General features: G+C 40.9%; 43 protein-coding genes and 1 CRISPR repeat array (1 of these 44 running past the window's edge). Of the genes, 13 read left to right on the forward strand and 30 right to left on the reverse strand.

The window, feature by feature from the left end; all coding sequences use genetic code 11:
* Nucleotides 1-137: 137 nt before the first annotated feature.
* The 4 genes from GARC_RS13300 to GARC_RS13315 form a co-directional block, all read right to left on the reverse strand.
* Nucleotides 138-1064 carry an alpha/beta fold hydrolase gene (locus GARC_RS13300; RefSeq protein ID WP_007620917.1) on the reverse strand — a complete coding sequence of 309 codons (927 nt, stop codon included), beginning with the start codon at nucleotides 1062-1064 and terminating at the stop codon, nucleotides 138-140.
* Between the two features lie 117 nt (nucleotides 1065-1181).
* Nucleotides 1182-2981, reverse strand: a complete 1800-nt coding sequence (locus tag GARC_RS13305) for an acyl-CoA dehydrogenase C-terminal domain-containing protein (RefSeq protein WP_007620919.1) — start codon at nucleotides 2979-2981, stop codon at nucleotides 1182-1184.
* 94 nt (nucleotides 2982-3075) lie between these two features.
* On the reverse strand, nucleotides 3076-4257 hold the full coding sequence (locus GARC_RS13310) for an acetyl-CoA C-acyltransferase (protein ID WP_007620921.1): 1182 nt from the start codon (nucleotides 4255-4257) through the stop codon (nucleotides 3076-3078).
* 54 nt (nucleotides 4258-4311) lie between these two features.
* Entirely contained in the window at nucleotides 4312-6444 is a 2133-nt protein-coding gene (locus tag GARC_RS13315) for a 3-hydroxyacyl-CoA dehydrogenase NAD-binding domain-containing protein (RefSeq protein WP_007620923.1), read from the reverse strand.
* A 252-nt stretch (nucleotides 6445-6696) separates the two neighbouring features.
* Here GARC_RS13315 and GARC_RS13320 point away from each other — a divergent pair, with 252 nt between their 5' ends.
* From GARC_RS13320 to GARC_RS13380, 12 genes are all read left to right on the forward strand, one after another.
* A complete protein-coding gene (locus GARC_RS13320; protein ID WP_007620925.1) occupies nucleotides 6697-7608 on the forward strand; it encodes a haloalkane dehalogenase in 912 nt (303 codons plus the stop codon).
* 31 nt (nucleotides 7609-7639) lie between these two features.
* Complete coding sequence (locus GARC_RS13325; RefSeq protein ID WP_007620926.1) at nucleotides 7640-8398, forward strand: SDR family NAD(P)-dependent oxidoreductase; 759 nt, start codon at nucleotides 7640-7642, stop codon at nucleotides 8396-8398.
* 199 nt (nucleotides 8399-8597) lie between these two features.
* A complete protein-coding gene (locus tag GARC_RS13330) occupies nucleotides 8598-10244 on the forward strand; it encodes a long-chain-fatty-acid--CoA ligase (RefSeq protein WP_007620927.1) in 1647 nt (548 codons plus the stop codon).
* Between the two features lie 193 nt (nucleotides 10245-10437).
* Nucleotides 10438-13014 (forward strand): M1 family metallopeptidase, encoded by a 2577-nt coding sequence (locus GARC_RS13340; protein ID WP_007620928.1) that lies wholly within the window; start codon nucleotides 10438-10440, stop codon nucleotides 13012-13014.
* 234 nt (nucleotides 13015-13248) lie between these two features.
* Nucleotides 13249-15300 (forward strand): GAF domain-containing hybrid sensor histidine kinase/response regulator, encoded by a 2052-nt coding sequence (locus GARC_RS13345; protein ID WP_007620930.1) that lies wholly within the window; start codon nucleotides 13249-13251, stop codon nucleotides 15298-15300.
* Between the two features lie 404 nt (nucleotides 15301-15704).
* Complete coding sequence (locus tag GARC_RS13350) at nucleotides 15705-16961, forward strand: efflux RND transporter periplasmic adaptor subunit (protein WP_007620933.1); 1257 nt, start codon at nucleotides 15705-15707, stop codon at nucleotides 16959-16961.
* 44 nt (nucleotides 16962-17005) lie between these two features.
* Entirely contained in the window at nucleotides 17006-17737 is a 732-nt protein-coding gene (locus GARC_RS13355) for an ABC transporter ATP-binding protein (RefSeq protein ID WP_007620934.1), read from the forward strand.
* Between the two features lie 40 nt (nucleotides 17738-17777).
* Nucleotides 17778-20267 (forward strand): FtsX-like permease family protein, encoded by a 2490-nt coding sequence (locus tag GARC_RS13360; RefSeq protein ID WP_007620936.1) that lies wholly within the window; start codon nucleotides 17778-17780, stop codon nucleotides 20265-20267.
* 70 nt (nucleotides 20268-20337) lie between these two features.
* Nucleotides 20338-21729: a sigma-54-dependent transcriptional regulator gene (locus tag GARC_RS13365; protein ID WP_007620938.1), complete on the forward strand. Its 1392-nt coding sequence runs from the start codon at nucleotides 20338-20340 to the stop codon at nucleotides 21727-21729.
* Nucleotides 21730-21767: 38 nt separating this feature from the next.
* Complete coding sequence (locus GARC_RS13370) at nucleotides 21768-23099, forward strand: sensor histidine kinase (protein WP_007620940.1); 1332 nt, start codon at nucleotides 21768-21770, stop codon at nucleotides 23097-23099.
* A gap of 195 nt (nucleotides 23100-23294) precedes the next feature.
* The gene (locus tag GARC_RS13375) at nucleotides 23295-23987 is read left to right on the forward strand and encodes an aspartate/glutamate racemase family protein (RefSeq protein ID WP_007620942.1); all 693 of its coding nucleotides are present in this window, start codon (nucleotides 23295-23297) and stop codon (nucleotides 23985-23987) included.
* A gap of 273 nt (nucleotides 23988-24260) precedes the next feature.
* Nucleotides 24261-24722, forward strand: coding sequence for an Hsp20 family protein (locus tag GARC_RS13380; protein WP_007620949.1), 462 nt, complete (start codon nucleotides 24261-24263; stop codon nucleotides 24720-24722).
* A gap of 108 nt (nucleotides 24723-24830) precedes the next feature.
* Here the strand turns inward: GARC_RS13380 and GARC_RS13385 are convergent, their stop codons facing one another.
* The 8 genes from GARC_RS13385 to GARC_RS13420 all read right to left on the reverse strand — a co-directional run bounded on the left by GARC_RS13385 (nucleotide 24831) and on the right by GARC_RS13420 (nucleotide 35197).
* On the reverse strand, nucleotides 24831-26075 hold the full coding sequence (locus GARC_RS13385) for an ABC transporter permease (protein WP_007620951.1): 1245 nt from the start codon (nucleotides 26073-26075) through the stop codon (nucleotides 24831-24833).
* Nucleotides 26076-26089: 14 nt separating this feature from the next.
* Nucleotides 26090-27328 carry an ABC transporter permease gene (locus tag GARC_RS13390; RefSeq protein ID WP_007620953.1) on the reverse strand — a complete coding sequence of 413 codons (1239 nt, stop codon included), beginning with the start codon at nucleotides 27326-27328 and terminating at the stop codon, nucleotides 26090-26092.
* Nucleotides 27329-27367: 39 nt separating this feature from the next.
* Nucleotides 27368-28099, reverse strand: a complete 732-nt coding sequence (locus GARC_RS13395) for an ABC transporter ATP-binding protein (RefSeq protein ID WP_007620955.1) — start codon at nucleotides 28097-28099, stop codon at nucleotides 27368-27370.
* Nucleotide 28100: 1 nt separating this feature from the next.
* Nucleotides 28101-29321, reverse strand: coding sequence for an efflux RND transporter periplasmic adaptor subunit (locus tag GARC_RS13400; protein ID WP_007620956.1), 1221 nt, complete (start codon nucleotides 29319-29321; stop codon nucleotides 28101-28103).
* 528 nt (nucleotides 29322-29849) lie between these two features.
* Nucleotides 29850-30239 (reverse strand): MAPEG family protein, encoded by a 390-nt coding sequence (locus tag GARC_RS13405; RefSeq protein ID WP_007620957.1) that lies wholly within the window; start codon nucleotides 30237-30239, stop codon nucleotides 29850-29852.
* Nucleotides 30240-30332: 93 nt separating this feature from the next.
* Nucleotides 30333-30977, reverse strand: coding sequence for an adenylate kinase (adk, locus tag GARC_RS13410; protein WP_007620958.1), 645 nt, complete (start codon nucleotides 30975-30977; stop codon nucleotides 30333-30335).
* Between the two features lie 190 nt (nucleotides 30978-31167).
* Entirely contained in the window at nucleotides 31168-33108 is a 1941-nt protein-coding gene (htpG, locus tag GARC_RS13415) for a molecular chaperone HtpG (RefSeq protein ID WP_007620959.1), read from the reverse strand.
* A gap of 133 nt (nucleotides 33109-33241) precedes the next feature.
* On the reverse strand, nucleotides 33242-35197 hold the full coding sequence (locus GARC_RS13420; protein ID WP_007620960.1) for a DNA topoisomerase III: 1956 nt from the start codon (nucleotides 35195-35197) through the stop codon (nucleotides 33242-33244).
* Between the two features lie 308 nt (nucleotides 35198-35505).
* On the opposite strand from GARC_RS13420, the gene GARC_RS13425 reads away from it, so the two are divergent.
* A complete protein-coding gene (locus GARC_RS13425) occupies nucleotides 35506-35778 on the forward strand; it encodes a hypothetical protein (RefSeq protein ID WP_007620962.1) in 273 nt (90 codons plus the stop codon).
* Nucleotides 35779-35933: 155 nt separating this feature from the next.
* Here the strand turns inward: GARC_RS13425 and GARC_RS13430 are convergent, their stop codons facing one another.
* The 18 genes from GARC_RS13430 to dnaX all read right to left on the reverse strand — a co-directional run.
* Nucleotides 35934-36227 carry a putative quinol monooxygenase gene (locus GARC_RS13430; protein ID WP_007620965.1) on the reverse strand — a complete coding sequence of 98 codons (294 nt, stop codon included), beginning with the start codon at nucleotides 36225-36227 and terminating at the stop codon, nucleotides 35934-35936.
* Nucleotides 36228-36317: 90 nt separating this feature from the next.
* Nucleotides 36318-36671, reverse strand: a complete 354-nt coding sequence (locus GARC_RS13435; protein ID WP_007620967.1) for a tRNA-binding protein — start codon at nucleotides 36669-36671, stop codon at nucleotides 36318-36320.
* Nucleotides 36672-36756: 85 nt separating this feature from the next.
* Complete coding sequence (locus tag GARC_RS13440; RefSeq protein WP_007620970.1) at nucleotides 36757-37350, reverse strand: mobile mystery protein B; 594 nt, start codon at nucleotides 37348-37350, stop codon at nucleotides 36757-36759.
* Complete coding sequence (locus GARC_RS13445) at nucleotides 37343-37804, reverse strand: mobile mystery protein A (RefSeq protein WP_226989157.1); 462 nt, start codon at nucleotides 37802-37804, stop codon at nucleotides 37343-37345. Before GARC_RS13445 ends, GARC_RS13440 begins: the two co-directional genes overlap by 8 nt.
* An 820-nt stretch (nucleotides 37805-38624) precedes the next feature.
* Entirely contained in the window at nucleotides 38625-39605 is a 981-nt protein-coding gene (locus GARC_RS13450) for a transposase (RefSeq protein WP_007620973.1), read from the reverse strand.
* Between the two features lie 136 nt (nucleotides 39606-39741).
* Nucleotides 39742-41569: direct repeats of the CRISPR family, unit length 28 nt; unit sequence TTTCTAAGCTGCCTGTGCGGCAGTGAAC.
* Between the two features lie 221 nt (nucleotides 41570-41790).
* Entirely contained in the window at nucleotides 41791-42393 is a 603-nt protein-coding gene (cas6f, locus tag GARC_RS13455) for a type I-F CRISPR-associated endoribonuclease Cas6/Csy4 (RefSeq protein ID WP_007620981.1), read from the reverse strand.
* 9 nt (nucleotides 42394-42402) lie between these two features.
* Complete coding sequence (gene csy3, locus GARC_RS13460) at nucleotides 42403-43428, reverse strand: type I-F CRISPR-associated protein Csy3 (protein ID WP_007620983.1); 1026 nt, start codon at nucleotides 43426-43428, stop codon at nucleotides 42403-42405.
* A 37-nt stretch (nucleotides 43429-43465) separates the two neighbouring features.
* A complete protein-coding gene (csy2, locus tag GARC_RS13465; protein WP_007620985.1) occupies nucleotides 43466-44419 on the reverse strand; it encodes a type I-F CRISPR-associated protein Csy2 in 954 nt (317 codons plus the stop codon).
* Nucleotides 44416-45738, reverse strand: coding sequence for a type I-F CRISPR-associated protein Csy1 (gene csy1 / locus GARC_RS13470; RefSeq protein ID WP_007620986.1), 1323 nt, complete (start codon nucleotides 45736-45738; stop codon nucleotides 44416-44418). Before csy1 ends, csy2 begins: the two co-directional genes overlap by 4 nt.
* An 11-nt stretch (nucleotides 45739-45749) precedes the next feature.
* Nucleotides 45750-49151: a type I-F CRISPR-associated helicase Cas3f gene (cas3f, locus tag GARC_RS13475; protein WP_007620987.1), complete on the reverse strand. Its 3402-nt coding sequence runs from the start codon at nucleotides 49149-49151 to the stop codon at nucleotides 45750-45752.
* Entirely contained in the window at nucleotides 49148-49963 is an 816-nt protein-coding gene (locus tag GARC_RS13480) for a KilA-N domain-containing protein (RefSeq protein WP_007620988.1), read from the reverse strand. Before GARC_RS13480 ends, cas3f begins: the two co-directional genes overlap by 4 nt.
* Nucleotides 49960-50943 (reverse strand): type I-F CRISPR-associated endonuclease Cas1f, encoded by a 984-nt coding sequence (cas1f, locus tag GARC_RS13485; protein ID WP_039989631.1) that lies wholly within the window; start codon nucleotides 50941-50943, stop codon nucleotides 49960-49962. Before cas1f ends, GARC_RS13480 begins: the two co-directional genes overlap by 4 nt.
* Nucleotides 50944-51056: 113 nt before the next feature.
* The gene (locus tag GARC_RS13490; protein WP_007620992.1) at nucleotides 51057-51896 is read right to left on the reverse strand and encodes a WYL domain-containing protein; all 840 of its coding nucleotides are present in this window, start codon (nucleotides 51894-51896) and stop codon (nucleotides 51057-51059) included.
* Nucleotides 51897-52035: 139 nt separating this feature from the next.
* Nucleotides 52036-52293: a DUF3081 domain-containing protein gene (locus tag GARC_RS13495; RefSeq protein WP_007620993.1), complete on the reverse strand. Its 258-nt coding sequence runs from the start codon at nucleotides 52291-52293 to the stop codon at nucleotides 52036-52038.
* A 413-nt stretch (nucleotides 52294-52706) separates the two neighbouring features.
* Nucleotides 52707-54701: a metallophosphoesterase family protein gene (locus GARC_RS13500; RefSeq protein ID WP_007620994.1), complete on the reverse strand. Its 1995-nt coding sequence runs from the start codon at nucleotides 54699-54701 to the stop codon at nucleotides 52707-52709.
* 268 nt (nucleotides 54702-54969) lie between these two features.
* Nucleotides 54970-55572 carry a recombination mediator RecR gene (gene recR, locus GARC_RS13505; RefSeq protein WP_007620997.1) on the reverse strand — a complete coding sequence of 201 codons (603 nt, stop codon included), beginning with the start codon at nucleotides 55570-55572 and terminating at the stop codon, nucleotides 54970-54972.
* 69 nt (nucleotides 55573-55641) lie between these two features.
* A complete protein-coding gene (locus tag GARC_RS13510; RefSeq protein ID WP_193363077.1) occupies nucleotides 55642-55971 on the reverse strand; it encodes a YbaB/EbfC family nucleoid-associated protein in 330 nt (109 codons plus the stop codon).
* A gap of 41 nt (nucleotides 55972-56012) precedes the next feature.
* Nucleotides 56013-57671, reverse strand: partial view of a DNA polymerase III subunit gamma/tau gene (gene dnaX, locus GARC_RS13515; RefSeq protein ID WP_007621001.1) — the 3' portion only. Its footprint extends 816 nt past the window's final position; only the last 1659 of its 2475 coding nucleotides appear in the window; its start codon lies off the right edge, out of view — the gene reads right to left on this strand; its stop codon occupies nucleotides 56013-56015.

Below are 57671 nucleotides of genomic sequence, written 5' to 3' on the forward strand. Positions count from 1 at the left end.
TGGTTCAAACGCTTTTATGGCTGAAGATCTAAAAAATAAAAAAATTAACCACTGAGGAAAAGGAAGACACAGAGAAAAAGAATTAATTCTTAACAATCTATTCCTCTGTGCAGCGAAGCGCTCTGTGCCTCCGTGGTTCAAACGCTTTTAGTCGTTTTAAGAAATTCATCTATTTGCTGATTCACTTCATCAGGTAACTCATGTTGTAACCAATGACTAGCATCAGGAAAACGTTTAACTCGCACGTCGGGCACATATTCCTCTATGCCATCAATATTTTCTTTAACAAAAGCTTGGTCTTGCTCTCCCCACAAAACTAACGTTGGACAAGTAATACGAATATTGGGGATTTTCATCTGTGTGGGTGCAATCACTTGTGCGCCTTTGTCACTGTTGTTTTTTTCAGAGGGGGCTAGTTGTGGCATAGCCCTATAATATTGCAGCATACCCTCTACTGCGCCGGGTTGAGCCCATACTTGCTGATAAGTCTGGCGCTGAAGCTCATTCAATGTGCCCTCGCGCATACCATTAAATATTTTGTCTTTAATATACTGGTGATGATTTGCAGACAACCTTGCTACTCCGTCATGGGCAACCAATTCATGGATATACTCACTTTTTTGACGTTGTTCTGGGTTATGGATCATTTCACGTGTAAAAGTACTAGGGTGAGCGGCATTAAGTATTACCAAACGCTCAATAAGTTGCGGAAAAAACGCAGCTAGAGGCCATGCGATGGCACCGCCCCAGTCGTGAGCCACTAAGATAATCTTTTCTTGTGGTGCCACGCCTTGAATAAACTTGGCAATAAACTGAATAAGATTAGGCACTTCGAAAAACGATTGCTGCTGAGGTTTACCACTTAAATTATAACCGGGTAAGTCTGGCGCTATAACGCGATATGATTTAGAGAAATACTCAAGTTGTGCATGCCATGTCCCCCAGTATTCAGGGAAACCATGCAAAAATATTATGCTTTGGCGTGGCGGTTCATTATTGTCAATAGCCCCAGCTTCAACATAATGAATATTCACGCTTTCAATATCGATTGTGTGATGTTTCATGGCTATTTTACCTATCAAATTCAATTCGTTTAATTCAAAAAAAAGCGGACAATTTAAAATTGTCCGCTTTTTATATTTCCCAGCCTAACTTCTTATTATCCTATTGGAGTATGAAGCTTAAACAATATTAAATTGTTCTTCTTCCATGTCCATTAAGTTATCAGCACCAGATTCCATAGAAGATACTAGAGAACGTGTACGTGTTAATAAACGGTCAAAATAAAACTTAGCTGTGTGTAATTTGGCTTTATAGAACTCTGGATCGCCTGTGCCATCGTCCAGCTTTTGCTGAGCAACAACAGCCATTTGTAGCCAGAAATAACCAACCACTATATAGCCAGAATACATCAAATAATCAACAGATGCAGCACCTAGTTCTGCAGGGTTTTTAGCCGCTCGCTGCATAATATCTTCAGTAATTTGATGCCATTCATCTATATGTTTATCGATACTGTTCGACCAAGCATTAAACTGGCTTTTATCACGAATACTTTTGCAGTATTCCTTCACTTCGTTAGTGAATACTGTCAGTAACTTACCGTTCGAGCCAACTACTTTTCTGGCTAATAAATCTATCGCCTGAATACCTGTTGTGCCTTCGTACATTGTACAAATACGCGTATCACGAGCTAGTTGTTCCATGCCCCACTCAGCGATGAAGCCATGGCCACCAAAAACTTGCATACCATAACTGGTAGATTCTTGAGCAGTTTCTGTTAGGAATGCTTTAACAATAGGTGTTAACAAAGCTAGCTTAGAATTTGCGAATGTTTTAGCATCTTCATCTTGACTGGCCTGAGTCACATCAACCAATTTCATTGCATATATAGCTAATGCCCTATTACCTTCTGCGAAAGCTTTTTGAGTCAGCAACATACGACGAACATCAGGATGATTAATAATCGGATCAGCTGGACCGTCAGGATTTTTAACCCCAGTCATGGCTCTGAACTGTAAACGGTCCTTAGCGTAGGCTAACGCCCCTTGAAACGCAGCTTCAGATGCAGACAAACCTTCTAAACCTGTGCCTATACGAGCAGAGTTCATAAAAGTAAACATGCAGTTAAGACCACGGTTTTCGGTACCTACCAAATAACCTTTGGCACCATCGAAATTAATCACACAAGTAGCTGAACCTTTAATACCCATTTTGTGTTCAATCGAGCCACAAGTAACAGCATTACGATCCAATTTTTCGCCTTCAGGACCAGCATGGAATTTTGGCACAACAAATAATGAAATACCTTTAGTTCCACTAGGCGCATCTGGTAAACGTGCAATCACTATATGCACGATATTTTCAGACATATCATGCTCACCAGCCGAGATAAAGATCTTGGTTCCAGTCAAGCTATAGCTGCCATCATCATTGGGTTCTGCTTTACATTTCAGCATCCCCAAATCCGATCCACAATGAGGTTCGGTCAAACACATAGTGCCTGTCCAACTGCCGCCAACAAGATTATGTAAAAACATTTTTTGTTGTGCTTCGGTACCATGTTCTTTTAAGGTTTCAATACAACCTTGGCTCAAACCAGGATACATAGCCCAAGAGTGATTTGCTGAAGAAAACCATTCAGCCATCACACTATTTAGCGAATAAGGTAGTGCTTGACCACCAAACTTTTCAGGGTGAGTCATGCCAGTCCAACCACCTTCAACATATTGTTGGTAAGCGTCTTTAAAACCAGTAGGAGTAGTCACTACACCATCTTCCCACTTACAACCTTCAGCATCACCGCTGGCGTTGATGGGTGCTAATACATTTTCAGCAAATTTAGCCGCTTCTGAAAAAATGGCTTCAACCATGTCAGGGGTCGCATCTGTAAAACCCAAATCAGCATAATGCTTCTCATAACCTAATAATTCGTTCATCACGAACAAGGCTTCTTTTTGTGGGGCCTTAAAATATTGCATAACGTGCCTCTTAAATCTTTTACTTATTTTTTTATCTGTCGCTTTTTTCGGATATTTTAGCTAGAAGCGCGTGGCTCCTAGCTCTAAGCTTAATCTAATAAACTTCAAACAACCCTGCAGCACCCATTCCGCCACCAATACACATAGTACAAACTACATATTTAGCGCCGCGACGTTTGCCTTCAATCAAAGCGTGACCAACCATACGTGCGCCACTCATTCCGTAAGGATGACCTATAGAAATAGCCCCACCGTTTACATTTAGAATATTGTCGTCAATACCTAACTTGTCGCGGCAATATAATACTTGCACAGCGAAGGCTTCGTTTAATTCCCATAAACCAATATCGTTCATGGTTAGGCCATGACGTTTAAGCAATTTTGGAATAGCGAAAACCGGGCCAATACCCATTTCATCAGGTTCACAACCGGCAACAGCAATACCGCGATAAGCACCTAGTGGTGTTAGGTTTTGTTGTTCAGCTAGTTTATCGCTCATGATGACACACGCAGATGCACCGTCAGACAATTGGCTAGCATTACCAGCAGTAATAACACCACCTTCGATAACAGGTTTTAGGTTTTTCAAACCTTCTAATGTGGTTTCAGCACGGTTACCTTCGTCTTTACTAAGCGTAACTTCTTGGAAGCTTTCGACTTTGGTTTCGCGGTCAATAATGACTTTGGTCGCAGTTACCGGCACTATTTCATCATCAAACTTGCCAGCAGCTTGTGCAGCAGCAGTACGCATTTGGCTACGATATGCATATTCATCTTGCGCATCACGATTAATACCGTAACGAGCTGCTACTACTTCAGCGGTTTGTAACATAGGCATATAAATATTTTTGTGCATTTTAGCTAAAGCTGGATCAACGATACGGTGAGTATTCATTGACTTGTTTTGCACTAAACTAACTGAATCAAGTCCACCAGCTACCATTACAGGTACATTATCAGTAATAATATGTTTTGCTGCAGTAGCGATAGCATACATACCTGAACTACATTGACGGTCAAGTGTCATGCCCGATACCGAAGTAGGTAAACCAGCCGCTAGTCCAGCCAAACGACCAATGTTCATGCTGCCACTACCTTGGGTTAAGGCACTGCCCATGATGACATCATCAATACTGGCAGGATCGACACCAGATCTTTTTACTGCTTCACGGATAGCATGGCCACCCAAACTTGGCATTTCAAGATTATTAAATGCGCCTTTATAAGCACGGCCGATAGGGGTTCTTGCGGTTGATACAATGACTGCTTCTTTCATAATGTTCTCTTTAAAATATGTTTAATTCGTTTGAAATAAGGTAAGTGCTGACAACTATAGGTCAGCGAATCTTTTACCTTGCTCAGCTAATTTTTTAAGTAAAGGTGCAGGTTCAAACCAGTTTTTACCATGCTCGCCTAACTCATCGCGATATTTACACATAGCGTCATACACAGTTTTTAAACCAATCTCATCGGCATACTGCATAGGGCCACCGCGATAAACAGGGAAACCATAACCATAGACATAAATCACATCGATATCGCTAGATTTAGCAGCAATACCTTCTTCTAATATCAACGCACCTTCGTTGATCATAGGGAAAATAATCCGTTCGATAATTTCTTGGTCGCTAATGTCACGTTGCGCCACGCCTAAATCTGCAGCAACTTGTTTCGCTAGCTCAAGTACACTTGGATCAGGAATGGGTTTACGGTTACCTGCTTCGTATAAGTACACACCTTTACCGGCTTTTAATCCTACTCTGCCCTGCTCTACTAGCTTGTCAGCTAAAATGCAGTAAGTTGGATCATGCTTAATAAATTCGCGACGTGATTCACGCACAAAAGCACCGATATCTTGTCCAGCCATATCGCCCATAGTGAAAGGACCCATTGGCAAACCAAAGTCGTAAATAACTTTATCGATATGTTCTGGTGTACCACCCTCAAGCATCATGCGATTCGCTTCACGTCCGTATCCTTCAATCATACGGTTACCGACAAAACCAAAACAAACACCAACTAGAACAGCAACCTTGTTGATCTTCTTAGCCATTTTCATAGCGGTTTTAATCACTTCAGGCGATGTTTTGCTGGTTTTAACAACTTCTAGCAATTTCATTACGTTAGCAGGACTAAAGAAATGCAAACCAATGACATCTTCAGGACGCTTAGTGGCTTCACCAATCTCATCGATATCTAAGGTAGAAGTGTTAGAGGCTAAAATGGCGCCAGGCTTACAAACAGCGTCTAAGGCCTTAAAGACTTCTTGCTTGACTGACATTTTTTCAAATACAGCTTCAATCACTAAGTCCACATCACTTAAGGCAGCGTATTCAGTAGAGCCAGTTAACAAGGCCATTCTGTCTTCGACTTGCTCTGCAGTAAGCTTGCCTTTTTTCGCTGAGTTTTCGTAGTTTTTACGAATTAACGCCAAACCTTTATCTAAGGCTTCTTGTTTAAGCTCAAGCATGATCACAGGAATACCTGCATTGGCAAAGTTCATGGCAATGCCGCCGCCCATAGTACCTGCGCCAATAATACCGACTGTTTTGATGTCTCTTACAGGGGTTTCTTTATCGAAGTCTTTAACATGAGACGCAGCACGTTCAGCGAAGAAAAAGTGTTGCTGTGCACGTGCTTCTTTAGAACGCATACATTCCATGAACAGCTCACCTTCGCGAACTAAACCTTCAGCAAAAGGTAACTCAACAGATGCTTCGACCGCTTGGATACAACGTTCCGGAGCAAAAAAGCCTCTAGCTTGAGTCGCTAAACCTTTACGGTATTGAGCAAATAATTCTTTAGGTGCAGTGCTCACATCAATTTGCACATCGCAGGTTTTACGTACTTTGCTACCTTCAGCAACTACTTTTTCGCAAAACGCCAATGCACTACTAAGTAATGTTTCAGGGGAATCCACTACAACATCAAAAACACCAGGTAACTTTTTAGCAGCAACAGGGCGACCAGAAACAATCATATCCAGCGCTTGCTGCACACCTGCTAATCTAGGTAAACGCTGGGTGCCACCCGCTCCAGGTAAAATACCTAGGTTAACTTCTGGCAAGCCCACTTTATTAGACGCAAAGGTTACTCGGTAATGACAAGACAAGGCCACTTCTAAACCGCCACCAAATGCAGGGCCGTTTAAAACAGCGACTACAGGCTTAGGTGAATTTTCAATGACATCTAGCACTACAGGCAGATTAGGCTCTAGATCACCACCAGAAAATTCACTGATATCCGCTCCACCAGAAAACAAGTTCTGTTTAGACGAAATAACAATGACGTCAACTGACTCGTCAGCAATCGCAGCATTTAGATGCTCTATTAGTCCGACACGTACAGATTTAGACAATGCATTAACAGGGGGATTTTGCATCCATAACGCTGCAACTTTATTATTTGCAGATGGGGTTTCAATTAGCTCATAACCAACAGCTTGTGTTTCGACTTGACTCATATAGACCTCTTACCAGCTTAAAATGTATTAACGGATACTAGGCCACCCGTCCCAATCATTCTAATTTATTGATTTTATACTGCAGAATAAGCACAGATTATTAGTGCTAAGTCCAAGTAATACATATTAAGCAGCGAATCTATTCATTAAATGGATAATTCTTCATTAGTCTGAGCAAGTTGACTTTTCATGACACTTTTGATGTTCTACACCACAATTATTTTACAAAAAAATTACATGGAGAGACGAGCATTGCAGTATTTGACCACCCCTGAACACTGTTTCGAACAAATAACAGACTTCAGTTACACCCCTCATTTTTTGCAAGTCGATGATAATGAAGGTGGTTTGCTGAAACTCCATTATGTAGATGAAGGCCCAAAAGATGGCGATGTAGTATTAATGCTGCATGGCGAACCTAGCTGGTCGTATCTATATCGTAAAATGATTGGTCCAGTTGTGGCAGCTGGTTATAGAGTTATCACACCTGATTTGATTGGCTTTGGTAAATCAGACAAACCCACTGAACGAAGTGACTATACGTTTCAGCGACACCTTGATTGGGTGCGCCAAGTAATCATCCAATTAGACCTAAAGGACATTACTTTAGTATGTCAAGATTGGGGCGGATTACTGGGATTACGTTTAGTAGCAGAACATTCGGATTTATTTGCACGGGTTTTAGCTGCAAACACTATGCTGCCTACTGGCGATCATAGTGCCAGCGAAGCATTCTTGAATTGGCAAACTTTTTCTCAAGAAGTAGAAGTGTTTCCAGTAGCTGGCATTATTAAAGGTGCCACTGTTAGCCCTCTTAGTCCTGAAGTGCTGGCCGCATATGATGCGCCTTTTCCTGATGAAACTTATAAGGCAGGTGTAAGACAGTTTCCACTGCTTGTGCCCACAACACCAGATAACCCAGCAAGTCAGGACAACAGATTAGCTTGGGAATCCCTACAACAATTCAAAAAGCCGTTTATCACCGCATTTAGTGATTCAGATCCTGTAACTGCGGGAGGCGACAAAATTATGCACAAACTTATTCCTGGCTGCGAAGGTCAGGCACATACCACTATTGAGCAAGGCGGGCATTTTTTACAGGAAGATAAAGGCGAACAACTCGCTGAAGTATTATTAACCTTTATGAATGCCAACCCACTTTAATTTTTAGTAATACAAGAACAGGAACAAATTGATGGATGAGTTATTAGATTTTACTGGAAAAGTAGCCTTGATTACGGGTGCCGGAGGCGGCTTTGGTCGTTTGTTAGCACAAGGTCTTGCTAAACGTGGATGTAAATTGGTGATAAGTGATATCAACCAACAAAACTTAAATGAGACATTGGCCTCTTTACCAAACCAAGACAATGCAATCTCGATGTTGTGTGATGTTTCCAAAGAACAAGATTGCAAAAATATGGTAGATAGCGCCTTAGAAAAATTTGGTCGAGTAGACATAGGTGTCAACAATGCTGGCATAGCTCACGATTTGACTCCCTTACATCAATTGACTGAAGACACTATGCACAGCCAATTTAATGTTAACGTCAACGGTGTGTTGTTTGGTATGAAATACCAAATCGAAGCGATGCTTAAACAAGGCGAAGGCCATGTGCTCAATATCAGTTCTTTGGCTGGTTTAGGTGGCGCTCCAAAAGGCGGTGCATATGCTGCAGCCAAACATGCAGTAGTAGGTTTAACGAGAACCGCAGCAGTGGAGTACGCAAGAAAAGGCGTGCGTTGTAATGCCATCTGTCCTTTCTACAGTCCTACCGCTATTTTAGGTGAGTTTGCGTCAGAAGAAGGCCAAGCTCAATTAGCTAGAGGTACACCTATGAAACGCTTATCTAAACCTCAAGAAGTGGTGAATACCATGTTGTTAATTTTGTCTCCGGGTAATTCTTATATGACCGGGCAAACCATCGCCGTTGATGGCGGCGTAACGGCTTGGTAAGAAAGAGTGACGAGCTTGTAGCTACGAGCTCTGAAATACAAAAATAATTTTTTACCACATAGGACACTGAAAGCACAGAGAAGAGACATGTTGGTCTTAACAATCTAGTCGCTTTTCTCTGTGTAGCGCAGTTCTCTGTGTTCTCTGTGGTTCGAACGCTTTGTACTTTTATAGATACAGATAAATTAAAGGAAAAAATATGCAAGCCTTGATGATGAACACCCAGTTAATGATCTCATCCATACTTAGACACGCGGATAAGAACTTTCCGGATTCGGAGATTGTTTCTGTCACAGCAGATAATCCAAGACATAGACATACCTATAAAGATTTTGCTAATCGTAGCCGTCAGTTGGCTAACGCTTTAGTCGAGCTTGGTGCTAAATTTGGTGATCGCATTGGTACCTTAGCTTGGAACGATTATCGCCATCTAGAGCTTTATTATGGGGTATCTGGCAGTGGCATGGTGTGTCATACCATCAATCCTAAATTGTTCCCTGAGCAAGTGAACTACATTATCAATCACGCTGAAGACAGATTTCTCTTTGTGGATTTATTAGTGGTGCCATTATTAGAAGCACTAAAAGATCATCTTCCTAAAGTTGAGGGTTACATCATTTTAACCGATGAAGCTCATATGCCAAAAACGACTTTGCCTAACGTGATGTGTTACGAAACACTTTTAAGCAAGCAGTCCACTTCCTTTGAATGGCCTGAGTTTGATGAAAATACTGCCAGCGCCATGTGTTACACCTCAGGCACAACAGGTAATCCTAAAGGTGTAGTGTATAGCCATCGCTCAACTGTATTACATGCATTAGGCGGGAGCATGCCTGACGTGGTTGCGGCGTCTTATAAAGAAACCACTCTTCCCATAGTGCCTATGTTCCATGTTAATGCATGGGGTGCACCTTATGCCGCATTAATGGCAGGCTCGAAGATGGTTATGCCTGGGCCGAAAATGGCTGATGGTGAATCACTGCAAAACCTGATTGAAACCGAAAAAGTGACCTTTAGTTCAGGGGTGCCTACCATTTGGTTAGGACTACTAGATTATTTGGAGAAAACCGGTAAAACCATTCCTAGCATGACTCGTGTGAGTGTTGGTGGTGCGGCTTGTCCCAGAACTATTATCGAACGCTTTAAGCATCTGCATAATATAGAAGTGGTCCAAGGCTGGGGTATGACCGAAACTAGCCCGCTTGGTACTATTTTTTGTAAAAAAGCAGGCATGGATGATTTGACTGAAGAAGAGTTAATCGATTTACAATGTTTACAAGGCCGTGGCGTATTTGGTATTGAAATGCGTATCGTCGATGAAAACAATCAAGAATTACCATGGGATGGTGTCGCCTTTGGCGCCCTTAAAGTACGTGGCCCTTGGGTAGCCAGTGGCTATTATGGTTTATCACAAGTACCTGGTTCAGAAGGATGTCCAGTGGATGAACTTGGTTGGTTTGATACCGGCGACGTAGCGACTATTAACCCCCAAGGTTATTTGCAAATTACCGATCGCACCAAAGACGTTATCAAAACGGGTGGAGAATGGGTCAGTTCAATAGAGATTGAAAATGCAGCAGTGAGTCATCCGGAAGTAGCCGAAGCCGCAGCCATCGGACGTTATCATCCCAAATGGACAGAGCGTCCACTACTAGTTGTAGTGCTTCAGGCCGATTCAAGTGTATCTACGGAAGAAATAATAGAGTTTTTACAAAACAAACTTCACAAGATATCAATGCCAGACGACGTTGTGTTTGTCGAAGAGTTACCTCATACAGCGACAGGTAAACTCAATAAGTTGGCTTTGAGAAAAACTTTAGAGGATTATCAGTTCCCTACAAAGTAATAAGCACTACATAATTCAAAAAAGGCGCACTAGCGCCTTTTTTTTTGTGCTTAACTTTGCACCACCCTTTACACAACCCCAGTTTCTCATACACATTTGTTAACCATTTCATTATTGCTTTTTTCAATAATTTAATTAGGGTGCGTGCAGTAAAATCACTGTACTCACTATAAAAATACTTCAGGGAAACATTATGAAGCTTAAACACTTGTGTTCATGGCTGTTGCTAAGTATGACAATTTCAGTCACTAGCTATGCCAAAGAAACCGCCTTTCGATTATCCACATTTATTAAACCTAGTTTTCAGCAGATTACGCTAAAGATTGATCCAGACAGCCCTACATTTAGTGGTGAAACAACAATTACAATTGATGTGACAAAGGCTACAGATACGATTGGTTTTTACCAAAAAGATCTCGACATTCATCAGGCTTACTTAACTAACGGCGACACCCGTATACCGCTAACTGTCACCTCCCATGAATACGAGATCCAGCACGGCAAAGCGAGTCAAAAAATTGCTGCTAACCGATACAAATTGCATATTGTATTTGATGGGAAAATCAATACTTCATCTGATGGCATGTATTTGTCAAAATTTGAAGGACTGAACTATGTGTTCACTCAATTTGAAGATATGTACGCTAGACGCGCTTTTCCTAGTTTTGATGAGCCAGGATTTAAAATTCCTTATCAGATGACAATTATATCTCCTGAAAAACACACTGTTTTGTCCAACACCTTAGTTAACAATCGCACGGTGAAAGATGGTTGGCAGACAGTAGAGTTTAATAAGACCAAACCAATGCCTAGTTATATATTGGCATTAGCGGTGGGAGAACTAGACTCTTATGACATTCCAAATTTGAGTGTGCCAGGCAAAATTTACACACCTAAAGGGCAAGCTGCACGTACTAAATTTGCGGCCAAACATACTGCAGCTATTTTAGAGAATTTAGAAAGCTATTTTGGCTCGCCCTACCCTTATGAAAAACTCGATTTTATAGCCGTGCCTAACTTTACTTTTGGGGCAATGGAAAACGCAGGCTTAGTCACCTATCGTAGCAGTTTGTTATTACTTGAAGACGAACCCCGCCTAGCAGAACAAAGTGGCACATTAAGCGTGATTGCCCATGAACTTGCGCATATGTGGTACGGAAACTTAGTCACTATGGCATGGTGGGATGACTTATGGCTAAACGAAGCTTTTGCTTCATGGATGGCCAGTAAAGTGATGATGGACTTATACCCAGAGCAAAACGTTAAAGGTCAATTAGTACAAGAAGGTGCATTTGGTGCCGACGCTAGCCCAACAGTAAAGCCCGTTAAAAAAGTCGTAAGAAGCCAAACTGATGTAATGGATGGCCTTGGCTTAAATTACAGTAAAGGTGAGTCTATTTTGCAGCTTATTGAATCCATGGTAGGCGAAAAAGCCTTCCAAAAAGGCATTCAAACCTATATGAAAAACAATGCATTTAAAAATGCTCAGGCGGATGACCTGTGGAAAGTGTTATCTACAGTAGCCAACTTCGATGTGCCTGCCATGATGAAAACTTACCTAGAACAACCGAGCTACCCATTAGTTGAATTTGCGGCAAATGGTGAGATTAGCCAATCTCGTTACCACCTACAAGGAGCAGAAGTTAAAGAACAAACTTGGATTGTGCCTCTGGCGATTAGTTATAAGAAAAACGGCAAAGTATCTCGCACTAATTTGTTCCTTAATTCAGCCAAAACAACAGTCAGCGAGCTTGCTGAGGCTGATTGGATTTTTCCTAACGAAAACGCCATGGGTTATATGCGCTGGAAAGTATCACCCGCACAACTTTCAGCTTTACTTGACGATATATCAGTATTAAACGCTCGCGAGAAAAAATCCTTGCTCTACAATACACAAGCGTTGTTCTCAGCTGGTGAAATTGAGTTGGGCGAAATGATGACTGTTATGGATGTTTTAGTCGATGACAAAGATCCTATGATTGGCAGAGCTGTTGTTAGCACTTTGAATGACTTCCTGTATTTAGTAGACAAAGATAACGAAGCCATGTTTGGTCAATTTGCGGCCAACAAACTCACGCCTTGGTTTGAACGCCTAGGTGTCGAAGATCAACTTAGTGACTCAACTGATACAACACGTTTACGGGGCTCTGTATACGGCATATTAAGTCGTTATGCCAACACCCCAAAAGTTGAAAAAGTAAGCGCTGAACTAGCTAATAAGTATTTAGAAGATCCTATTAGTGTGCCCAGAAGCATAGCCACTAGAGCATTGAGAAATATGTCTCGATTTAGTGAGCAAGATTGGTTTACCAAGTTAAGAGGTTTTTATGTTGCCAATACAGATGCGAACATTCGCGGTACAGTCAGCCGAGCGATGATTTTCACCGATGAGCAAAAAATAGCAAAAACCTTAGACTTTGCTTTATCGGATCATGTTAGTCCTGCCAATGCCATTACTAACGTATACTTTGCAATTAGTGGTCTAGATGATCAGACCATGTTCTATGCTTGGTTGGATCTAAACTTTGATGTATTATCGAAAAAAATGCCGGCCTATCACATTGCCAGTATGCCTGAGTACTTTTCAACCTCCTGTGATGCAGACAATATTAAGCTTGCCGAAAAATTCTATGCCGATAAAAAAGCTAACTTTGACGGCATGGCACGCAGCTATGATATAGCCATGGACTCTGCTAAGCAGTGCCTATCGTTAAAGCAATCGAACCAAGCTAATTTTAACCGTTACTTGCAGGTTGCAACTAAGCACTAAAGTGTTTTAACGCTTATTAAAACAAAAAATAAAAACCGACTAACTTGTCGGTTTTTTTATACCAACAATTAGATGCTTACGAGAAAATTAGTGTTTGAAGTTATATATACGGAACACAAAATTGGATGTTCAGCAGTTGATTTACAGGATATAGTCTTGCTATAGGTACCTCTACTAAACTAATTACGCAGTTTAAGTTAGGTTAGCATTTACTTGAGAAAGGAGTAAAATTCGATGCCAAGCCTCTCAGGGTTGTATCAAATAACCTCAGATAGCAATTTATCTTATGAGCAAAAAATGGATGCTTTGCTGCAGTTTGGTTTGAATCATTTCCAACTTGAACTTGCTATTATTAGTGAGATAAAAGATGACAATTACATTGTACGACATGGTGTTTCTCCTGATAATTCACTACTTGTAGGTACCATTTTCCCAGTTGCCGAAACTTATTGTTTACATACCTTAGCAACCAATCAAGCGCTATCTTTTCACCATGCAGGTAAGAGTCATATTGCCCAACACCCATGCTACTTAAATTTTGGTTTAGAAAGTTACATTGGTGCCCCTCTTTTGGTTGAAGGTAAACGTTTTGGCACCATTAACTTTTCAGCAAGCGCTCCTCGAACCCAGCCTTTTAGCCCAGAAGAACATGACTTTGTAGAATTACTCTCTCATTGGGTCGGTAATGAAATAGCCCTTAATGAAAAGCTGGTACTACTGCATGAACAACAACAAAAAATGGCGCGCCAACAAAATATATTGGAACAAATGGGCCAATTGGCAGGTGTAGGAGCTTGGGAAGTTGATCTAATTAATGAAAAAATTTATTGGTCAAAAGAGACTAGAAAAATTCATGAAGTTGACGCTGATTATGAGCCTGATATAGCAACATCAATAAATTTTTATAAAGAAGGCGAAAATCGTGAACGTATCACCAATAGAGTTAATAAGGTAATAGAACAAGGAGGGCATTTTTCTGGGGAATTTGAAATTGTCACTCAAAAAGGAAACAATAAATGGGTGGCATCCAAGGGAAGAGCTGAATTAGAGAATGGCCAATGTGTTAGGTTAATAGGGGCTTTTCAAGATATAACCGAACAGGTTTATTCTCGGGTTCAATTAGAAAATAGACACAAAGAGCTCTCGTTAGCACTTGAAGCCCGCAGTTTATTTTTAGCCAATATGAGCCATGAAATTCGCACACCAATCAATGGTGTAATGGGCATGTTACAAATATTGGAAGCTTCACCTCTTAATTCTGAACAACAACGTTTTTTAAGTTTAGCCAAATCTAGTGCTTCGTCCTTACTTGGCATTATCAGCGATATTTTAGATTTCACTAAGATTGACTCTGGCAAGTTAACACTTGAAAAAGTACCAGTAGACCTCAACCAATTACTGAATAATTGCGTCGATATTTTTAGTCCACAAGCGAAAGACAAGTCTATCTTTATGACAAAACAATTTGATTTAATTCAAAATGTTATCGTGCTCACCGATCCAACTCGACTTCGTCAAATTTGTTCGAACCTGTTATCAAATGCAATTAAATTTACTCATCAAGGGCAGGTTAATATTGCGATCCAACTAAACTTACACGCCGACAATCAAGCCACTTTAATCATTACTGTTAAAGATACCGGATTGGGTATCAGTGAAGAACAACAAACAAATTTATTTTCGCCCTTTAATCAAGCAGACGAAACCACCACTCGCAAATTCGGTGGCACCGGGCTTGGCCTATCAATTACTCGCAAAATCTGCCAGTTAATGGGTGGCGATGTAAGTGTACAAAGCACACCGAATAAAGGCAGTACATTCAAGGCAAGTATCGAGGTCGGTATTCTGAAGGAAAAAGGACAAACCATAGACTCCTCTATTTTTGTATCAAAACCCAAAGATCTTAGCCACCTCAGAGTATTGGTAGTTGAAGATAATGAAATCAATCAAGTCGTTATCGGAGAAATGTTAAAACAACGACAAATTACTTATGACATCGTAAATGATGGATTAGAAGCCTTGGCCATACTTGAGCATGAAACAAAACTTGCTCGCACTTTTTCGCTCATTTTAATGGATTGCCAAATGCCAAATATGGATGGCTATGAAGCAACCCAACATATTCGGCAACTATCCTCCCCAGTAGCCACTATTCCCATTATTGCTTTGACTGCAAATGCTATGTCGGGAGAACGTGAAAAGTGTTTTGCTTGTGGTATGAATGAGTATTTATCTAAACCAGTAGAACAATCCCAATTGTATTCAATGATAGAAAAGTTTGCCTAAAGATGCATTGCGTTAAATTGTCGGGTTGATTCCGCCAACCACTATAGTATGTACAACAAAAACCTTTACCTCCCACCTCCAAAGGTGATGATAAAATGTACCCTTATATTTGTATGCTAAATACATCCACAGTCATATTTTTACAGGTGAAAATTGATTAGCCTTGGACTCAAAAGTTATACGACACTTTGAGAGCTAATATATACTCACAAACCATCTCGTCGCGCCAGTCCCATTATCGAAACACCACCTCATAAAATACCGTCCCACTATCGAGACGGATCACCTTCCATAAAGCCTAGCAACCTCTAACCAATTGAAATAAAAGAAAATTAATTATTGGCACAAGCATTGCTCTATTCACTACATATGCAAGACATAAGTGACACAAGGTAAAATAATCAATGGACATCATTCGCGAAAAACCCAAAAAGAAAATGAGCGTCAAAATTTTGGGTGTTGTGGCCTTAATCATCATCTTGTTTTTTGCTGTAAAGCTTGTCTTTAACCGTGACGGATCAACCTACGCAGTGAACAGTAATGCTTTGTTAACAGACAAAGTACAACAAGGCGAACTTTATGTATCTGTGCGCGGCATAGGTGTTTTAGTGCCTAAAGACATTCGCTGGGTAGCCACAAATGTAGAAGGCCGGGTTGAACGTATATTGATCAAAGCGGGCGCTTTGGTAAAAGAAGGCGATTTATTGATGGAGTTAAGCAACCCACAGCTGGAACAACGCCTAGAAGAAACCAGATGGGAACTGGATGAAATGGAAGCCGAAACAACGGCCCTAGAAGTTTCATTAGAGTCTGAATTACTCGACCAAGAAGCCGCCGTAATCAACGAAAAACTCAATCACGAACGTGCGTTGCTCACATTAAACGCTCAAAAAACATTATTAGAACAAGGCGTAGTAGCGGTATCTCACATCGACCATGAAGAAATAAAAATAGATGTGGCGCAATTTAAACAACGCTGGGAATTAGAAATTAAACGTTTGGCAAAACGCCGTGAAAATCTAGCCGCACAGCGTTTGGCCGCCCAAGCGCGCCTTAACCGCATGCGCAAAATCCTACAACGTGCGCAGCAACAAGTAGACGGCTTACACGTTAAAGCAACCATGGACAGCATAGTGCAAGAAATGCCAATGGAATTAGGGCAACAAGTCAGCTCTGGCACCAACCTCGCCCGCTTGGCTCGCAGTGGAGAGTTTATCGCTGAATTACGGATCCCAGAAAAGCTTATCAATGAGGTAGTCATAGGCCAAGCGGTAACGGTAGATACTCGTACCAGCAAAATCCAAGGCAAGATAAAACGAATCGATCCAGCTGTAATCAATGGTTCAGTTCAAGTGGACGTTGAATTAACCAGTGACATTCCCAAAGAAGCACGGCCTGACTTAACTGTAGAAGGCGAGATAGACATTGCCCGCATCAACAATACCTTATTTGTGCAACGCCCTATGTTTGCCAAAAGTTTTGGCCAAGCACAAGTTTACTTATTAGATACCCAAGGTAACAGCGCCAGCAGACATGAGGTCACATTTGGGCAAACATCGACCAAGTACATCGAAATTAAATCAGGTTTAAAAGCGGGACAAAACATAATTGTTTCTGATGTATCAAGCTTTGAAGAACATCAACAAATTAAAATTAACTGAATAATTAACTGAATAATTAACTGCAAAGAGCGGAGCGCAAAATTATGATCACTACATCAGCTACATCTAAGTCATTAGTGACGTTAAACAACATAAAAAAAGTATTTTTTACTGATGATGTTGAAACCCATGCATTGAACGAGATTAATTTAAGTATCAATAAAGGCGAGTATCTTTCTATCACCGGCCCATCAGGTTGTGGCAAATCTACCTTGTTATCTTTGTTAGGTTTACTCGATACCTCAACGGCAGGTACTTATCAATTAGCCGGCCATGAAGCATCTGATTTAAGCCGTGATGAAAGAGCCAAAATTCGCAATAAAGAAATTGGCTTTATTTTTCAGGCTTTTAATCTGATCAGTGATTTGAGTGTGGCCGAAAATGTTGAGTTGCCTTTAACTTATCGCAGCGACATTACTAAAAGCCAACGAGCTGAAATGGTAAAAGACGCGCTAGAAAAAGTGGATATGCAACACAGAGCCAATCATTTTCCTTCACAGCTTTCAGGCGGACAACAACAGCGGGTAGCTGTGGCTCGAGCCATTGCTGGTAATCCCTCTATCATTTTGGCAGATGAACCCACAGGAAACTTGGATTCAAAAAATGCGCAGGTAGTAATGAGCTTACTCGACCGACTCCACGATCAAGGCGCAACTATATGTATGGTGACTCATGATCCCCGCTCGGCAGCTCGTGCTGGCCGCACTATTGAAGTATTCGATGGGAAAATAGTCTCGGATCAATTAACTGAAAAATCCCAAGCAGTTGTTTTATAAATAAAACATGTTCTAGATTTGTTTATTAGGAGAAATTATTATGTCTGTCTCTCTCGACATTAAATACGCGGCAAGGTTATTAGCCAAAAAGCCTGCATTCACTGCACTGACAGTGCTAATTGTCGCCATAGGGTTAGGGCTGACCCTTTATACTTATTCACTGCTGAATAGTTTAGTGTTCACCCCTTTGACCTTAAACAACGACAAACCCATTTATGCAGTCGAAGCGCAATATGATTACACCCATTTGTCTAGGAGGCCAGCCGATCCATTCGACTTATATAAACTAAAAAATGAGCTAAATTTGCTGGAAGATTTAGGTGTCTATCAAGAAGGCACCACCTTTGTTGGCGGCGCAGGTGCCAACACCGCTATTCGTAAATTTAACTCTACCTATGTAAGTTGGAACATTTTTGAATTCGCCGGTGTGCAGCCCATTTTGGGCCGAGGATTTTCACCAGAAGATCATTTTGAAGGGGCTGAACCAAGCGTAGTACTTAGCTACGAAGTATTTCAAAACTACTTCCGAGGTGATGAATCAGTTGTGGGTACTATGGTGCCTTTAGATGCCGAACCCAATCGTATTATTGGCGTCATGCCTGAAGGGTTTGCGTTTCCGGCTATTGCGGAGATTTGGCAGCCTCTGCCTCAGGTCAGCGTTGCTGCAACCGAACGTTCTTATAACGGTGTGTTTGGCTTCGCCCGTCTTGCTGACGGGGTAACACTCAGCCAATTACGTACAGAAATGGATGCTTATAGTACTGAACTATCGACACGCCTTGACGAAGATATGAATTGGCGTATTAATACTGACGGAAAATACCTCTCTGCAGAGCCCTTCAAAAAAGCAGCCATTACCCAGTACTACTCGATGTTTATGGCCATGTTTGTGGTGGTATTTCTAATCCTACTTTTAGCCTGTATCAATGTGGGTAATTTATTATTGGCAAGAGTTAATCAGCGCTTTAAAGAAATTGCTATTCGCGTGGCTATGGGTGTACCCAGAAAACGTTTAATTTTACAAATGTTATGGGAAAGCATCTTTATTTGTAGCATAGGTGGGCTCCTTGCGTTGTTGTTAGCAGCATGGGGATTGGAAATCAGTAACCAAGTATTTGACCAAACCTATGCAGTAGACAACTTAAAACCATTTTGGTGGCATGTACAAATTGAAGCTAACGGAATTTTTCTGCTAATAAGCGCAGTTGTTGCCATGATTTTTATTACTGGCTACATACCGGCATGGCGAGCTTTATCAGGTGATTTTAATGCTGTTTTACGAGACGGAACCCGTGGAGCCATAGGCAAAAAAGCCGCTCAAGCCAGCAAAGTATTAGTGATTTCAGAAATATTCTTATCATGCGTGGTATTAATGATGGCCAGTATATTACTTTCTACCAGTTATTCTGCCGGTATTGCTGATTATGGTGTGGAAACAGAAAATCGTTTGACTGCACAATTACAACTGCCACCTGTTAGTTTTGGCATACGCCGCGACACTGAGTTTGAACATGCCGACCGTTTAAAACGTTCTGCATTTTATTACGCATTAAAGGACGAATTAGAAAGTCAGCCCAATATACAAGCGGTGGCCATGATGACTGAATTACCTGGCCGCGGTGAAGGCACCAGTTACTACGAAATCGAAGGTCGCGAAGCACCCGTGTATAACGAAAATCCTTATAGCAATAACGAAGGTGTAGCAAAAGATTCTTGGCGTGCCTTGGGTATGCGGATCATTCAAGGTCGAGACTTTGATCACAGAGATATTGGCGAAGGTGTACTGAGTATTATTATCAACGAGTCTATTGCTAAAGAGTTTTTCCCTGATGGTGATGCCATTGGGCAACGAGTTCGTAGAGCTAACCCAGGCAATAAGGGCGAGTGGAATACTATAATGGGCGTGGTATCAGACACTTTCCATGGCTCAACCATGCGCTCTTCTAGTACCTCTTATAACTCATATCATATAATGGACAATTGGGGACTGTTTAGAGTCAATATGGCTATGCATTACACAGGATTGCAGGTTGAAGCGGAAAAAACACTGCTCCAAGCAGTAGATAAAGTGAATACAGATGTGGGTGTTTATCATATTCAAAGTTACGATAATTTAATTAAACAGCCAATGATGTTGGTTGTGGCTGTGAGTAAAGTGTTTTTACTCTGCGGCATTATTGCGGCGTTTCTTGCAGCCAGCGGTATTTACGCTGTGGCTTCGAATAGCATCAGTCAGCGTACCCAAGAAATTGGTGTGCGCCGAGCCTTAGGATCATCTGACGCGGGGATCATGCGTTTATTTATGCTACAAGCAAGTCAACAATTAGCCATTGGTTTAACCATCGGAATTGGTCTATCTATTTGGCTAGTCAACTTTATGAGTGAAACCATGATCATCAATGATCTCAGTTACGTGTTAGGCATGTTAGGTGTACCACTACTGATTATCTTTATGGTGTTATTGGCGACCTTTATTCCTACTAAAAAGGTAGTATTAATGGAGCCAAGTGAAGCCTTGCATCATGATTAATACACTTTAAAATGATTAAAAAATAAAGGCTTACAGCTTCATACCTGTAAGCCCTAAATAAGAACTTAAAATGAAACATTCAATTTTAATAGCTGACGATGATAGCCGTATCCTGACAGCGCTAAAACTTTTGCTTAAAGGCGAAAATTACCAGGTTACAGCGGTAACTTCGCCTAAAGAGTGTTTAGATACACTGCAAAAAGACCATTACTCTTTGGCCTTGGTTGATCTTAACTACCATGCTGATACCACATCAGGTGACGAAGGTTTACAACTTATAGCTGCTATTAAACAACTCGACGAACAACTGCCTGTTGTGGTGATGACGGGCTACAGCAGTATTGAAGTCGCAGTTGAAGCCATGAAATTAGGTGCAGTAGATTTTGTTCAAAAGCCTTGGGGCAATGATAGATTGCTTAGCATTATCCAAGCGCAAATACGTATCGGTGATATGCAGCATCAAGGCATAAAACTGGCTCAGGAAAATGCCCTGTTAAGAGATCAAATTTCTGCAAAGTCTGCTGGCATCATTGCCCAGTCCCAAGTGATGCAACAACTGTTAACCCAATTAGAAAAATTAGCACAAAGCGATATGAACATCTTACTTACCGGTGAAAATGGCACCGGAAAAAGCATGTTTGCTGAATACCTACATCAATGTTCGGGACGTAGCGCCTGCCCTTTTATATCCGTTAATATGGGCGCAATCAGCGAAAACTTATTCGAAAGTGAAATGTTTGGCCATGTCAAAGGCGCATTTACCGACGCTAAAGACAACCGCATTGGACGATTTGAGCTAGCCGAAGGCGGCACCCTATTTTTAGATGAAATCGCTAATATACATGGATCGCAACAAGCCAAATTATTACACGTGTTAGAAGCCCACCAGTTTGAAAAAGTGGGCAGTTCAAAAACTCAGTGTGTGGATGTACGTATGGTCTCTGCCACCAACGCAAATCTAGCAGAATTGATAGAACAAGGGCAATTTAGACAAGACTTGTTATATCGACTCAACACTGTGGAAATTACCATTCCACCTTTACGAGAACGGCTAGCCGATATCATGCCTTTAGCTGAGCATTTTTTAATGCAACACGCCCATAAATACCGAATGCCCCAAGGAGAATTTGCGACTCAAGCCATAGAAGCTTTGCGAGCTTATACTTGGCCTGGCAATATTCGCGAATTAAATCACATGATTGAACGCGCCATATTTTTACGTCTCGGAAACATCATTACCGCCACAGATTTGGGTTTAAACAATACAACCGAGGCGCTTTTACCAAAGGAAACACTAAATAATATTGATATTAACCATGCTCCATTGGATGAGATTGAAAAAACCATCATTGAGCAACGTCTAGCGCAGTTCAATCACAATGGACAAGAAACTGCGACCTCATTAGGCTTAAGTCGCAGCGCTTATTATCGAAGGTTAGAAAAACATAACCTGACCTTGTGATAAAATATGCGTTCAAGCATCTCGGTACTTAACGGACAATGTTAAAAAATACTAAAGTCGTCAGAATAGCATTTGAAGATAGGCTGGTGCGCCTTGCGCTTTTTATCGGACTATTACCAACATTCTGCTGTTGTGTGTTGTTATTCTTCGTTGATATGTCTATCTATCCAAAAATTTTATTGGTGTTGACCTTATTGGTTTGCATTCTATATTGCGCTTTCAGTATTCGCCAACAAGTCATATTTCAGCTTCGTACATCAACAAACTTGGTCGAGGCAATGACCTCAAATGACTACACCATGCGCGCCAATAATAAGGGCTTAGAAGGTGCACTCAGTGATTTTAATCAGTTATTAAATAACTTGGCTGAAACCTTAGCTGAACAAAGTTTAATCACCCGTGAAAAACAAATATTACTGGCTAAAGTCACGGATCAAATCGACGTTGCAATTGTGGCGGCTGATAACAATCAAGTCATCAGTTTAATGAACCCTGCCGCAGAAAAGTTATTCAAATGCCGCTTTGAAGAAATGCAAGGTTGGCCAATTAAACAACTAGGTCTACAAAATGTACTGTCTAAAGATTACAACAAAGTAGCCGAATTCGAGATAAAGCAACATAAAAAAAAGGTGCTGATCCGCACCGACCAATATTTTGAAAAAGGTATCAAACACACACTTATTTTTATAACCGATATTCAAAATTTATTACGAGAGGAAGAAAGGCAAGCTTGGCAAAAGTTATTGCGAGTACTCAGCCATGAAATCAACAATTCTATTGCTCCTATTGCTTCCATAGGGGAAACATTGGAAAAAATGGTTGAGAAACAATATTCAGGTACGGATTTAGATAAGGATTTGAAAGAGGGATTAGGCGTTATAACTGAACGAGCCCAATCACTCAATATATTTATCCAACGTTATCAAAAACTAGCAAAATTACCCTTACCTACTAAGTCTCTATTTAATATTGAACCATTAATCCAGTCGGTAGCTTTGTTATTTACTGACGCCAATATTGTGCTTGATTCAGCGGAATTAGTGGTTTACGCAGACAAAGACCAACTGCAACAAGTATTGGTTAACTTATTAAAAAATGCCTGTGAGTCTATGTACCATAATCCAACAGAAAAAATTAATATTTGCTGGCGAAAAGACAGCCAGTTTATTGAAATTGAAATACGCGACCACGGCTGCGGTATTAACAATATGGACAACTTATTTGTACCTTTTTACACTACAAAACAACAAGGAACAGGTATTGGTTTATCATTGTCGAGACAGATTCTCGTGAATCACGGTGGGGACTTAATCATCAGAAACCGCGAAGATACAACAGGTGTACAAGCCACACTTTTAATACCCACATAAACATTTATAGTTTTTACTCCATAAAAGCTTATTAGCCCTCTTTGAAACAATAAATTTGATCTTTAATTTCACCTTGAAAGTATCAATTGTGTAGTTCTTATAGTGTTCCTTGATCCCGCTTTAACGCGGGCTTTTTTTTGCCTATTGGGTATTATAACCTTCAAGACTTTTACAAAATGAAGGTTAGTTACAACCATGAAAACTATCGGACTAATAGGTGGTATGAGTTGGGAATCTACAGCCAGTTATTACCAACTGATCAATCAAGGCATTAAACAGCAACTAGGTGGCTTACATTCGGCTAAGTTGGTTTTAGTCAGTGTTGATTTCGCAGAAATAGAAGCATTACAGCATCAAGGTGATTGGCAAAAAACAGCAGAGATTTTATCCAATGCGGCTAAATCTCTTGAAGCCGCCGGGGCGGACTTTTTTCTGATTTGTACCAACACTATGCATAAAGTGGCATCCCAAGTATCTGATGCTGTGAACATCCCTTTATTGCATATTGCCGATGCGACAGGAACACAACTTGTTGCAGATAAAATGACCAAGATCGGGCTGATCGGTACTAAATTCACTATGCAACAGGGCTTTTACAAAGACAGATTAACCGATAAATTTTCAATTGATGTAGTGGTTCCTACTGACGCTGAGCAAGATATTATTCATCGCGTTATATACCAAGAGTTATGCTTGGGAATAGTAGACAAACAATCCCGCGAACAATATTTAAAAATCATACAAAATTTGACCCATCGCGGCGCTCAAGGGATCATTTTGGGCTGCACTGAAATTGGTTTGTTAATTGAAAAAAGTCATACAAAAAGCAAACTTTATGACACCACTTTTATTCATGCGCAGGCTGCAGTTGCAGGTTCGTTAAAATAATTTATATTTATTTTCCTTAAAATTCATACAGTTAAATATTAATGATAATTTATTTTGAATTTAATATTGAAAAATACATTGGCAACTACATATATATCTTGTCGACGCCGAAAGGGTTGACACAGAAACACAGGACTTGTTTCTGAGGTGTTAATTAAATTTAATTAGCACAGCCCATACTGGGTTTGGTGATAGGAAATCTAAACCTAAACGCCGCCGATTTTTCGGGGCAACTTTAAATTTTATATTGCTTAATTTACGAGGATATACACAATGCGTAACATCGATCTATCTCCACTTTACCGTTCATTTATTGGTTTTGACCACTTAGCTTCAATGATTGACACGGCTTCAAGAAACGAAAAACAATCTTCTTACCCTCCCTACAATATTGAATTGTTAGCCGAGGATAAATACCGTATTACTATGGCTATTGCCGGATTTGCTAAAGATGAAGTTAGCATAGAAGTGCAAGAAAATACCTTACAGGTCATTGGTACTAAGGCCGCCAAAGAAACGGATGACGCTTCCACCAAGGAAGAGCGTAAGTTCCTACACAAAGGCATATCAGAGCGAAGCTTTGAACGTAAATTCCAACTAGGGGATCACGTTAAAGTATTAGCTGCTGACTTAGAGCATGGTTTATTACACGTCGATTTAGAACGTGTGGTACCTGAATCGAAAAAGCCGAGAAAAATAGAGATTGGTAGTAAGCTTATCGAAAATAACGAATAAGCTTCCAAAACTCTCCCTGTTTTATGTGTAAAAGATAACGGCGCCTAGTGAGCGCCGTTTTTTTATATTGAAATAAAACTAAACTAAATAATTGTAAATTTAAAATACCTATTCATTATTTAACGCTTCAATAGGATTTAACTTAGAGGCTTTTATCGCAGGTATCATGCCAAATGTAATACCAATAAAGCTGCAAAACCCCATACCTAACAATGCCCACTCATAGGGGATATTGGCTTCAAAGCCAGTAAGTGCTGAGGTGATATTGCCTAATCCAAAGCCCAGTAAAATACCAATCACACCACCTAAATTACACAGTACCACTGCCTCGATTAGAAACTGCGTCAGAATATTCCGTCTTTTTGCACCTAGTGATTTTCGAATGCCTATCTCCTTAGTACGTTCGGTCACTGACACCAGCATAATATTCATGATACCAACACCTGCCACAATCAAGGCTACTGTGCCCATGATAAAGGCACCTATTTTTACTGGTTTGGTTGATTCATTAAATTGATCAATTTGACTCAAACTAGTGAAATAATAAAAATTGTCGGCTTCGTTATGCTTCAAGCCGCGAATACGCCGCAGCACACTGCGAGTTTCTTCAATGGCATCGTCTAATAACTCTGGTGTGCGAGAATGAATGGTGACATTCGCCGAACGTTGAAAACCACGACCATCCACTAAGCCATAAGTTTGTGAGTAAGTTGTGCCGGGGATCAGTGCCAACACCTCATAAGGCCCACCAAAAGCCGATTCTTTAGGGACAAAAGTACCAATCACTTCATATTTTGTACCGTCTACTCGTATTTTATTGCCAATGGGATCAGTAAAAGGAAAGAGTTCATTGGCCAAGGCATTACCTAATACCACTACTTTTCTGTGAGCCATCATATCCATACGAGAAATATTACGACCATTGGCAATATAATGAGTATTGTTTTCTGCATATTCAGGTGATCCACCGCACAGAGACACCATAGGTTCGGTACTGTAACCATTAAATGTGGCCACCTTGCCACCGTCCCAAAATTCGGTACCTACCAAATCGACAGATTGTACTTGGTCACGGATCGCTTGTGCCTCATCTAAGGTCACTGCTGGCCATTTCATGGCTTCACGTCTTTGTTCATCACTGGAAAATCCATTAGGCCATTTTTGTACTTGAAAGGTTTGCGTGCCTAATACTGTCATCTCCTTTTCCATAGTATTTTGTACCACCGAAATAGCAGTCATCACGCCTATAATTGAAGCCACACCTAAAATAACCCCAAATAAGGTTAAACTTGAGCGCAATTTATTACTACGAATTGCCCCTAAGGACATCACAAACGTATCGAATAATCTCATATTATTGACTCCAACTATTCATATCTTAAGGCCTCGATAGGATCCAGCTTTGCCGCTCTATAGGCAGGCACAAAACCAGAGACCACCCCGACTAACATTGAGATAACCAAGGACGCAATAATAATGGTCGGTGACAAGCTCGCTGGTAATAAGGTTTGATTCAACACTTCAGTTATCGCTGCAGCAACAGACAAACCTACTATCCCGCCAAATAAACAAATCAATAAGGCTTCGAATAAAAACTGCATCAGTATATTTCGCCGCCTGGCACCAATCGCCTTGCGGATCCCAATTTCTTTAGTGCGCTCTGTGACTGAAACAAACATGATATTCATCACCCCTACCCCACCAACAAAAAGTGAGATACTGGTAATGCCTAAACCAGCGGCTACCACCACCCCCATTATTGAATTATAAGCATCTAATAATGTACCCAGTTTATTAATCGCAAAATCATCTTCTTCTATGGGTTTTAAGCCTCTAATCTTGCGCATCTCACCTATTACTTGGTATTCAAAGTCCTCCATGGCATCAGGTGACGGGGCTTTAATAGCAATATCAACATTCGCTCGGCCGCCACTGTTACCAAACACTTTGCTATAAGTAGTAATAGGGATAAACATTTGTCGGTCAAAATTTGGTCCTCCAAAAATACTGCCTCCTTGCTCTTCCATTACGCCCACTACTTTGAATTTATAGCGGCCAATCTTTATCTCTTGGCCTAGGGGATCAAAATGTTCGAATAACCCAGTAGCGATTTCAGAGCCAATCACTACCACTTGTTTTTTATAGGCCACATCGAAAGGCATCAAAAAACGGCCACTTTCAGGCAACATATTTGACACTATGGTTTGTTTATCCGTTGTGCCAATAACCCTGGCATTATCCATGACTTTAGTTTGATACTTTATTGACTGGTTTTGGCCCATGCTGGGATTTACCACGCCTTGACCTTGTAGTCTTTGCTGAAGTTGCTCACTGGCGTCTAAAGTAATAGGTGGGCGGTTTCTAAATCTAAACCATGAACCGTTTTGTACCCAAGGGCGCTGGGAAACATAAATCACATCAGAGCCCACAGAGGCAAAAGATTCTCGAAACGATATTTGTAAACCGTTTGCGGCAGTCATAGTTACTATTACCGCAACTATACCAATAATGATCCCAAGAGCAGTCAAAGTCCCCCGAGCCTTATTCACTGTTAGGGCATTTAAAGCAATCTTAAAAGATTCGCTTATTTCCAACGTTAATTTCATAATTTATCTCAATTCATTAGACTGAATAGGATCAAGTATCTATTCCGCCACAGCACGTAAACGTTTAGCTACCTGTTGTTTATCACTTTCGAGTAGACCATCTTTTAATCTAACCACTCGCTGGGCGTGTTCTGCTATGTCATCTTCATGGGTAACTAACACTATGGTATTGCCTTTTTCATGTAGCTCATTCAACAGAGCCATGATGTCGTCACCCGTTTGGCTGTCTAGATTACCTGTGGGTTCGTCAGCTAATATAATCGATGGACCACAGACTAACGCCCTAGCAATGGCTACTCGCTGACGCTGTCCGCCAGATAATTCATTAGGTTTATGATCTTTGTGAGACATCAAACCAACAGACTCAATTGCCTTATCAACAATTTTTTTGCGTTGTGATTTACTTACGCCTTTATAAATAAGTGGCAACTCGACATTACTGAACACACTAACTCTTGGGACCAAATTAAAGGTTTGAAAAACAAAGCCAATTTTTTCGTTGCGAATTCCCGCCAGTTGATCTTCAGTCATCTCGCCTACCGACTCACCTTCGAGTAAATAAGTACCTGATGTGGGCACATCTAAACAGCCAATCATATTCATTAAAGTAGACTTACCTGAGCCAGAAGGACCCATGATAGCCACATACTCACCGGCATGAATGGTTAGAGAAACACCTTTAAGGGCATTTACTTGTTGCTCACCCATCTGGTAAGTTTTCGCCACATTGTCAATTACCAATGTAGCTGAGGGCTTGATTGGGCTACTCATGCTAGTTATCCCCTTTTTCCTTAACGCTCACTTCAGAGTCGTTCTCCAGCTCACGGGATATCGCACGATAGCTGCCGATAACTATGTCTTGACCAGCACTCACGCCCTGAATGATTTCAATCGACGCTTCGCCTTGAATGCCTGTGGTTACTTGTTTTGCTTCTACTTTATTATTGTTCACCACAAACACCACCTCAACAAAGCCATCTTCACCTGGTGTATAAGTTTTCCCCTCGGACTTTAATTGCTCTGCGGTTCTAACAGTGACTGATTGCAGAGGCACACTGACTGCTTGTTCACGAGTATCTGTCACTATGTCAGCACTAGCTGTCATACCTGGGCGGAGCTCTTTGACGTTACTGGTTATACTGATAGTGACTTCAAATTCTGTTTTTTGGTTGTTATTACCTGGTTGTTGATCAACTGCACTACTGGCAATTTCACTAACCTGACCCACTATTTTTTTGCCTAAAAGTGCATCTACTTCAATTTCTGCTTGTTGACCAAGTACGATTGAAACAATGTCATTTTCATCTACTTTTACCAAGGCTTCCATGTCATTAAGATTAGCGATTATCATAATCACGTCTTCCTGAAACTGAGAGCCAATGGCAATTTCACCTAATTCTTTATTGAGTTTACTAATGGTGCCAGACATAGGCGCGTAGATGGTTGTTTTAGACAGAGCATCTTTGGACTGTTTTAACATACCTCTTGTTTGTTCAACGCGATCTAAGGCTGATTCATGGCGAGCCAGCTCAACTTGGTGTGCAGCTTCAGCAATGTCCAAATTAGCTTGGGAATCGAGCTTTTTGGCCACTAATTCCTTGGCTCTTTCAAGTACTCGTTTGGTTTGCTTCAAATTTTCCATGATTAATTTTGCTTGGCCCTGGGCTGAGCGAACATTAGCTTCCTCACTTTCCATGCTTGCAATATAACGTTCTCGGTCAAGCTCTAATAAGAACTGACCTTTCTCAACCCAATCGCCTTCTTTTACTTCTAACTTAGTGATTTTGGCACTGACATCGGCACTGATGTTTACTTTAGTTTTTGGTTGGATCTTTCCGGTCGCATTAACCTTCTGAATAATGGTCGCTAATTCGACTTTAGCAATCTCGACTTCTATTCCTTTGTTTTCTTCTTTTTTGGTTAGTTGAAATATGACAACCCCAGCAATAGCTAAAATAATAACGCCAGTGATAATTTTTGTGCTTGTTTTCATTTTTTGGTTCCCAGTTTAGAACGATCACAACTGGCCCAAAGAGTATTCCCTCTGAGCACATCTTTAAAATAAGCTTAGTAAAGTAGAGGGTATATTTAAAACATAGATACGTAACCAAGCGTGTCTAAAAGTGATAAAACTCAAAATCTTATTATTGCTAAGTCGAAAGTTCTAAGCGAAAAGTGAAATGACAAAAAATTTACTGTAAAGAAAACAAGATATTTATTAAGGCTGCTGCAAATTGGTAGGTAGCTGTCGATAAAGGCCTAGGTCCACAAATATCGAAATATTTGCGGCAACATGAGATGGAAAAACGAGCAAAATGCAACAATATGTGCAAACAATCTGACTGAATGTAGCTTGTTACAATTTATTTGAAATACTCACTAAAATTAGCAGTCAATTACCATTATTTAGCCTGAACTCTGGTTAAGACGTGCCGCGTCCTTTTAAATAATTACAATAATAACAGTCTGTTAGAGAGTTTTAGTTGCACTGCGGATACATTAAACAGGTCCAGAGCTCAGGCTATTTATACAACACCAAAATATTTAATACACTCAAAGTTATCAGAGAGGCAAAAGTCAGCAACATTCCCCACACTCTCTGCCAACTTGTGCCTGAGTGGCGACGTAATCCAAACGCATGTATGAAACGCCCTGATATCAGTGCTGTACCTGCCAGATGTAAAATAATGGGGTTACTTAAGTTTACTTCAGCGACAAAAAGCAAGATGAGCACTATAGGTGTGTATTCGCTAAAATTACCATGGGCTCGGATCACTTGTTGAAAATGATGATCACCACCGTCCCCTAAGGATATTTGTTTATCCCGTCGACCTTTAATAACCAAGACCGAAAAATAAAAAAACAATATCCCCAATAAACCAGCATAAAAAGCAGTGATAGGTGTATGCATACAATCTCTCCTCAAAGTGGGGGATTAGCTACAAAAAAGCCCACTATACGCGGGCTTCAATCAAACTAACAAACGAAAGTTAAGTTTGATCCACTAACTCAATAATGTCTCTAATTGAGTAGCAACAACTTGCACAGCTTGAGTACCGTCAATCTTATGATAAGCACAATCACCTGACGTAGCTAACTTCGAATAATAACTAATTAGCGGTTTAGTTTGCTCGTGGTAAATACCAAGACGTTTACGCACAGTCTGTTCTTGATCGTCTGGACGTATGGCCAATTCTTCACCCGTCTCATCATCTTTACCTTCAACCTTAGGTGGGTTGTAGCGTAAGTGATAAACTCGACCAGAACCGGGATGCACTCTGCGTCCACTCATTCGTTCAACTATGATTTCGTCACCCACATCAAATTCGATAACATGATCAATTTTGATACCCGCGTCTTTCATGGCGTCAGCTTGGGGGATTGTACGAGGAAAACCATCTAGTAAAAAACCTTTAGCACAATCATCTTGGCTAATACGTTCTTTTACTAAACCAATAATCAATTCGTCAGAAACCAATTTGCCCTCATCCATTACGCGTTTTGCAGTCAATCCAAGCTCTGTACCGGCTTTTATTGCTGCACGTAACATGTCTCCAGTTGATATTTGTGGGATACCAAACTTACCCATTAAAAATTGGGCTTGGGTACCCTTACCTGCACCAGGAGCACCAAGAAGAATAATGCGCATGCTGTGTCCTCTGAATTATAAGTTGAGTTAAAAAAGTAAAGCCGCAACTTTACACATTCAACTTTAATGTTACAAGAATATTAAGCCCTGCATATACGACAAAGGTCTTAATACCTGTACTTTTATCAAGTTAAATCAAAAACGGGCATCTAAGCCCGTTTTTAGTTAACCAACTTGCGTTGATTGTTGCCTATTTAGCTAAGCTTGCTAGTAGCTTGTTTAAATTCTGCACAAAGCTTGCTGGGTCTTTTAAACTACCTTGTTCAGACAGGGCTGCTTGATCAAACAACACGTCTGTCCACTGTGCAAACTGCTCTTCATCTTGTACCTCAGCTAATAACTTAACTAACTGATGTTCAGGATTCAGTTCAAAATGATACTGCGCTTCAGGTACAGGTTGACCTGCAGCTTGCATCAGTTTAATCATTTGAGTAGTCATGCCTTGTTCGTCAGCCACAATACAAGCTGGAGAATCAGTTAAACGATGAGTGAATTTTACATCTTTCACTTTATCACCCAAGGCGGCTTTTACTCGTTCAGCTAGACCTTCAACTTGTTTTTCTGCTTCTTCTAGGGCTTTCTTGCTCTCTTCGTCTTCTAAGTCACCTAAATCCAATGCACCGTGAGTGACAGATTGGAAAGATTTCTCATCAAAGTCAGTTAAATGAGACATTAACCACTCATCTACGCGATCTGCCATTAGCAACACTTCGATACCTTTCTTACGGAAGATCTCTAGATGTGGGCTAGATTTAGCCGCTTTATAGTTGTCTGCGGTGATGTAGTAAATTTTATCTTGTTTTTCTTGCATGCGACTAATGTAATCAGCAAGAGAAACAGTTTGCGCCTCTGAATCAGAATGCGTTGATGCAAAACGCAACAAACCAGCTACTTTTTCTTTGTTGGCGTGATCTTCAGCAGGCCCTTCTTTTAATGCATTACCAAACTCAGTCCAAAATGCCTGATACTTTTCAGGATCATTTTTGGCGATTTTTTCAAGCATTTGCAATACGCGTTTAGTACAACCTTGACGCATGGCTTGAGTGACTTTGTTGTCTTGTAAAATTTCACGAGACACGTTTAACGGCAAATCATTTGAGTCCAACAAACCTTTCACAAAACGCAGGTATGTAGGCAACATTTGTTCAGCGTCATCCATGATAAATACGCGCTGCACATAAAGTTTAAGGCCGTGTTTGTTATCACGGTTCCACATATCAAAAGGTGCTTTGCTTGGGATATATAACAAGCTGGTGTATTCAGTTTTACCTTCAACTTTATTATGTGACCAAGTCATAGGATCACTAAAGTCGTGAGAGATATGTTTGTAGAATTCTTTGTATTCGTCGTCACTTACATCAGACTTATCACGAGTCCAAAGTGCTGTGGCTTTGTTTACTGCTTCCCAAAAGGCTGGTACTGCAGGAATTTTTTCGCCTTCTTCACCATCAGGGCCTTTAGGTCCGTCACGCTCAGGCTCTTCTGCTTTGAACATTTTCACAGGAATACTGATGTGATCAGAATATTTGCTAACGATTGAACGTAAACGCCAATCATCTAAAAATTCTTTTTCTTCTTCTTTTAAATGCAGAGTGATTTCTGTGCCGCGTTCAGCTTTTTCAATATCGGCAATAGTGAACTCACCTTCACCGGCTGACTCCCACTGGGCACCTTGTGCTTTATCGTCACCTGCAGCACGAGTGCGCACAGTGACCTTATCAGCAACAATAAAGGCTGAATAAAAACCAACACCAAACTGACCAATAAGTTGTGAATCTTTAGCATCGTCACCAGACAACTTACCAAAAAACTCTTTAGTTCCAGACTTAGCGATAGTACCAAGATGTTCAATTACGTCAGCCTTATTCATACCAATACCGTTGTCGGCAATAGTAATAGTGCCAGCATCTTTATCGATACTGAGCTTAACGTGTAAATCACCGTCGCCTTCGTAAAGGCTGTCGTTAGACAAAGCTTTAAAGCGTAATTTATCCGCAGCATCGGCGGCGTTGGATACTAATTCACGTAAGAATATTTCTTTGTTTGAGTAAAGCGAATGGATCATCAGTTGTAGTAATTGTTTTACTTCAGTTTGAAATCCATGAGTTTCTTGATGAGCTGCTTCAGCCATGGTCAAGTATCTCCTAAGTTGTGGTTGCTAAAATGATTGATAGAAGATGAGGTCGCTTAGTTTATTTTCAAGGAGAACTTGTTAATTTGTTTTATTAATTTACAACCAAGGATTAGGTTAACACTTTGAATATTTAGCTAGTCTGCTTTTTAGCCGTATACTTAGGTTTTCCGCCACCTTTACGTTTTTTAGCAAAGCTTTTCTTACCTAAACCAGACAAACCTTGAGGTAATACGCTGAGACTTTGTATAACCAAGTCTTTAAGTTGTGCTTCTAAAGGCCCCATCAATTTTTTGTACTGACTTCTGCCTTCACTGATAGCCGACAACTCTGATTCCCAACGTGCGGTCATATCGGGATAAGTCGCCACATCTGGCAGCGCTTCAATTAAACCTCTACCTGTCACAGTGGCTGTAATTGTTTTACCCGAGCGAGACAAAAATCCACGAGAGAATAACAACTCAATGATCCCAGCACGGGTAGCCTCGGTACCTAAACCGTCGGTTTCGCGGAGGATTTTTCGAAGTTGTGGATCGCTCACATGGCTACTTATCCCAGTCATGGCAGCTAATAAGCTTGCATCTGTATACGCCTTAGGAGGCGAAGTCTGTTTTTCTAATACCTCAGCTTGCAGCGATTTAAGAGCTTGCCCATTTTCTAAGTGAGGTAACAATTGCTGCACTTCACCTTTGTCATCTTGATTATTAGCTTTTAGTGCCCGTACAAAAATGCACTTCCAACCTTCTGCAATTAACTCTTTTGCCACTGCCACAAATAAACCTGAAGCAATCTCGACCTCAACCCGTACCCCATAAAATTCATGATGAGCTAAAAATTGCGCCACATAATTTCTGCATATCAAGCCATACACTTTGGCATCGTTGCCAGACAAATTATTGCTGACTTTTTGGGTGGGAATGATGCCATGGTGAGCATCGACTTTTTTATCGTTCCAGGCTTTTGATTGGCGGCTTAAATCAACCTGTGCTTGACTTAACAACTTACCCTGCGATCCCAAATGTTGACTATTAGCCATCACAGCGGCATGTACCTCTTTGGCCTGCACAAAGTGACTCATAGGCAAATATCGGCAATCTGAACGAGGGTAAGTGATTAATTTATGACGCTCATACAAACCTTGGCAAATATCCAGCACTTGCTGGGCGCTCATGCCAAACGCTTTGCTGGCATCTATTTGCAAAGATGACAAATTATAGGGTAATGGCGGTGCTTGTTTTTTATGCTCACGTTTTAGGTTTTTAACTTGGGCCGGTTGCCCACTGACACGCTTAGCAACATTTTGCGCCAGCGCCTCTGACAAATTACGCCCTTGCTCGTCTAGAAACTTGGCGCATTGTTCACTGGGTTGCCATTTTGCTTTAAATCCCTGCCCTTGATCTGTTTCTAAACTAGCCCAGACTTCATAAAAAGCCTTACTCACAAAATCGGCAATGGCTTTATCACGGCGCACAACCAAGCCCAATAAAGGCGTTTGCACACGCCCTACCGACAACACCCCGTTATACCCGGCTTTTTGACCTTGCAGAGTATAAGCACGGGTTAAGTTGATCCCATATAACCAATCAGCGCGAGATCTGGCCAAAGCTGAAGTAGATAATGGAATAAACTCACGATTACTACGTAAATTGCTCAGTGATTGTTTTACCGCAGAAGGATTTAAGTCACTGATTAAACAACGCTGAATAGTGTTTTTTTTAGCCCCAGTGACGCCTAAAAAATTGATTACCTCGTCTACCAACAACTGACCTTCACGGTCGGGATCGCCCGCATGTACCAACTGTTCTGCTTGTTTAACTAACTTACGTAACACCCCTAATTGTTTAGCGGTTTGTTTTTTAACCCCAAGCTGCCACTGCTGCGGAATAATCGGCAGGTGTTCATGACTCCACTTCTTAAAAGCGGGATCGTAGGCCTCTGGTTGTTGTTGTTCGAGTAAATGTCCGATGCACCAGCTCACAGTATCGCCATTAGCCGCGCTAATATAACCATCGCCTTTTTTATGAGGCTTAGGTAAGACCTCGGCAATAGCACGACCTAAACTGGGTTTTTCGGCAATAAAAAGGCGCATCAAATAACCTTGCATGTTTTTTTATACAGTAGTTTATTTTAAGTATTGGGGCAAGGCTTTATGTTCACCTAGTCTCTGAAACTTATGTTCAGATGATATTGTTATTTTAAGACCCCCACTACATTCTCACTAATAGTTTTTAAAAAGCGTTGCCACTAAAAACCAGACCAATATACAGGTTAATATTTTAACCTACATATCAATTGGATTTTAGAATATTAAGGTCTACACTTCCAAATGCTGCTCAGCTCAACAGGCAGTAAACTAACATCCTTTAATTTCAAACAAGATAGTCTTCGAGGTACTCCGTGGAACATAGATATGGTGAACGTCAATCAGTACGGGAGCATGTAGAGCTATGGAATGGTGAGATAAAATACGGCGAATTTAAAACAGCAAACTTATCCAGTGGTGGCATATTTATCGAAGGTTGCCCACAGAACTTAGGCAACCAACCTAGCCTAACCATTAAGTTTGCCCCAAACCCCAATTTGAGTTATCAACAAAGTCGTAAAGCGTTGATTGTGCACAAAAACCACAACGGCGTAGGGTTAAAGTGGACTTACCTTAATAACACTTAACTCTACAAGTAATAATGCCTGTTCTGTTTATTAAATGACCTTGTCGTAATAAACAGGATGGGCTTTTTATTGCACTATCCATACGGCAACTAACCTCACTGTTAAGGTAGTTACCGCAAACAATGTTTTCACCACACCATGGGTATGTTTTTTATTTAAACATTAACTTTTGTAAGTCTTAAAACTTCGGTTGCAACTAACATCCCACCAATAATTTCAAAGCACTTTTTTATATGTGACGACTTTGAATGGGCATTGAGATCTTCTGCGGTTTCCCAAGTTTCGTGAAACATAAAAATTGCGTCATTAGCGTTATCTACGTGCAAGTCATAATTAATACAACCTTGTTCTTTTTGAGTAGGTTGAACAATTTTTGTTAATTCCGCCAACACAGTTTTTTTGTGTTCTTGTTGCGCTTCAATTTTTGCGATACATGTTAATTTACTCATGGAGATTCCTATTTAATTAGTTGAATTTTCTATTTTTTAAAAATGCATGAAGGGTAATTATTTTGTTTTCACACCTTGTTTAACTCATTATTATCCTGCTCGGCTGCCATTAGGTATTGCTATTTCAGGCATAGCTAAACAAGGCTTCAGTTTATCTTCATATCCAATATCAAATAACATGCCTTGAGACAATTCTCCTGCCATTTTTCTTTCTGGAAGGTTTACAACAAAGAGGGCTTGTTTACCCTGAATTTCTTGAGGATCCTCTCGCTCTTGCTTAATGCCAGCAAGTATAGAACGAGTATGATCACCGAAATCAACGGTTAACTTCATTAATTTATCTGATTTGAGCACTTCTGAAACTAGAGTAATAGTACCGACACGAATGTCTAATTTAGCAAAGTCGTCAAAGGTAATAAGTTCCTTAATAGGAGCTGGATCCATTATATACACCTAAATTTACACCCAATTATTATTACCGCTTTCGCATAAGTGAAAGCGTCGCGATATTCTATTGAAAACTGCGACCTTATGCTCCGATAAATTCCAAGAGTTCTTCGAAATTATGCCCATCAGCCTGTCTAAGTGCCGATATATATTGCACACGTCTATCATTCATTTTTTCTAACTGATAGCCCCCTGCCCAATCAATGACAGGCTCACCTAAGACTTTGGTTAAGATTGCATCTGCCATGATCCGCGAATGTCGCCCATTCCCATTTGGAAACAAATGTATATAAACTAATTTATGGTGAAACCTTCCAGCTAACTCTTTTGGAGGGAAAGTGTCATGCTCTACCCAATATTTTGCATCATCTAAAAGCTGCCTAAGCTGAACACTGATTTGAATGGGGTCGATACCAATATTCTTTTCAGTTTTGCGGTATGTGCCAGCCCAGAGCCACACTTCACCAAATAATTTCTCATGAAGCTTACGCACAAAGCCTTCACTTAAGACATCAGGGCTTTTTAGTTTGCTTAACCACTTTAAGCCATTTTGAATGTTAGCCTGCTCAAGTTCATCCAATTGTCCCCGTGTTTGAATATGCTTGAAGCGTAAGCCTTCCAATTCCTCAAGATCTAGTGGTGTTGCACCATCTGCCTCTTTGAAAATATCACTCATCGTCATTCCAGAAATCAGAGCTTGGTTTATCAAGCATTTCCTTTGCTAATCGTTCGATCTCAGCAAGTAATTTACCTTCGGCTATGAGTTGACTTTCCAAAGCCATATGAACACCAGCATTTCGCACTTGCTGCATTGCTTTTAATCGAGCTCTTTTCAGAACCACGTCTTCAATGTCATTTTCAGGCACAATGGCATAAACAAACTGACATCCCATACTCTCCGCCATTTGTTGCATTGATTTAATTGTAATCCTGCCGGAAAGCTCATCTTTCTCTCTATTAGAGATCGCCGCCCTTGTCACGCCAAGCCTACGGCCTAGCTGCGCCCCAGACATATCTAACGCTTTACGTACCGTGCGCAGCCAACCTTCCGACGGCATAGACAAGCCATCAAGCATTACTCTCGCTCGATTAACATTTTCTCTATACTGCTTAACAACAAGGCGTTTCATGCTCATACACTTTCGTTAATTCTTCAAATATCACTGATTATGTATATCTATTTATATACACAAACAAATAAATGTCAACGTAAAGATTTACACAACACTTAAGATAGTCAATTAATAGATTTACATCTAATGACAATAAGTAAACCTATTTATTGATAATAAAAAAACAAAACATGATTAATACAAGATAGTAATTAGGCACAATGACTAGTCATAAAATTGAGTTGAATAACTAATCATTGTTGAAAGCGTCGTTAAGGGACTAATAATCTGCTCGCATAAATCAACAGTTCTGCCCCCACAGTTACTGAACGGTCTCTGCTGCAGTGAATAAGAAAATGGTTAACTGTCTAACTGACATCCATTTTGTTAACAAAATGACTGGATCGCAATTTATTTAAGTAAACGGTTACGCAACGCCTTTTGAATACTTTGTCGCTGATGCAATACCATCACAATAAACACACAATTTTTTTCAACTCGGTAAATTAATTTAAAAGGTTCAGCTAGGTACTGCAGCTATTTATCTAGAGCTATTTACCTAGCGAGCTATTTACCTAGCCACCCATAGCTATTTACCTAGCCACCCATAATAATGTATTTACCTAGCCACCCATTGTATTTACCTAGCCACCCATAATAAAACTCTGAGCTTAGTTAAAATATTCATTGTCGATTTTCTGCGTGAAAATGACTTGGATTGAGTGAAAGATGGAGGATGAGGATTAGTTTTAGCCTATTTGGCGGGAATAATAGACATTTAGCGAGGTGGTGGGCACAACTGTGCCTTATCGGTAATATTTTGACTGGTCTCTTGAGGTTATGCGCAGCGTAGCAATTTTTTTGCTTTACCCATTCCTCGAATGCGTTGATGACCTGTGTGCGCTTTAAATTGGTTCATCATCATTTCTGCACCAGCTGCATAGCAAAAATGCTTTTCAAACTCTGTTGTAAGGGTTAACCATTGTTCGCCTGATAAGCCCAATCTTTGTAGGATGGGTTGTTGTTGATGGTCAATATGTCCTGCTTTGTCCTCCCTGATTATTCTGCCTGTTATGTCCACTAACTCACAATAGTCTTTGAGTGAGAAGGCGATACCTTTAGGCATATATTGTCTAGGGTTACCGACAAAACGCATCAGTGAATGTGTTGTGATGGAGCCTTTTATCGATTCTAAGCGTTTTTTAATACTAGTGTGATTTGAGGTTTCTGGGGTATCCGCTATCTTGGTTCGAATAGGGTTAAGGTCAACATAGGCCATACAGGCCAGCAATGCCGCTTCATCCAATAAGGCCTGTGATTTAAAACGTCCTTCCCAGAACCTGCCTGTGCAGTCATCCTCTTTGTTGGCTTCTCGGGCTATGTATTCATTCAGATTACGCATCAGCCAGCTAATGTTATGTAAGCGCTTGCGATACTCGGTTATGGTGTCATTTAAGGTTAGCTGTTGGCCTTGGCTTAACCTATCTCCCCTGATAAACATATGAGTAAGTAATGTGCCTTTATGTAGGCGGTGCCAGCGTTCAACCACTTCACTATCTGTCCAAGCCATCACTTGTTGCACATCTACATGTAACACCACATGCACGTGATTACTCATCACTGCATAAGCACATATGTCGATTGCAAACACAGATGATAAAAACAATAAGCGCTCTTCAACCCAGACTCGACGATGTTCATAACTTTGGCCTGAATAACTATCCACACCGCACAAAAAAGACCGCCGTACACAACGGGAAACACAATGATAAAATGGAGTATCCGATAAAGAAATTTGACTACTACGTGGCTGAGGCATGGCATCAATCCTTTGATTTGTTTCCTAATCAAAGCCTAGCTCGTCTTCATATTTAGTCAAATTGTTATGGGTGGCTTGATAAATCATTGGTTATGGGTGGCTTGATAAATCATTGCTTGATAAATCATTTAAACTTTTTCTAAGCTGCCTGTGCGGCAGTGAACTGTATGTCGAGGAAATTGGTACGACTGATAGTTTTCTAAGCTGCCTGTGCGGCAGTGAACACCCTACAATTTGTGGAGCTAATGCGCGCCATTTTCTAAGCTGCCTGTGCGGCAGTGAACTTGACCGTGGCACTTTGGATTCATTTTCTTCTTTTCTAAGCTGCCTGTGCGGCAGTGAACTGAATGCCAAGAACTATAACACTGACGCCTTTTTTCTAAGCTGCCTGTGCGGCAGTGAACGCGTACTGGATGTTTACCGCCACCTTTAGCCGTTTCTAAGCTGCCTGTGCGGCAGTGAACGATTTGAAATAATGCCACCAGCCGCCCACGTCTTTCTAAGCTGCCTGTGCGGCAGTGAACTTCAAGCTGCGTTCGACATGGCTATCGAATCATTTCTAAGCTGCCTGTGCGGCAGTGAACGATGACACGAATTATAAAAACTCGATACGTGCTTTCTAAGCTGCCTGTGCGGCAGTGAACAGCTTTCTGACTCACTCGACGAGCGTCGGCGCTTTCTAAGCTGCCTGTGCGGCAGTGAACAAAGGCGTTGTATGGGTTATTGCCCGCGCAACTTTCTAAGCTGCCTGTGCGGCAGTGAACCAGGCGCTAAGTTCTTAACCGCCGGCGCAACTTTTCTAAGCTGCCTGTGCGGCAGTGAACTAAGTGACAAAACTGTAATAAGTGGCGAATATTTTCTAAGCTGCCTGTGCGGCAGTGAACAGTTACCGATTACATCAATTTTGCCTCGAAATTTTCTAAGCTGCCTGTGCGGCAGTGAACCGTTACAGTGTGTCCAGCGTCAAAACCTAAGTTTTCTAAGCTGCCTGTGCGGCAGTGAACTTAAATTCGTAAAGGTATTCATCATCGCTAATTTTCTAAGCTGCCTGTGCGGCAGTGAACTTAAATTCGTAAAGGTATTCATCATCGCTAATTTTCTAAGCTGCCTGTGCGGCAGTGAACAACCTGACAACCGTCGACCTGACTATGTTCTATTTCTAAGCTGCCTGTGCGGCAGTGAACTGGGAAAGTGACGAGCTTAAAAAGCGCTGCGTTTTCTAAGCTGCCTGTGCGGCAGTGAACTTCATGCGGGTAACTACATCGACTCCGACCTCTTTCTAAGCTGCCTGTGCGGCAGTGAACTCGGAACGCTTGAAAGTGCTATTGGTGCAGACTTTCTAAGCTGCCTGTGCGGCAGTGAACTTTACCTGGTGCTTAGTCGATTACCGCTTTCATTTCTAAGCTGCCTGTGCGGCAGTGAACTTATAGCTCCATTTATATCCACAGTTCCGTCGTTTCTAAGCTGCCTGTGCGGCAGTGAACCAAAAGCTATGACAGACGCTAAATCTTTCGCTTTTCTAAGCTGCCTGTGCGGCAGTGAACAAATATAAAAACCCATACCATCATCCATGGTCTTTCTAAGCTGCCTGTGCGGCAGTGAACGGAATTCTACACCACTAATCTTGTATTCGGCGTTTCTAAGCTGCCTGTGCGGCAGTGAACGTCGTATCTGTACCGCTGTCCATACGTCGCGATTTCTAAGCTGCCTGTGCGGCAGTGAACTGTCGGGATTTTCGCGCATCATTATAGTTGTGTTTCTAAGCTGCCTGTGCGGCAGTGAACGTTTACACTGATAACGGGTTTTTACGCGTTACTTTCTAAGCTGCCTGTGCGGCAGTGAACTGAAAGCTGTCGATTTATTCAAAAACGCTAAATTTCTAAGCTGCCTGTGCGGCAGTGAACTATTGAATCCGGTAAGTGCCAGCTATCACCGGTTTCTAAGCTGCCTGTGCGGCAGTGAACAATAGAATAACGGCAAAAAAATAAGTTACAACAAGTGGATAGGTAAAATTTGACGTTTTTACCTATGTTTTTTAGACCTGTTATAACCATCTGATTTTATTAGTAATTGTTAAAGAGCATTTTTTATTGGTTATTGCTTTGAATTATTAGCACCAATAAAAATATACCCGCAGTATTCGGCGGGTATATATAAAAAGCAACGTTGAGCAAACTTTAAACTTTCAAAACCAAGGTACTGTTGCGGTTTTTGATAGGCCGTAACAGTCAAACTTACCGCTTACAGGAGCATCAAAAATAGTTTGCTCGATAAAGAGTAAGAACTGGCATGACACACCTTGCCCTTCTCGCTTTTTAGTGTCTTGACTTTCAACGTTGATAAAAGGCAATTTACACGCTTTCGATTTATCTTCTTCAATTAAATAAGCCAACACTTCTTCGTAAGGTTTAGCTAAATGAATCGCGCGGCGTTGCGCTTTTTTCTCAATAGATTTTACATTTTTACGATTAAAGCGTGCATATTGCTTAACGCTAACTGGCACCGGTTTAACCGATGATAGATGACAGTAATCACTTAACCTATTGAGCCAGCGTTGCATATCCAACTTTTGCAATACATCCTCACTAGCTGCAAACAAACGCAATTTGTTACCTAACGGAAAGGTTTTATCCCGGTAACCCACAACTGAGAGTGCAACGGCAGATTCGTTATCACCGACTTTATTATCCACCAGCGCAATGTGTACTTGTTGAAACACCTTTTGCCAGAGGAAACCAAGGTTAGCTTCGGCATCTGGCAGTAGGGTTATGTCGAGGTAATGTTTCATCTCATCCCCCTATTTATCGCTTTCACCAAATACGCCGCCACGCACTAAAATGGCCATTACGTAATGTTCATCTTCAACACGCGATAGTTTTTCCCCTCGAGCCCAAACATCAAAAAACGTATAAAAATCCTGTTTAGCCGCAGGCGTTCGATAAGCTTTACCTAAGTTGGTCACTGCACCGTAAGGTTCGATGGCAATTGGACCCGCGCTGGTTTCTGGATCCGTAAACTCTGGGTACCAAGTATCAATAGTCCGCAGTGCATTACCAATTTTTTGCGAATGCATGGCAGCAATACCATTAACATCATAAAGAATTTTACTTTTTTCGCCCTTACCTTTATCCAGTACCAACTCTTCACTAGGATAAACTTCCTGCGCTTTACCCACTTGCACAAAGCAGCTGATATCCAATAACAAAAAGTCATCTGCGCTTGCGAGAGCTTTAGCTATATACTTTGCCAGAGCATTTATAGCATCATCATTAAAATCAAAGTTTCTGGTGCTAAATTGTGTGGCATCAAAAACCCAAGATTCATCAACAGTGCTATTTTTGGCTTTCACTTGCACTTCAATCTTTTCTGCACCAACCCGGTTACGCCATAAAAAGCGCGCATTAGCTATATTGCTTGCATAACGGCGGGCCAGCTCCGTAAAAGCCTCAGTGGTAATATATTCCTTGGCAGCCGCACTGTAACTTTGTTTAAATAAGGCATTATTACAGGCTGATGGCTGAGTAATACCACCCAAGACTTTTACTGTAAATTGCAGATTCAAGGTATCCTGCTCAGGTGCAACTGCACACGCATCTACACGTTGTAAATTGGCTTTTTCCACTTCTGCGTTTAACTTAGCCGGGTCACTTTTAATAGCGGCTTTTAAGCGATTTGATATGGTGCCACGTACCGACTTTTCTCTTAACGCAAGAGGCGTTATTTGACTGCGTGTATCCCACGTTGTGCCGTACATATAACCGTCACTGGTTACTAATTTTTTTTCAAATGCCAATACAGATGCAATGTTGTCTTTTTTAGCCATGATAATTTTCCTTTTACTGTGTTAAATATTGATTAAATTAAAATTCAGATTCGATTGAGCTTGGCTCTAAATCAAATTCACTCGTTGGAGTTATGTGTTTATTTTGTTGACAAAGGTACAAATCACCTTGGTGGTGATAACGCCACAATATGTCTTCGATAAATTTAATCCGGTGGGGCATTTTAAATTCTCCTAAGGTGACTATGCTTTCTGCAAACCGATGGGGCGTGTCTGGATCTCGCTGGTTTTTTGCTTCACCTAATTCACTAATGCCATGAAATCCGGTGGCGATAGGTACTATCCACCCAGCAGGTTTATTATTCAGCGTTTTACGATAACTGCTCCAGGTTACATTTCCATCATCATCTGTTTCACACAGGTGATGAATGGCCAGATAATTAATCAATGCGTCCAGCGCGTCTGCGCCATTTTTCATTGCATCTAACATCAGGTCTCGGCGCTCAATTAGCGCATAACCAGGCATTAAAGCACGTTGCACTTTACTTAAATCTTGATCGTCACCTTCTTTACAATTGATACAAAATGGGGTTTGAAAGCCGTTAATATCGCCACCGGCCATTTTCATATTTGCATGTAATAAATGATTGATGGCGCCTAGTAATCTCTCACGATCATCAATACTGATGTTGTCGTATTGAATCACCAAACTCACATCCAGATGACAACGGGCTTCTTCGATAAATGCCGATCTGGCACCGGTTTTGTCCAATGGATTCCCGGTCCCAACAATTGAGTGTACAAAGTCGTTGTTGCCTTTATAGGTTTGTAAATCCATATTGTGACTCACCACACCTGTGGCTGAAAAAACCACCGGAATATCTTGCGCGTTCAACTTACGTTGCAGGGCATGTACTGCTCCTAACCAAGCTGTCATTGCTGGAAAGCCGATGGTAAAAGGGCTAGACAGCGCATTAGCGTTGTGAACTTTAATGTGGGGAATAATTAGCAATTTTTTTACTTCGCCTATCATCGCAATGCCTCCTTGTTTAATAACACCAACTTGTGCATATGTTTATGTTCAGCATCACTGAGTTTTATGGCCTTTTTACCCAGTATTTTTTCGTAACCATAAAACAGGAAAGTGGTGACTGACTTAACGATGCTGTCCAACCAATCATCAGTCCCCTCGCGCAGGTTTTTGTTTTCGTCTTGCTCACACAACCAAGTTTTTTGTGCCGATGGTAATTGATTTTCAGAGGCGTTGAATTGCTCTAATGCGATGCTGCGAACCTGCCACATTTTTTCAATAATGTGATCGATCACACTTTGATAATATTCATCACGCTCAGCGCGAATATGCATGTTGTTATCATCGCGCTGATAGAGTTTATGTAACTGATAAAATTGGTTCTTGCACTGGAAATAATTCACGGTTTGGCTGAAAAAATCGGAATTGGGAAAGTGCATATTACGATTTTTTAATTGCGGTGATGCACACATAAACAAATGGGCTTTTCCGGCATTTTGGCTATTTAGCACACTGATGTTTTGTGGTTGGGTGCCACCGTAGCCAATAGTGGTTAAATTATAAATTTCACAATAACCTTCATGCTCTTGGTTGTTCTTTTTCTTGTCTCTTGCCAGCTTAATAGCATCACCAAAGCGCATTCCATCAAGGCGTTTTCTTAATTCAAATAAAACCCCCGAAGCGGTCAAGATGGAAAGCTGATGATAACTATTGGTAACTGCTGTTTTCTCATCAGACTGATTTGCAGTAGGAAAAAACACCTGCTTAATCTTCGAACTAGTAACAACATCACTACCGGCAGAAGTCATGGCTAACAAACCTTGTTTGAGGCTTGCATAGTTTTGAGTTTCATCAATATTCGGTAAGGTAAATAAACTTAAGGCTAACTCAGTATTTTGCTCAAGATGTTGAATTAAATTTCGCCCGTCCACCATTACTAAAGTTAAGAACTCATGAACATCTAATTCGCCTGCATTACCAATAGAATCAATTGGATCAACTAGTCGCACATTTCCTGTTCTTAAGAATCCATCATTTTCTAATACTGCGTTACAAATTATTGGGGTCACATAAGTTAAATTTTTTATATTTTTGGGCCCAACACCAGTACTTGGGTGAGTAAACTTACTAGGATGCGAAGTCATTGCTCTGCTTTTTGCTCGCTTCGCGGCATCAGGCAACCAATTTTTTAACGTAAACACGGATTCGCATTCTTGCTCTTTCTCCCGCACTTCTGCCTGTGACATAGATGCCGTCAGATTTTTCTTTAACCATGCGGCTTTTCTTTCATCAAAAAAAGTCGTTATTGCTGGATCAACCATAAGTCCTCCTATTAAATTATTACCAATCCCAATTGATCGTTATATCCATACTGTTTTTTCTCATCGTGGCGAAAGTTTAGCTCGCCATAACGTAATGAAATCCTTCGTTGACTTAGTTCTTGTCTATCAGCTAAGGCTATGCAGCTCTGGTCAAAATCCCGAGTTAGCCACAGGCGCTGCTGCGCTTGTTCGCTTAGCGCAATACGTTGAATATTGAGTGATCTCTCACGTTCAATGGCATAGCCCTGTTCATTTTTTTCACAAAACCGGCTGACTTGTTGATATTCATCAAACACTAAAAACACCTTTAGACTTGGTTCACTTTTTCTAAATGGGGCTAATGCTTGCGGTAAGGCCGTTAAAAACCAATTCTGATTGAGCCAGCCTTGCATGGTATGTGGGCCTGTTTGCGCTCCCAGATGTTTTTGGGTTGTGTAATTCGCTAGCCAATTCCAAGTGGCCGCATGTTCTAGTTCTACTAAAGTCGAGGCTTGGTTTAATTTACGCAAATAATCAGCCGTTAATTGCGGTAAATGCTGAATACGAGGTATGGCATCTAAACGTTGGGCAACTGCTTTTACGTCAATGAGTTGCGTTAAATCCTTACTCACTAAACGCATGAAATCATCGAAACCAGGGCGATTAAACACCCTAACATCGTCATCATGCTGATCTCGTATGCCCTTCCAGTTATATTGCATAAGGGCAATATTCGGCTCAGAAACCTCCCCTTGCCGATGCCGCTTTACCCTGCCTGCCAACTGAATAATAGAACGATAAGAAGAGGGTTCGATCACCGCCCAATCAAAATCATGATCACGGCCAACTTCTTCTACTGGTGTTGCCACCAATATAAAAATGACGTTTTGAATCTCAGGCGAACTAGCCTTAATAGTGCTTAAGTGCTGGCGAATAATATTTTCGTTCAACGCTGCCGGAGTTTCATCCGGTGCTTCTTTGCGTTTAAGTACCTTGTCTAAATGCTGTTCTTGCACCGAGCGTAGCAATAATACTTGCTGACTGTGGTAGGCCATGACTCTGACTTCGGTGTTTTCAGGCCAGTCCTTTTCTAAAAGGTAATTAGTCAGATCAACGCAAGGCGTTATATTCGCAACACGAATAACCCCAAACGAAACATTAGTCTGGCTACGTTCATCGTAGAAATGGTGATGTTGATGTTTGTTTAAGACACTTTGTGCAATCAGCTCAAAATAGCCAGCTTGTTTGCTTTCAATTACCTCTTGCTGACGATGACTTTGCCCCTGATAATTTTCAATAATACTTTGACAATCAGTGATATCGGCTTTGCGTTTGGCTGGTTGTTGTTGAAGTTTTGCTACACGTTTTTCAATAAATTGGGCATGTTCTTGTCTATATTCCAATATGGCAGCGGGAGTTTCAATATTATTGTTAGTACCCACCTTAGTCGAAAATTCATCTATCCAGGCGCAGCCGATAACATTGCTGGCATCCCGAGTTTGGCAATATAAAAGCCAACCATCCCGATAAGCCTTAAAATAACCTTCGGCAAGATAAGGGGGAATAGTCGCTGACGAAATCATTACTTTACGGCCAAGCATACCTGCCAAATGAATCAAGCGGCCAATGGCGATTAAATCATCACCGGTAAAATCATCAATTTCATCGATAACCAAATCAGAAGACATAAGTCGCAGTGTTGGCAAGATGTAACGACCACCGCGTTTAGTCTCAGTCGCGGCCATTAAATGATCGATAGTACAAGCCAGTACTGGCGCATAGAGAAACTGCTTATCACGCTCGCAGGTTAAGACTGTACTTAAACCTTGCTCGGGTATGGCGCAGTCGTAGTCCAGCTCTTCACCCAGCAACGGCTCTTGTGACAAAGAGCCAGTGTTTTCAAAACTCTGATCGTCTTGATCTATCTTCTCTTGTTGATGTAATTCCATGACTGCGCGCGAGCCAATTAATACCGCAAGTTCACTGTTATCTAAACCGACACGTTCACGATATTCGTCACCCGTTTGCAAGGTTAACGTACGCAAACCAAGGGCTAAAATGAAACGTAAACTTTTGGTGTCGTTTGATAAGGCTCGCATAACTTTGGCATTGGCAAAAGTTTTACCACAACCGGTACTGGCCATATTGACGGTGAAAAAACCATATTTTAGTTTACTTTGTTTGGCAAAGTCTTGTTGCCAAGCAAGGATCTTATCTACCGCTTTATCTTGCCAATCATAAGGCTTAGGGCTACGTTGCCTTAAACTATTGATGTCTTGTGCGACAGGTGGTTCTCGCTCAAATGCGGGTAACAAATGAGCAGTTTGTAAAGCAGACCTCGCCACTCCAACTAGATGTTCATCAAGTTTTTGCTTTAAACTTTTGGTTGCACGATCAGTGTTGGCAAATAACCCTATTGTATCCTGCCATTTTTTATCCGCTTCTTGTGATGAGTAGTAATGATCGCCCAACATCAAACAAAGTCGCGCATGATTGAGTATCAACCGATAGCTACCATCATTTATGCATTCAACAGCTTGGGCTTGGCAGGCTAACAATCGCTGCGACCATTTCTTAACCTGATTAAGCCAAGGCTTCGAATTACTGATTAAACCTTTTGGAAAACTAAAACATGCCTTTAGTCGCTTTTGATACTCTTGTTCATCAAAGCGATTTTCATAACCCCACTCTTTGGTAATTAGATTAAGCATCACATCAATAGAACCAACTGATTCTGAGGTGTAATCGCCCCAATTTTTTTTATCTGGTAGCGGTAAACGATGATGGGAAACGATTAACCAAGCGACTAATTTGGCTAGTGGAGGCAATTGACTCAACGGTTGCGTTACCTTTAGTTTTATCAGTTTTTTTAAAGCGCCCTCATTAACCTCACCGTTACTTAGTTGAGTTAGCCACGCTTCGTCTGTACTCGTATCTGTCGCCTGAATAAACGCATTTAATAACAACAGAGAAATCCATTCATGACGAATCGGATCACCTTTAAAACCATTTTCACTTGTAGGATTAAGTTTTTCTTGAAATAAAGCCGTTGCTTTACCCCAGTCATGTAATAAGGCGGCTAAGCCAACCAAAGCTTTAATTAATGGCAAGTAGTGCCAATCATTTTGAATGTCAGTATTCAACAAAGTACGCTTGGTACTATTCACCGGTACCACACCCAATTCATTAAACTTATTCCTGTTCCCCACCACCCACAAAAACTGGCTTCTTGCTCTTGAACGGATCCAGTGGCAACTCACGGCGGTGCTTTTACTAGCAGTTTGGCGTAGCATTTTTTTAACGGTTAATAAGCCGTCTTCGGTGATGAGGGTTTGCCAAGTGTTATCACCAATACGATCGGCAAAGGCATCCAGTACTCTGCGGGTTTTCTTGAGGGCGTTCTTTTCGCACTGCGAGACAAAAGTCACCATCATGGTTGTTTTTGCTCCAAACTTTTTACAAATGTGTCTTCGAGTAATATTTGCATCTGTGAAATGGCAATGCTGTTGAGCCTTTTTAAGCGTGCGGGCTGTGAGGTGTTGTCGTTAATAAACACTGCATTAATGCTTTCTAAGTTAGCCAAACACACCAATTGTGCGGTGCTTGAATAATCACGAATGTTGCCTTCTTGATTTGGGTTTTGTTGACGCCATTGTTTTGCGGTTATGCCATATAAGGCCATATTTAAAACGTCAGCCTCATTGGCATAAACAAGCTGTATTTGTTCTTGGCTTAAACTTGGTGGTAACAGATTGTTTTTAATTGCATCGGTATGGATACGGTAGTTCATTTTTGTCAACGTTCTGCGAGCATTCCACGTATGCTCAGCTTGTTCATTTTCTTTTAAACGTTGGAATTCTTTTATTAGATATATTTTAAATTCTGCGCTTATCCACATGGCAAATTCAAAGGCAATATCTTGGTGTGCGTATGTTCCACCATATCGACCAGCCTTTGCTTTTAACCCTATGGCCTTGGTTTTTCTTACCCATTCTTTGACACTAATTTTGTAGCTATTGAGTCCTGCTGAACTTTTAATTGTGGCGAATTCGCCATAATTAAAACTAGGGTTGTGGATCCGTTCCCAAATGCCTAAATACTCAACCGTATTGCGGTTTCGTAACCAGTCAGAAATAAAAAACTCGCCATCTTTGGCTTTTAACATATCGGTAAGTGATATGTAGTCATCACTGGTAATTGTGATGTTCTCACCCAATATGCTTATAACTTTATTTTTGTTACTCAAAGTTTGTCTCCTTTGACTTGTGTGCCTTGTAACGCCACTTTTTTCACTTGCTCAAACATAAAATCTAATGCTTTATGGTCGGTAAATTTTTGCAATACTTGCTGGCGGAACTCTTGTTCGGTGGCGTTTTCTTTGGCGCAAATAAAGGCCCATGGCAAGACGATGGCATCCTTGATTAAATCGGCGATATCAAATACCAAAGCCCCACGGCGAGTTTTGCCGTGCATCACTGCAAAACCATGAGGAATACCCAATACCCATAAGGTACAAGCCGCTAATCCATAAGCCAGATAGTTACCGTGGTTGAGAAAGTCATTAGCTTTGTCGGCGCTCTGATGCTGGCGAGTAAAATCGCTTGTACCAGTATTATTGGCGGCAAATTTATATAACACTTTGGTGAGTTGGGCTTCGGTAAGCAGTAAATCTGAGGATTTTGTGGCTTGCTCGGTTCTCGTGTTAAAACGCTCTAATGCCCCTTTGATAAGATCGTTATCAGTAGTAAAACCTTCTGCACCTAGGTCTCGATCCTTGCCCCACACGCGTGTCAGGTATGCAATTCTTGCGGCTTGAAATTGTTTGGCTGCCTGTAAGCGTTTTTCATCATCGAACCAAAACGACATCCATCCCTGAATATATTCTGTTGGCCGATATTCACTTTGTGGTGTCATCCACTCGATGTCGTTGCCCATATACAGAGGCGTGCCACCACCACCAGCAAATCCAAGTAATACTCCCGCTTGGGCCAGCATTCTTACTGCTGCTTGGGTGATGGATGTACCATTGCCTAACAACAACACTGTGGTATTGGCGATGGGGATATTAAAATACTGGTTGTCGCCGTTGTTTCGAGAAGAGTTGACTTCTGTTAAATACAACACTCGCCCATCTTTTTGCATCACCCTACAATACTCCAGGTAATACAAATTTGCTCTTTTGGAATGCAAAATGGTTTTGAGATCTGATGGCGATAAATCTTTCATTAGTCAGTCTTATCCATGAATTCTAAGTCCAGTATCTGTGGCTTGTGTACGTCTGCCAATCCCTGAATTATAACCAGTACACTTTGTATACAGGTGCTTGTTAGAAAATGTACTTAAGCGTTAAACAGCCATTGTTTTATGTCACTTTTGTTTACCAATACCAGTTGTTGGGCTTCAGGATATTCGTCATGAAATTTAGTTTTCACCTGCATTTCTTGCAAAAGATATTGGGCTAATGCGGCACGGCAATTCACTATTAATTGTCCATCTTGCATTTGGTAGTCTTGTTGTATCACTGTTTTCTGTGCTGCTGTTAAGCGACTATCAGCTTCAAAAATTAAGTTGATATAGGTATGCCATGACTCATCTTTGGCACTAGATTGGGTGGCCTTATCGAGTAACTCTGGATCGCCGCTAAATCGACTTAAAACAAAGTCTCTAAATTGTTGGTGTTGTTCATCATAAGCACGTAAATGCCAACGTAACCCTGTTTTGACAAACATAAAAGGTTGGATAATTCGCCCTTCATAATTAGGATTGGCTAATGACACATAATCCACATCAATACGCCGCTTTTGTTTTATCGCAGCAATCAAGCCACGCATCACAAAAGGCGACACTTGCCGTTTAGGTAAGCTCAAAGATGTATCGGTAAGTGACGGGTTTAAGTCAGAAGAAACATAACTGCTAGATTGGCTTAACCAACTTAGATATTGGTCTACATTTCCCGTAATGTTTTGAAGTGTAAATCCTTCAGAAAGTACAAAACCTTTAATATTAGCCTGGTAATGCAAGTTCTGCGGATATTGCGCTTGGTAAGATTGAATGTATTTACGTGCTTGTTGACGAGTGCGCTGATAATAATTGACTAAATCAGTGGCATTCACTCGCCCCTGCCAATACGCTAACAATTCGATTATCGCGTTGTGAGATTGCTTTTCTACGAATTCCATTCGCTTCCCCAAAGATCAACAATTAACAACTATCGTTAACTTCTACTTCAGAGTCAATAGTTTACCAGAACCGAATCTATGACTTACTTAGTGGTGCCAGCAAAATGGCAGTATCAACAGTGTTTTTGATATACCTATTTTAGTAATTTTGATCTATAGCTGACATTTTTTTCATAAACTGTTCAAAGTGTTCTTCTTTGGCATATTCAAAATCATATTGATTGTGAAAACCAAAACGTAACTTCACTAGAGCGTCTTCGATAAACAGGGTGTAACCGTCGAAGTCGGTAAATGCTTCTAACCCACCTAACACGTATTTCTCTTCTTGTTTTTCACCATGTTGACGCATTTTTTCAAACACCGACAACACAAATTTACTGTCTATTTCATTTTTCATTTTTTGTCTCTGGGGTTGTCTTTGGAAAGGTATTTTAAGCTAAGGTTTACTTCGACGTTATTCGCATTCCAAACTAATATTATGCGCCAATGAAGTCAAATTAAGCAGCACGGCTTAATTAACTTGGCTAGAAATAACCTTACTGTCATGCACTACTAGTAGTGTGCTTATCCTCTTAGAACTTGCCTACAATAGCAAGCTATTCAGGCACAAGTTGGCTTTGATAAACTCAATAATAGCGGTATTGGATGTATTCAATATATTTGCAATACAACAACTCTCTAACAGACTAGTTTTAGAGCAATTATTTTAATGGAATTGGTATTAACCACATCAGGTTAACAAAATAACAAGGAGTCAATGCGACTCCTTGTTATAGAGGATATGCCTAGCACTAATACCATTAAAGGTGATTAGCGTGAAATGAGTGCCAACTTGGTATCTTGATTAAGTATTGTCCACCAGCGGTTACCATAATTTGTGTCTAAACCAACTATAGGTTGATTAACGCAGCTGTCTGGTCGACTAGGTGTTTGCTCAAACATTGAATCTGAGAAAGGTAATTCAACAATACATTCCACACTAGTGATAGCTTGCCAACTGCCGTCAACCATATGGGCAAGATTGACCGTACCTGCGTCCATTGTATCTGCACCGGTAAATTGTACGGCGTAGCTATCTGATACAGCACTACTGATATCCCAATCTTGAGTGGCAGTGGTAGGCAAGTTAACGACAGATTTAGCAGTTCCGTCGGTTTGCGAGGCAGCTAAACCAGTGACGGCAGTGATGTCTTTTTCGCCACCATAAGCATTTTGGTACATACCGGTTTGGTTTTGGGTACCACTGACAATTAAAATATCCGATTCAGTCTGGTTTGCGGCTAACCAACTTAAAGTAACGTGTTCTTTTAAGTCGATGGTTGTTTCAGGAATAATTAATTCATTTGCCTCTTCATCAGGAATTGCTCGGAAAGGACTATTAAGGTTTGGAGTCCAGTTTTCGTGATAAACAAATAACCACTGATAAGCAAGACGTGTGAGATCCATCAATGTTTCTGCGCGGCTAAAGCCTGGGGTAAAGCCAAAATCTCTGGTGCGAGTATCGGTACGATTAAATGTATCGTTAGTACCACCCACTAAGCGCGCAAATGAGCCATCGTCTCCATAACAGTCATTGCTTAAGTAATGGGTTTGAAACACCATGACTGGACGTGTACCTTCTTTAATTGAATTTGGATAAATCATAGTTTCACAGCGGTTGGTAGTGCGTGAAAATTTATCCATTAGTTTCCAGTCGGCATTAAAGTCATAACTATCATCATTACTTTTTGCCTGATGCTCAGCATAATAAGCGGCGTAATCGACCTGCTCTCCTTGGAAAGTCAAAATAGCTGAATTGACATCATAGTGATCAGAATTATTCCCCTCACTGTAGGTAGCATTTTTTTGTGATACCAACATTTGTACTAGTTCTCTTTCGCCGTAACGATATTCGTACCCCTTATAGGATGCATTACCCGACATAATTTGGGTATATGCGCCCATTCGGTAATTACCACCTGTAGGTGTTGAACTAGAAGGAAGGGTTTCTAAAGTTTTTTTGGCTGTAATAAGTGAACGTTGATACTGATGTTCATGGCCTTGCACATAAATCACATCATAGTCTGAAAAAAACTGACGGATCTGAGGCTGCACATCATAAACCCAAGCGTCATCTTTAGTGCCGTCTACAATTTGCTCTCGCGTTTGACCATATTTAGCACCTATTAGGCCATCATGACTGGCCACAACAATATGTTTTATATCATCATTTTTAGCCAAAACCGTATCTTTTATCCATTGAAAAGCGACGGGTAAATTGTAGTAAGCCAAACCAAAGATAAGCACGTTTTCGCGCACAACATAATAATTAATCCACTCATACCCAGGCATATGCACAGCATCTTCTGGGATATAGTTTTTCATGTTATCTATCCACTCTACTGTATAAGCATAACTGGTTTCGTGATTGCCCATTACAGGTAAAAATTCAATGCCTTTGTCCTTATATTCTTGGGCAACAGATGTCCATTCAGCAAATTCTTCGGTACTGCCACCATCAGTTAAATCCCCTAAAGCAAGCACCATATCTACACCGGCACTCTCTTGATGGGCAAGCACGTTTTTCATCGGGTGTAATGCTACATGAGATTGTCCTGTTGCATCACTACCACCTTGAGTATCGGGTAATAAACCTATAGTGAATTTCGCTACAGTAGCAGGCACTGCAGCAGGTTCTGACGGAGTTGTTACTACTGGCGTAGTCACAGAGTTGTTAGAATCAGAGCCACAGGCAACCAGAGTTGCCGCTATGGTTAATGCAATAGAGGTTTGCGCAATAGAATACTTCTTAATGCTGATTTTCATTATGGTGGTTTTTCTCTGTAGGAGTTAGAAAGAAAAACCATTTAAGCAATCTATTATTAATAAAAGGCTCAACATTAATGAATAATTTATTAAGTTTTATTTACAGAAAAAATACTTCCCGAAAACTCAACTTTTCGGTTCAACCTAGAAGCAATAGAAAAATATCAAAAAGAATGGGGTTTTATAGGTACCTTGCTTTGCCTAATTGAAAAGGCTCAAGCTAGGGATTTACATGCACACAAAACCTCGCAAGTTTGTGGACTACTCGCTAAATTAAGTTCCTACGCCCCGCAAACGCATGGGTTAAGGTATTGCCATCAATAAACTCTAGTTCACCACCAACTGGTACGCCGTGAGCTATGCGGCTAGCTTGGATATCTTGGGTTTTACACATTTGTGCGATGTAATGGGCGGTTGCTTCCCCTTCTACAGTTGGATTAGTCGCCAAAATGACTTCTGTAATATCATCATTTTCAAATATCTGCGATAACTGCTCTAAGCCAATATCTGCGGGACCAATTCCATCTATGGGTGACAAGTGCCCCATCAATACAAAATAACGGCCTTTAAATTCTGAAGTTTGTTCAATCGCCAGCATATCTTGCGGTGATTCAACTACGCATAAAATTTGGTTTTCTTGTCGCTTGGGATTAGCGCAAATTTCACATAATTTATTTTCACAAAAAGTACGGCATTGTTCACAGTGTTTGACGTGTTCCATAGCATTATGTAACACATGGCTTAATTGCAACGCCCCTGGACGATTGCGCTCTAAAAGATGAAACGCCATGCGCTGAGCACTTTTAGGCCCAACACCTGGCAATATTTTAAAAGCATCAATCAATTCTTTAATTAAGGGGCTAAATTGCATCTATCACCTACGGTTAATGTTTATCACTTGTTCTTGTCGCTATTAGCTCGTAGCTCGTAGCTCAAAACATTAAAAAGGCATTTTAAAACCAGGAGGTAAAGGCATTCCACCCGTGACATCAGCCATTTTTGCTTTAGTGGTTTCTTGTACACGTCTAACGCCATCATTGAAGGCAGCGGCCACCAAATCTTCGATCATTTCTTTATCGTCTTCCATCAGACTTGGATCGATATCAACGCGGCGTACGGCATGACTGCAGGTCATAGTGACTTTAACCAAACCGGCACCTGACTCACCTGTGACTTCAGTTTTAGCTAACTCTTCTTGATTTTTTTGCATGCGCTCTTGCATTTGCTGCGCTTGCTTCATCATGTTACCCATTCCACCTTTCATCATAATCTTTCTCTCTTTTTCTGTAATAACTGTCGATTGTTAGTTGCTTATCTAGCTTGAATACTTTGTTCGTCTACCTTGGCAGCAAACTGTTGTTGTAACAATTGAATGCCAGGATCATTCTTTACCACTTCACGGGCGTATTCGTTACGCACTTGGTTAACTTTAAGTTGTAAAGCGTAAGGAGTGTTAATGGGTTGACCTAGCTCAATTTCAAGTTCAATAGACTCATTAAGTGCTAAACAAAGTGCATCTTTAAGCTGTTGCTGTGCTGTTTCTGAAATAAGATGTGCTTTCGCCTCTAAAAGAGTCAACTTAACTTTATTGTTTTGTTGATTAAAAGCAGAGTGTAAGGCCAATTGTTTCGTTAAAGCTGTGACTTGCATGTCTTCAATTAACTTACTCCAAGCATCCACTTGTAACGCTTGTATTACTTTTTGTTTATTAGGTAAAAAAGCGGAGATCTCTAAGGTTACATCACCCACATTTTCTTCGTCTAAATGCGCACTAGAGTCAAAAACGTCTGCTTCTACCAGTATTTTTTCTGCAGAGAAAGGACTCACAACAGGCGTTTCCACTGGTGCAGTTTGTGACTGGTTATTAACTGGCCATGGTGGGGTATTTTCTATTATGTGCTCTGTGCTAGGTGCCGCTACTTGCGGTTCAACAATAGCCGCTGACGGAATGGATACAGCCTGGCTTTGCGTTTCCACATGAGTCTCAGTTGGCTTATTCTCAGCTTGTTGATTTTGCTTACGGATCGCAGCTAAATTAAATGACGTCGAACTCTCAGACTTTTTTACCTGCTCTGCCCCTTCCCCCTCTTCACGTTGGCTTTGTTTGAGTTTATTGCGCAGTGCAATCAAATCAGCTGTGGTGGTATTAGGTTTTACATCAGTTGCTTGAGGTGAAGGCGACTGTGGAGCTTGTGTCTGTGGGGCAGCACTTTCAAAATCAGTTTGTTGGTAATCGGTTTGCTCATAATCACCAGAAAATGAGTCTGAGGGCCGCTCATCCAAAGAAACAGGTTGGTATTGGTCATAATCTATTGGTTGATGACCAAAATCTTCAGCCTGAGCCATAATATCTTGCTGTTGCGCAAATAAGTCAGCATCTATTGCCGCTTCTTGATTAGGCTCTGGTTGTATATTTGGTTGTTCTGGCTCAGCACTGACTTCTTGATGAAGTGGCTGACTATTTTCAGCTAAAGCTGCAACCGGAGCGTTATTTTGCTCAGCAGGTTTAACAATAGGTTCAAGGGAAGGTTCACTTTGAACAGGCATATCATTGGTGACTTGAGCGACTTCAGCTACAGGAGCAGCAGCTGTTACAGTTGATTCGGTGATAACCTTGTCGTTTGCTTGAGCGGTTGGCTGTTGTATAACCGTCTCAACATCTGGGGTTTTAGCGGCAATATCCAGCGCATCTAATTTTAAATTATTCGGACAAAATGCCAGCATCCGCAACAAAGTCATTTCTAGACCTGTTCTGGGATCAGCTGCATGGGGTAAGTCTTTTTTACCCGTCAGGGCAATTTGATACAGCAATTGCACTTGCTCAGCAGGTACAGATTTTGCCAGTTGAAAAATAGCTCTGGCCGAAATAGTTTCTAACTTACAAGCATCTGGCACAAACTGCGTTAATGCTATTTGATGTAACAAGCTCATAATTTCAGACAAAACCAAAGCAAAGTCTGGTGCTTGTTC

The sequence above is a fragment of the Paraglaciecola arctica BSs20135 genome, assembly GCF_000314995.1.
Lineage (GTDB): Bacteria > Pseudomonadota > Gammaproteobacteria > Enterobacterales > Alteromonadaceae > Paraglaciecola > Paraglaciecola arctica.

Bases quoted from the DNA above. Each gene is read 5' to 3' on its own strand.
- GARC_RS13490 (WP_007620992.1), bottom strand. From the start codon at position 51,896: ATGGAATTCGTAGAAAAGCAATCTCACAACGCGATAATCGAATTGTTA.
- GARC_RS13395 (WP_007620955.1), bottom strand. From the start codon at position 28,099: ATGAGTAGCCCAATCAAGCCCTCAGCTACATTGGTAATTGACAATGTG.
- GARC_RS13325 (WP_007620926.1), top strand. From the start codon at position 7,640: ATGGATGAGTTATTAGATTTTACTGGAAAAGTAGCCTTGATTACGGGT.
- GARC_RS13350 (WP_007620933.1), top strand. From the start codon at position 15,705: ATGGACATCATTCGCGAAAAACCCAAAAAGAAAATGAGCGTCAAAATT.
- GARC_RS13435 (WP_007620967.1), bottom strand. From the start codon at position 36,671: ATGGATCCAGCTCCTATTAAGGAACTTATTACCTTTGACGACTTTGCT.
- GARC_RS13430 (WP_007620965.1), bottom strand. From the start codon at position 36,227: ATGAGTAAATTAACATGTATCGCAAAAATTGAAGCGCAACAAGAACAC.
- csy2 (WP_007620985.1), bottom strand. From the start codon at position 44,419: ATGATAGGCGAAGTAAAAAAATTGCTAATTATTCCCCACATTAAAGTT.
- GARC_RS13370 (WP_007620940.1), top strand. From the start codon at position 21,768: ATGTTAAAAAATACTAAAGTCGTCAGAATAGCATTTGAAGATAGGCTG.
- GARC_RS13405 (WP_007620957.1), bottom strand. From the start codon at position 30,239: ATGCATACACCTATCACTGCTTTTTATGCTGGTTTATTGGGGATATTG.
- GARC_RS13385 (WP_007620951.1), bottom strand. From the start codon at position 26,075: ATGAGATTATTCGATACGTTTGTGATGTCCTTAGGGGCAATTCGTAGT.
- GARC_RS13400 (WP_007620956.1), bottom strand. From the start codon at position 29,321: ATGAAAACAAGCACAAAAATTATCACTGGCGTTATTATTTTAGCTATT.
- GARC_RS13305 (WP_007620919.1), bottom strand. From the start codon at position 2,981: ATGCAATATTTTAAGGCCCCACAAAAAGAAGCCTTGTTCGTGATGAAC.
- adk (WP_007620958.1), bottom strand. From the start codon at position 30,977: ATGCGCATTATTCTTCTTGGTGCTCCTGGTGCAGGTAAGGGTACCCAA.
- GARC_RS13360 (WP_007620936.1), top strand. From the start codon at position 17,778: ATGTCTGTCTCTCTCGACATTAAATACGCGGCAAGGTTATTAGCCAAA.
- GARC_RS13310 (WP_007620921.1), bottom strand. From the start codon at position 4,257: ATGAAAGAAGCAGTCATTGTATCAACCGCAAGAACCCCTATCGGCCGT.
- GARC_RS13355 (WP_007620934.1), top strand. From the start codon at position 17,006: ATGATCACTACATCAGCTACATCTAAGTCATTAGTGACGTTAAACAAC.
- GARC_RS13375 (WP_007620942.1), top strand. From the start codon at position 23,295: ATGAAAACTATCGGACTAATAGGTGGTATGAGTTGGGAATCTACAGCC.
- csy1 (WP_007620986.1), bottom strand. From the start codon at position 45,738: ATGGTTGATCCAGCAATAACGACTTTTTTTGATGAAAGAAAAGCCGCA.
- GARC_RS13450 (WP_007620973.1), bottom strand. From the start codon at position 39,605: ATGCCTCAGCCACGTAGTAGTCAAATTTCTTTATCGGATACTCCATTT.
- csy3 (WP_007620983.1), bottom strand. From the start codon at position 43,428: ATGGCTAAAAAAGACAACATTGCATCTGTATTGGCATTTGAAAAAAAA.
- GARC_RS13390 (WP_007620953.1), bottom strand. From the start codon at position 27,328: ATGAAATTAACGTTGGAAATAAGCGAATCTTTTAAGATTGCTTTAAAT.
- GARC_RS13345 (WP_007620930.1), top strand. From the start codon at position 13,249: ATGCCAAGCCTCTCAGGGTTGTATCAAATAACCTCAGATAGCAATTTA.
- GARC_RS13420 (WP_007620960.1), bottom strand. From the start codon at position 35,197: ATGCGCCTTTTTATTGCCGAAAAACCCAGTTTAGGTCGTGCTATTGCC.
- cas1f (WP_039989631.1), bottom strand. From the start codon at position 50,943: ATGAAAGATTTATCGCCATCAGATCTCAAAACCATTTTGCATTCCAAA.
- cas3f (WP_007620987.1), bottom strand. From the start codon at position 49,151: ATGATGGTGACTTTTGTCTCGCAGTGCGAAAAGAACGCCCTCAAGAAA.
- GARC_RS13300 (WP_007620917.1), bottom strand. From the start codon at position 1,064: ATGAAACATCACACAATCGATATTGAAAGCGTGAATATTCATTATGTT.
- GARC_RS13495 (WP_007620993.1), bottom strand. From the start codon at position 52,293: ATGAAAAATGAAATAGACAGTAAATTTGTGTTGTCGGTGTTTGAAAAA.
- cas6f (WP_007620981.1), bottom strand. From the start codon at position 42,393: ATGAAACATTACCTCGACATAACCCTACTGCCAGATGCCGAAGCTAAC.
- GARC_RS13380 (WP_007620949.1), top strand. From the start codon at position 24,261: ATGCGTAACATCGATCTATCTCCACTTTACCGTTCATTTATTGGTTTT.
- GARC_RS13315 (WP_007620923.1), bottom strand. From the start codon at position 6,444: ATGAGTCAAGTCGAAACACAAGCTGTTGGTTATGAGCTAATTGAAACC.
- GARC_RS13330 (WP_007620927.1), top strand. From the start codon at position 8,598: ATGCAAGCCTTGATGATGAACACCCAGTTAATGATCTCATCCATACTT.
- GARC_RS13500 (WP_007620994.1), bottom strand. From the start codon at position 54,701: ATGAAAATCAGCATTAAGAAGTATTCTATTGCGCAAACCTCTATTGCA.
- GARC_RS13340 (WP_007620928.1), top strand. From the start codon at position 10,438: ATGAAGCTTAAACACTTGTGTTCATGGCTGTTGCTAAGTATGACAATT.
- recR (WP_007620997.1), bottom strand. From the start codon at position 55,572: ATGCAATTTAGCCCCTTAATTAAAGAATTGATTGATGCTTTTAAAATA.
- GARC_RS13365 (WP_007620938.1), top strand. From the start codon at position 20,338: ATGAAACATTCAATTTTAATAGCTGACGATGATAGCCGTATCCTGACA.
- GARC_RS13440 (WP_007620970.1), bottom strand. From the start codon at position 37,350: ATGAGTGATATTTTCAAAGAGGCAGATGGTGCAACACCACTAGATCTT.
- htpG (WP_007620959.1), bottom strand. From the start codon at position 33,108: ATGGCTGAAGCAGCTCATCAAGAAACTCATGGATTTCAAACTGAAGTA.
- GARC_RS13445 (WP_226989157.1), bottom strand. From the start codon at position 37,804: ATGAAACGCCTTGTTGTTAAGCAGTATAGAGAAAATGTTAATCGAGCG.